General features: G+C 62.2%; 61 protein-coding genes (2 of these 61 running past the window's edge). 20 read left to right on the top strand and 41 right to left on the bottom strand.

Annotated features, from left to right (window positions below; translation table 11 throughout):
• The 13 genes from V9L18_RS09360 to V9L18_RS09300 form a co-directional block, all read left to right on the top strand.
• Positions 1-114, top strand: partial view of a CpaF family protein gene (locus V9L18_RS09360; RefSeq protein WP_443197939.1) — the final stretch only. It extends 1,389 nt beyond the left edge of the window; the window shows 114 of its 1,503 coding nt (coding positions 1,390-1,503); its start codon lies off the left edge, out of view; it ends in the stop codon at positions 112-114.
• 2 nt (positions 115-116) lie between these two features.
• Positions 117-1,067 (top strand): type II secretion system F family protein, encoded by a 951-nt coding sequence (locus V9L18_RS09355; protein ID WP_337346895.1) that lies wholly within the window; start codon positions 117-119, stop codon positions 1,065-1,067.
• Between the two features lie 17 nt (positions 1,068-1,084).
• A complete protein-coding gene (locus tag V9L18_RS09350; RefSeq protein WP_337346894.1) occupies positions 1,085-1,969 on the top strand; it encodes a type II secretion system F family protein in 885 nt (294 codons plus the stop codon).
• A 44-nt stretch (positions 1,970-2,013) separates the two neighbouring features.
• A complete protein-coding gene (locus V9L18_RS09345) occupies positions 2,014-2,181 on the top strand; it encodes a Flp family type IVb pilin (RefSeq protein WP_337346893.1) in 168 nt (55 codons plus the stop codon).
• Positions 2,182-2,479: 298 nt separating this feature from the next.
• Complete coding sequence (locus V9L18_RS09340; protein ID WP_337346892.1) at positions 2,480-2,725, top strand: Flp family type IVb pilin; 246 nt, start codon at positions 2,480-2,482, stop codon at positions 2,723-2,725.
• A gap of 116 nt (positions 2,726-2,841) precedes the next feature.
• The gene (locus V9L18_RS09335; protein WP_337346891.1) at positions 2,842-3,228 is read left to right on the top strand and encodes a TadE/TadG family type IV pilus assembly protein; all 387 of its coding nucleotides are present in this window, start codon (positions 2,842-2,844) and stop codon (positions 3,226-3,228) included.
• Complete coding sequence (locus V9L18_RS09330) at positions 3,216-4,238, top strand: pilus assembly protein TadG-related protein (RefSeq protein ID WP_337346890.1); 1,023 nt, start codon at positions 3,216-3,218, stop codon at positions 4,236-4,238. Before V9L18_RS09335 ends, V9L18_RS09330 begins: the two co-directional genes overlap by 13 nt.
• 41 nt (positions 4,239-4,279) lie before the next feature.
• Positions 4,280-5,050 carry a Flp pilus assembly protein CpaB gene (gene cpaB / locus V9L18_RS09325; RefSeq protein WP_337346889.1) on the top strand — a complete coding sequence of 257 codons (771 nt, stop codon included), beginning with the start codon at positions 4,280-4,282 and terminating at the stop codon, positions 5,048-5,050.
• Positions 5,047-6,249: an AAA family ATPase gene (locus V9L18_RS09320; protein WP_337346888.1), complete on the top strand. Its 1,203-nt coding sequence runs from the start codon at positions 5,047-5,049 to the stop codon at positions 6,247-6,249. Before cpaB ends, V9L18_RS09320 begins: the two co-directional genes overlap by 4 nt.
• Positions 6,250-7,818 carry a CpaF family protein gene (locus V9L18_RS09315; RefSeq protein WP_337346887.1) on the top strand — a complete coding sequence of 523 codons (1,569 nt, stop codon included), beginning with the start codon at positions 6,250-6,252 and terminating at the stop codon, positions 7,816-7,818.
• A complete protein-coding gene (locus V9L18_RS09310; protein WP_337346886.1) occupies positions 7,815-8,747 on the top strand; it encodes a type II secretion system F family protein in 933 nt (310 codons plus the stop codon). The genes V9L18_RS09315 and V9L18_RS09310 overlap by 4 nt, the downstream gene beginning before the upstream one ends.
• A gap of 8 nt (positions 8,748-8,755) precedes the next feature.
• Positions 8,756-9,640 carry a type II secretion system F family protein gene (locus V9L18_RS09305; protein WP_337346885.1) on the top strand — a complete coding sequence of 295 codons (885 nt, stop codon included), beginning with the start codon at positions 8,756-8,758 and terminating at the stop codon, positions 9,638-9,640.
• A 98-nt stretch (positions 9,641-9,738) separates the two neighbouring features.
• On the top strand, positions 9,739-10,203 hold the full coding sequence (locus V9L18_RS09300) for an Hpt domain-containing protein (protein ID WP_337346884.1): 465 nt from the start codon (positions 9,739-9,741) through the stop codon (positions 10,201-10,203).
• A gap of 32 nt (positions 10,204-10,235) precedes the next feature.
• On the opposite strand, the gene V9L18_RS09295 is transcribed toward V9L18_RS09300, so the two are convergent.
• On the bottom strand, positions 10,236-11,015 hold the full coding sequence (locus V9L18_RS09295) for a response regulator transcription factor (RefSeq protein WP_337346883.1): 780 nt from the start codon (positions 11,013-11,015) through the stop codon (positions 10,236-10,238).
• 259 nt (positions 11,016-11,274) lie between these two features.
• On the opposite strand from V9L18_RS09295, the gene V9L18_RS09290 reads away from it, so the two are divergent.
• Entirely contained in the window at positions 11,275-12,942 is a 1,668-nt protein-coding gene (locus V9L18_RS09290; RefSeq protein ID WP_337346882.1) for a sensor histidine kinase, read from the top strand.
• A gap of 6 nt (positions 12,943-12,948) precedes the next feature.
• Here the strand turns inward: V9L18_RS09290 and V9L18_RS09285 are convergent, their stop codons facing one another.
• The 8 genes from V9L18_RS09285 to V9L18_RS09250 form a co-directional block, all read right to left on the bottom strand.
• Positions 12,949-13,848, bottom strand: a complete 900-nt coding sequence (locus V9L18_RS09285; RefSeq protein WP_337346881.1) for a tRNA pseudouridine synthase A — start codon at positions 13,846-13,848, stop codon at positions 12,949-12,951.
• 31 nt (positions 13,849-13,879) lie between these two features.
• Positions 13,880-14,464: a 50S ribosomal protein L17 gene (gene rplQ / locus V9L18_RS09280; protein ID WP_337346880.1), complete on the bottom strand. Its 585-nt coding sequence runs from the start codon at positions 14,462-14,464 to the stop codon at positions 13,880-13,882.
• Positions 14,465-14,530: 66 nt separating this feature from the next.
• Positions 14,531-15,541: a DNA-directed RNA polymerase subunit alpha gene (locus tag V9L18_RS09275; RefSeq protein ID WP_131131310.1), complete on the bottom strand. Its 1,011-nt coding sequence runs from the start codon at positions 15,539-15,541 to the stop codon at positions 14,531-14,533.
• 132 nt (positions 15,542-15,673) lie between these two features.
• Complete coding sequence (gene rpsK / locus V9L18_RS09270) at positions 15,674-16,075, bottom strand: 30S ribosomal protein S11 (protein ID WP_018769149.1); 402 nt, start codon at positions 16,073-16,075, stop codon at positions 15,674-15,676.
• A 51-nt stretch (positions 16,076-16,126) separates the two neighbouring features.
• Positions 16,127-16,501, bottom strand: coding sequence for a 30S ribosomal protein S13 (rpsM, locus tag V9L18_RS09265; protein WP_028275004.1), 375 nt, complete (start codon positions 16,499-16,501; stop codon positions 16,127-16,129).
• A gap of 176 nt (positions 16,502-16,677) precedes the next feature.
• A complete protein-coding gene (gene rpmJ, locus V9L18_RS09260; protein ID WP_009358722.1) occupies positions 16,678-16,791 on the bottom strand; it encodes a 50S ribosomal protein L36 in 114 nt (37 codons plus the stop codon).
• A gap of 69 nt (positions 16,792-16,860) precedes the next feature.
• Positions 16,861-17,082, bottom strand: a complete 222-nt coding sequence (gene infA, locus V9L18_RS09255) for a translation initiation factor IF-1 (RefSeq protein ID WP_009358723.1) — start codon at positions 17,080-17,082, stop codon at positions 16,861-16,863.
• A 153-nt stretch (positions 17,083-17,235) separates the two neighbouring features.
• On the bottom strand, positions 17,236-18,201 hold the full coding sequence (locus V9L18_RS09250; RefSeq protein WP_337346879.1) for a P1 family peptidase: 966 nt from the start codon (positions 18,199-18,201) through the stop codon (positions 17,236-17,238).
• A 283-nt stretch (positions 18,202-18,484) separates the two neighbouring features.
• On the opposite strand from V9L18_RS09250, the gene V9L18_RS09245 reads away from it, so the two are divergent.
• The 3 genes from V9L18_RS09245 (at position 18,485) to V9L18_RS09235 (ending at position 21,796) form a co-directional block, all read left to right on the top strand.
• Complete coding sequence (locus V9L18_RS09245) at positions 18,485-19,450, top strand: carbohydrate ABC transporter permease (protein ID WP_337346878.1); 966 nt, start codon at positions 18,485-18,487, stop codon at positions 19,448-19,450.
• Positions 19,447-20,352, top strand: coding sequence for a carbohydrate ABC transporter permease (locus V9L18_RS09240; protein ID WP_443197938.1), 906 nt, complete (start codon positions 19,447-19,449; stop codon positions 20,350-20,352). Before V9L18_RS09245 ends, V9L18_RS09240 begins: the two co-directional genes overlap by 4 nt.
• A 97-nt stretch (positions 20,353-20,449) precedes the next feature.
• Positions 20,450-21,796 carry an ABC transporter substrate-binding protein gene (locus V9L18_RS09235; RefSeq protein ID WP_337346877.1) on the top strand — a complete coding sequence of 449 codons (1,347 nt, stop codon included), beginning with the start codon at positions 20,450-20,452 and terminating at the stop codon, positions 21,794-21,796.
• 1 nt (position 21,797) lies between these two features.
• Here the strand turns inward: V9L18_RS09235 and map are convergent, their stop codons facing one another.
• The 23 genes from map to rpsJ all read right to left on the bottom strand — a co-directional run bounded on the left by map (position 21,798) and on the right by rpsJ (position 34,823).
• Positions 21,798-22,625, bottom strand: coding sequence for a type I methionyl aminopeptidase (gene map, locus V9L18_RS09230; RefSeq protein WP_337346876.1), 828 nt, complete (start codon positions 22,623-22,625; stop codon positions 21,798-21,800).
• A 69-nt stretch (positions 22,626-22,694) separates the two neighbouring features.
• Positions 22,695-23,264 (bottom strand): adenylate kinase, encoded by a 570-nt coding sequence (locus V9L18_RS09225; RefSeq protein WP_337346932.1) that lies wholly within the window; start codon positions 23,262-23,264, stop codon positions 22,695-22,697.
• A 5-nt stretch (positions 23,265-23,269) separates the two neighbouring features.
• Positions 23,270-24,580, bottom strand: coding sequence for a preprotein translocase subunit SecY (gene secY / locus V9L18_RS09220; RefSeq protein ID WP_337346875.1), 1,311 nt, complete (start codon positions 24,578-24,580; stop codon positions 23,270-23,272).
• Between the two features lie 220 nt (positions 24,581-24,800).
• The gene (gene rplO / locus V9L18_RS09215) at positions 24,801-25,295 is read right to left on the bottom strand and encodes a 50S ribosomal protein L15 (protein WP_190987315.1); all 495 of its coding nucleotides are present in this window, start codon (positions 25,293-25,295) and stop codon (positions 24,801-24,803) included.
• On the bottom strand, positions 25,296-25,502 hold the full coding sequence (gene rpmD / locus V9L18_RS09210) for a 50S ribosomal protein L30 (protein ID WP_066293259.1): 207 nt from the start codon (positions 25,500-25,502) through the stop codon (positions 25,296-25,298).
• 3 nt (positions 25,503-25,505) lie between these two features.
• Positions 25,506-26,234 carry a 30S ribosomal protein S5 gene (gene rpsE / locus V9L18_RS09205; protein ID WP_066293261.1) on the bottom strand — a complete coding sequence of 243 codons (729 nt, stop codon included), beginning with the start codon at positions 26,232-26,234 and terminating at the stop codon, positions 25,506-25,508.
• Positions 26,231-26,614: a 50S ribosomal protein L18 gene (gene rplR / locus V9L18_RS09200; protein ID WP_079596676.1), complete on the bottom strand. Its 384-nt coding sequence runs from the start codon at positions 26,612-26,614 to the stop codon at positions 26,231-26,233. Before rplR ends, rpsE begins: the two co-directional genes overlap by 4 nt.
• A 2-nt stretch (positions 26,615-26,616) precedes the next feature.
• Positions 26,617-27,153, bottom strand: a complete 537-nt coding sequence (rplF, locus tag V9L18_RS09195) for a 50S ribosomal protein L6 (protein WP_337346874.1) — start codon at positions 27,151-27,153, stop codon at positions 26,617-26,619.
• A gap of 18 nt (positions 27,154-27,171) precedes the next feature.
• Positions 27,172-27,570 (bottom strand): 30S ribosomal protein S8, encoded by a 399-nt coding sequence (gene rpsH / locus V9L18_RS09190; protein ID WP_018773673.1) that lies wholly within the window; start codon positions 27,568-27,570, stop codon positions 27,172-27,174.
• A gap of 79 nt (positions 27,571-27,649) precedes the next feature.
• Positions 27,650-28,231: a 50S ribosomal protein L5 gene (gene rplE / locus V9L18_RS09185; RefSeq protein WP_066293276.1), complete on the bottom strand. Its 582-nt coding sequence runs from the start codon at positions 28,229-28,231 to the stop codon at positions 27,650-27,652.
• Positions 28,231-28,590, bottom strand: a complete 360-nt coding sequence (gene rplX, locus V9L18_RS09180) for a 50S ribosomal protein L24 (RefSeq protein WP_337346873.1) — start codon at positions 28,588-28,590, stop codon at positions 28,231-28,233. Before rplX ends, rplE begins: the two co-directional genes overlap by 1 nt.
• A 3-nt stretch (positions 28,591-28,593) precedes the next feature.
• Positions 28,594-28,962 (bottom strand): 50S ribosomal protein L14, encoded by a 369-nt coding sequence (gene rplN, locus V9L18_RS09175; protein ID WP_024366126.1) that lies wholly within the window; start codon positions 28,960-28,962, stop codon positions 28,594-28,596.
• 505 nt (positions 28,963-29,467) lie between these two features.
• On the bottom strand, positions 29,468-29,773 hold the full coding sequence (rpsQ, locus tag V9L18_RS09170; RefSeq protein WP_066293283.1) for a 30S ribosomal protein S17: 306 nt from the start codon (positions 29,771-29,773) through the stop codon (positions 29,468-29,470).
• Complete coding sequence (rpmC, locus tag V9L18_RS09165) at positions 29,770-30,099, bottom strand: 50S ribosomal protein L29 (RefSeq protein ID WP_131131303.1); 330 nt, start codon at positions 30,097-30,099, stop codon at positions 29,770-29,772. Before rpmC ends, rpsQ begins: the two co-directional genes overlap by 4 nt.
• A gap of 2 nt (positions 30,100-30,101) precedes the next feature.
• Positions 30,102-30,518 (bottom strand): 50S ribosomal protein L16, encoded by a 417-nt coding sequence (rplP, locus tag V9L18_RS09160; protein WP_013601829.1) that lies wholly within the window; start codon positions 30,516-30,518, stop codon positions 30,102-30,104.
• Positions 30,519-31,352, bottom strand: a complete 834-nt coding sequence (gene rpsC, locus V9L18_RS09155) for a 30S ribosomal protein S3 (RefSeq protein WP_131131302.1) — start codon at positions 31,350-31,352, stop codon at positions 30,519-30,521. It abuts the gene before it with no gap.
• Positions 31,353-31,718 (bottom strand): 50S ribosomal protein L22, encoded by a 366-nt coding sequence (gene rplV, locus V9L18_RS09150; RefSeq protein ID WP_003803798.1) that lies wholly within the window; start codon positions 31,716-31,718, stop codon positions 31,353-31,355.
• Between the two features lie 38 nt (positions 31,719-31,756).
• Positions 31,757-32,038 carry a 30S ribosomal protein S19 gene (gene rpsS, locus V9L18_RS09145; protein WP_011692805.1) on the bottom strand — a complete coding sequence of 94 codons (282 nt, stop codon included), beginning with the start codon at positions 32,036-32,038 and terminating at the stop codon, positions 31,757-31,759.
• A gap of 12 nt (positions 32,039-32,050) precedes the next feature.
• Positions 32,051-32,890, bottom strand: coding sequence for a 50S ribosomal protein L2 (rplB, locus tag V9L18_RS09140; RefSeq protein ID WP_066293289.1), 840 nt, complete (start codon positions 32,888-32,890; stop codon positions 32,051-32,053).
• A 29-nt stretch (positions 32,891-32,919) separates the two neighbouring features.
• Complete coding sequence (rplW, locus tag V9L18_RS09135) at positions 32,920-33,225, bottom strand: 50S ribosomal protein L23 (RefSeq protein ID WP_066293292.1); 306 nt, start codon at positions 33,223-33,225, stop codon at positions 32,920-32,922.
• Positions 33,222-33,842, bottom strand: coding sequence for a 50S ribosomal protein L4 (gene rplD, locus V9L18_RS09130; protein WP_066293296.1), 621 nt, complete (start codon positions 33,840-33,842; stop codon positions 33,222-33,224). Before rplD ends, rplW begins: the two co-directional genes overlap by 4 nt.
• A gap of 4 nt (positions 33,843-33,846) precedes the next feature.
• A complete protein-coding gene (gene rplC, locus V9L18_RS09125) occupies positions 33,847-34,497 on the bottom strand; it encodes a 50S ribosomal protein L3 (protein WP_337346872.1) in 651 nt (216 codons plus the stop codon).
• A gap of 17 nt (positions 34,498-34,514) precedes the next feature.
• On the bottom strand, positions 34,515-34,823 hold the full coding sequence (gene rpsJ, locus V9L18_RS09120; protein WP_003803825.1) for a 30S ribosomal protein S10: 309 nt from the start codon (positions 34,821-34,823) through the stop codon (positions 34,515-34,517).
• A 396-nt stretch (positions 34,824-35,219) separates the two neighbouring features.
• On the opposite strand from rpsJ, the gene V9L18_RS09115 reads away from it, so the two are divergent.
• Positions 35,220-36,656, top strand: coding sequence for a GH1 family beta-glucosidase (locus V9L18_RS09115; RefSeq protein WP_337346871.1), 1,437 nt, complete (start codon positions 35,220-35,222; stop codon positions 36,654-36,656).
• A gap of 48 nt (positions 36,657-36,704) precedes the next feature.
• Here the strand turns inward: V9L18_RS09115 and V9L18_RS09110 are convergent, their stop codons facing one another.
• The 9 genes from V9L18_RS09110 to V9L18_RS09070 all read right to left on the bottom strand — a co-directional run bounded on the left by V9L18_RS09110 (position 36,705) and on the right by V9L18_RS09070 (position 54,392).
• Positions 36,705-36,830, bottom strand: a complete 126-nt coding sequence (locus V9L18_RS09110) for a hypothetical protein (protein WP_337346870.1) — start codon at positions 36,828-36,830, stop codon at positions 36,705-36,707.
• A 30-nt stretch (positions 36,831-36,860) separates the two neighbouring features.
• Entirely contained in the window at positions 36,861-41,057 is a 4,197-nt protein-coding gene (locus V9L18_RS09105; RefSeq protein WP_337346869.1) for a hypothetical protein, read from the bottom strand.
• Between the two features lie 168 nt (positions 41,058-41,225).
• Positions 41,226-42,416 (bottom strand): elongation factor Tu, encoded by a 1,191-nt coding sequence (gene tuf, locus V9L18_RS09100; protein WP_078027241.1) that lies wholly within the window; start codon positions 42,414-42,416, stop codon positions 41,226-41,228.
• Between the two features lie 265 nt (positions 42,417-42,681).
• Entirely contained in the window at positions 42,682-44,796 is a 2,115-nt protein-coding gene (gene fusA / locus V9L18_RS09095; protein WP_337346868.1) for an elongation factor G, read from the bottom strand.
• 69 nt (positions 44,797-44,865) lie between these two features.
• Entirely contained in the window at positions 44,866-45,336 is a 471-nt protein-coding gene (gene rpsG, locus V9L18_RS09090; RefSeq protein ID WP_026531948.1) for a 30S ribosomal protein S7, read from the bottom strand.
• Position 45,337: 1 nt separating this feature from the next.
• A complete protein-coding gene (gene rpsL, locus V9L18_RS09085) occupies positions 45,338-45,712 on the bottom strand; it encodes a 30S ribosomal protein S12 (protein ID WP_018773658.1) in 375 nt (124 codons plus the stop codon).
• A gap of 404 nt (positions 45,713-46,116) precedes the next feature.
• Entirely contained in the window at positions 46,117-50,016 is a 3,900-nt protein-coding gene (locus tag V9L18_RS09080) for a DNA-directed RNA polymerase subunit beta' (RefSeq protein WP_337346867.1), read from the bottom strand.
• Positions 50,017-50,123: 107 nt separating this feature from the next.
• Positions 50,124-53,633 (bottom strand): DNA-directed RNA polymerase subunit beta, encoded by a 3,510-nt coding sequence (gene rpoB / locus V9L18_RS09075; protein WP_337346866.1) that lies wholly within the window; start codon positions 53,631-53,633, stop codon positions 50,124-50,126.
• A gap of 297 nt (positions 53,634-53,930) precedes the next feature.
• On the bottom strand, positions 53,931-54,392 hold the full coding sequence (locus V9L18_RS09070; RefSeq protein WP_337346865.1) for a hypothetical protein: 462 nt from the start codon (positions 54,390-54,392) through the stop codon (positions 53,931-53,933).
• Positions 54,393-54,604: 212 nt separating this feature from the next.
• Between V9L18_RS09070 and V9L18_RS09065 the strand changes: the two genes are divergently transcribed.
• Both V9L18_RS09065 and V9L18_RS09060 read left to right on the top strand, forming a co-directional pair.
• Complete coding sequence (locus V9L18_RS09065; protein ID WP_337346864.1) at positions 54,605-55,804, top strand: acetyl-CoA C-acetyltransferase; 1,200 nt, start codon at positions 54,605-54,607, stop codon at positions 55,802-55,804.
• Positions 55,804-56,103 carry the 5' portion of an aminoacyl-tRNA deacylase gene (locus tag V9L18_RS09060; RefSeq protein WP_337346863.1) on the top strand. It continues 204 nt past the right edge of the window, so the window shows 300 of its 504 coding nt (coding positions 1-300); its start codon is at positions 55,804-55,806; its stop codon lies beyond the right edge, outside the window. The genes V9L18_RS09065 and V9L18_RS09060 overlap by 1 nt, the downstream gene beginning before the upstream one ends.

Below are 56,103 nucleotides of genomic sequence, written 5' to 3'. Positions count from 1 at the left end.
CCGACAGGGGTGCGACCCCGTTTCACGGATCGATTTGTCGAATTGGGCATACCGATTTCTCCATCGGTGTTCGGCGCTCCGATAGCTGGCACCTCTCAAAAAAGGGGGCGCTAGCCATGGCGCAGGAGCTCTCACCCTCGGTCCTGGTCGTTGGGCTGTTCATGGTTTACGTCGCCATAGTGCTGCTGGGCTGGGTGGCCTTCAAGAACAGCGCCCACATACCGCTGGCCCGGCGTCGGCCGGACGTGGTGGCCCATTCCTCAGGACTGTCCCGGCTGACCGAACACGCAGTCGGTGCCCTCAACAAGAGTGTCAAAGAGAGGGGTAACCGGTTCCTCAGCCGCGACCGTCTGGACGCGTGCGGCCTCAAGAAGGATCCGGGCGACTACCTGCTGATGGGAGGAGCGGCCACCCTCCTGGCAGGAGTCATTGGATTCCTTCTTGGTGGGCTGGCGCCCGCGATCCTCTTTGCGCTCCTGACGCCGGTACTTCTCCACCTTGTTTTGAATATGTTGGCTGCGCGGCGTCGGCGCCAGTTCGATGACCAGGTTCCCGACACGCTCCAGATGTTGGCCGGCGGACTGCGCGCCGGACACAGCTTGCTTCGTGCAGTGGATGCCGCGGCGCAGGAAAGTCAGCCGCCCATGTCTGAAGAGCTCAGCCGGATCCTGAACGAAACGCGAATTGGGCGCGATCTTGGAGAGTCCCTGGCAGAAGTGGCCCGGCGAACCCAGAGCGAAGACTTTGCGGCCATCGCCCAGGCGATCGAAATTCACCGAGAGGTGGGCGGCGACTTGGCAGAGGTTCTTGATCATCTCGGAGACACGGTCCGGGACCGTAATCAAGTTCGCGGCCAGATCCGTGCCCTGAGCGCAGAGGGCCGGGTGTCCGCCCTTGTCCTGATGGCGCTTCCTGTGGTCATGTTTCTGGGTTTGACTTTGACTAACGAACTGTATTCCAGAACTTTTTTTACCACTATTCCCGGCTACGCGATGGTCGTCGCGGCCCTTGTCCTCTTGACCGTCGGCGGCCTATGGCTCAAGACCATCGTCAAGCCCAAGTTCTAGAAAGCGGCTGATTAACGATGCAAGTGATCGCATACGCCGGCATACTCGCCATAGTGGCACCGGTAACAATCATGACCTTCCTCGTATTCACCGGCGACCGTGCGGGAATACGCAATATCCAAGCCAATCTTGGCCGGGCCGCAAAAGCAAAGCGCCAAGGGCTGAGCATCAATGAAACCCTTACCGAGCTGGGCCAGCGGCTGACACCAAAAGGCTATTCCGGATGGCTGGACAAGCAGTTGGCCGGAGCCGGACGCCCCAAGCAGTGGCCCCTTGCGAGGATTATCATGGTCAAACCCATGTTGGCCCTTACAGGCGCTGTGCTGGGCTATCTGTTCTTCCTGTCGTCCCCCACCCCTCCTAACTTCCTGATCATGATGGCCGCCACAACGTTGGCTTACTTCGTACCGGATATCCTGATGAGGAACAGGGCACAGAAGCGCCGGGAGGCGATCCGCCTTGAGCTGCCCAACGCTTTGGACCAGATGCTGATCGCAGTCCAGGCCGGACTGGGCTTTGAAATGTCCATGGGCCGCGCCGGCAACAACGGCACTGGGCCCCTGGCTGATGAGCTGATCCGGACGCTGCAGGACATTCAGGTAGGGCGCTCCCGCAAGGACGCCTATCTGGCGATGGCGGAAAGAGTCGATGTGCCGGACGTCCGAAGTTTCATTCGGGCCGTGGTGCAGGCAGACGCGTATGGTGTAGCCATCGCGGGGGTCCTCAAGGCCCAGGCGTCGGACATGCGCATCAAGCGGAAGCAGCGGGCTGAGGAGCACGCTATGAAAATGCCCGTCAAGATGCTTTTCCCTCTGATCTTCTTCATCCTGCCCACACTGTTCGTCGTCGTCCTTGGACCCACAGTGCTGACCATCATGGAACTCTTCGCTGGGGGGATCTAATGATTCGCCGATCAGTCAGCCATGGCCCAAGGACCTCAGTCTGGATGCGGCTCCTTACCGATGAAGAAGGGGCCACAGCAACCGAATACGGCATCCTCATGTCGTTCATCGTGATGCTCACAGCCATCGGCATTAGCTTCTTCGGCCTCGAGCTGCTCGGCTGGTTCGACGACTTGACTGCCCACCTGAAATTAGTCCTCGGCATTCCGTAATCCCGCCAGAACACTTTTCCCAACACTGACGTAGCACCCCCACCCGCGCCCTCACCCGGCGCCCCAAGAACCGGACCCCCTCGGCACCCAGAACCGAGGGGGTCCGCTTGTGTGCCTGGAGGGCCCCAATTCCAAGCTTCAACGCAGTGCCAGCGAAGGAAACGCGCAGGAAGAGAGCATGTTGGGAAGGCTTAGCACAGGATGCTGCAAATTCCCGTCAACGGGCCATCAAGCGTTGCTATGTTCTTGTCAGAGCTGGTGCTGGACCAGCTTTCCCCCACTCGCTCAGGAGTCTCAAATGCTTTCTCTTTACACCAACCTCGCCGTCCGTCTTCACCGCGACGAAAAGGGCGCCACGGCCGTCGAATACGGCATCATGGTTGGCCTCATCGCCGTCGTCATCATTGTTGCCGTCACTCTGCTGGGCGGGACGCTGAATGAAATGTTCGTTCAGGTCCAGTGCTCCATCAGCGGCGGCACCTTCACCGCCAGTGCTCCAGCGGTCGGCACGACGCCGGCAGTGGCAGCCAGCTGCACCCCGTAACTATCGAATAAGAGTCCCTGATCTGCAGCGCGAGCATCAGGTCCCTTGGTGGCGGCGGTCTCCAGCCGCCGCCACCTTGTGTTGTTGGACACCCATCTTTCGGAAAGGCGACACCCATGCCCAGGGCATCCGAGCGCGGCGCCGTGGCTGTCGAGTTCGCCATCCTGGCACCATTCCTCATCATGATCCTGCTGGGCATCATGGAGTTCGGCCGAGCATACAACGCGCAGATCTCCCTGACCAACGCGGCCCGTGAGGGCGTGCGGGTCATGGCAGTTACCAACAACCAAGCCTCAGCCCGGACAGCCGCAAAGAACGCTGCCGTTTCCCTCAACCCCGGCCTTACTGATGCCAACATCACCTTCAGTGCCACCAACGGGACCCAACTTTGCACCGCGACACACCAAATGACGGTTACCGTGACCTACACGCTCAGCACCCTGACCGGAATTGCTGGACCATTCGCCATGACAGGCAGAGGAGTGATGTTGTGCGGCGGCTGAAATTACGGCAGGACGGCGAATCTGGCGGCATCAGCGTGCTTGTGGCCCTTTCCATGGTGGTGCTCCTGGGGTTCACTGCCATCGCTGTGGATGTTGGGATGCTCTATTCCGAGAAGGCACAGCTCCAGAACGGCGCCGACGCCGCGGCCCTGGCAGTGGCCCAGAAATGCGCTAGGAGCGAAGCCGACCCATACTGCACCGCTACTTCCGCCCTGGCGACCTCCGTTGTGAACGGCAACGCCCTGGATGGCAAAAGCAACGTAAAGTCCCTTGCACTGGACCTGGCGAACCGCCGGGTCAACGTGATTGCCGGAGCCCAACAACAGGGCGAGGAACCCAACAAGGTTACGCTGCTCTTCGCGAACGCCCTGGGTATTTCCAGAGCGGAAGTCAGCGCACGCGCTAGCGTCCAGTGGGGAACCCCGGTGAAGGGTCCAGCGCCGTTCCCCATCACGGTTTCCATATGCCAGGTTCGCAACAGCGCTGGCACCATGCAACTGCTCCAGCTCCACGGTAAAAATGCCAACCCAGATTGCCTCTACGGGCCATCAGGGGCCGCAGTGGAAGGCGGCTTCGGCGGGCTCCAGCAGGATCCCGCCGGGTGCGGCGCTCTCATTGACATCGCCGCCAGCACGGCGGGCGGGGATCCCGGCAACAACGCCCCTCCTCGTTGCGAGGCCACGCTGAACTCCTGGGCGGCAGACATGAACGCAGGCAAGGACGTCATCCTGTTGCTACCCATCTTCAATTCTGTCACCGGAACCGGAACCGGCGCCGTCTACGGGCTGACTACCTTCGCCGCCTTCAAGGTGGCCGGATGGAAGGTAGGCAACACCGGGCTTCCCAACACATTCCGCAACAGATTTCCGGACGTCCCTGCCGCCCTTGAATGCCGGGAGCCATGCCGCGGGATCATCGGTTCCTTCGTCGAATACGTTTCTCTGGCGGACGGTTACACCCTGGGACCCATCAATCCGGACGGCGCCAGAGTCGTCGAGATCAGCGGTTAGTTTATGAAACACGAAGATCCCGAACCACACAGGAGCAGTCAGTGAAGTCACGCTTGTTGGCAGGAGTCGCAGCAGTGGTGCTGGCCATCATTGGCGCCGTGCTGATGTTTACGTACGCCCAGGGCGCCGATCAGCGCGCGGTGGAGAAAATGGAGCCTGTGAGCGTCCTGGTGGTCAAACAGGCAATCACTGCCGGCACTCCGGTGGAAGCCTTCCAGGCCTCTGTCGCCTTAGAGCAGCTTCCCGGTGCCTCAGTTGCAAAAACATCCCTCGCCACACTTGAAACTGAATCGGGAAAAGTAGCTGCCGTAGACCTTGTGCCCGGTGAACAGCTGGTAGCCGAGCGTCTCGTCGCACCGGAAGACCTCAAGACCCCCGGATCGGTCAAAGTACCGGCGGGTCTGCAGGAAGTATCCTTCCAGCTAGAACCACAGCGCGTAGTGGGCGGGCGCCTTGCTCCCGGCGACCACGTGGGTGTGTTTATTTCCATGGATAAAGGCGGGCTGGAAGCGAAAGCTGACAAGGAAACGACCCAGCTTACGGTCCATAGCGCCCTAGTCACAGCAGTCCAGCGGGCACCCGAGGCAGCCGCAGCAAAACCGGCACCGTCGGCGAGCGCGGAGCCTGCAACAGATCCGCGCGATTCGACCCTCCCCACGGGGTCACTGATGCTCACGGTGGCAGTGAACGACGTGGATGCCGCCAAAATCATCTTCGCGGCGGAATTTGCCACTATCTGGCTCAGCCGGGAGCCGCTCGATTCACAGAACAACGGTCCCCGGGTCATGCAGCGGCCGGAGGTCTACAAGTGAGCCGCTTCGTCCTGGTGACGCCCGACGTCCATTTTGACAGCCGGCTGCGGCAGGCTGTCGCAGGGGGTCTGCAGGGAGGGGTTCAGACCTTCTTCACGAGTCTCCTGCCTGCGGATCCGCACGAGCTGTTTGCCCAACTCGACCAGGAACTTCCCGAGGTACTCATCCTGGGCCCGGAGGTTCCCGTTGACGACGCGCTCCGCCTCGCCACCGTTTTGGACGTGAGCTTTCCCGAGTTGAGCGTCGTGCTGGTCAGCGATCCCGACCCTACGTTCCTGCTCCAGGCCATGCGCGCCGGGATCCGGGACATTATCAGCCCTGCGTCGGACCCGGCCCAGATGCGCGTGCTCCTGGAGCGTGCCTGCCAGTCCTTCGCCAGCCGCCACAGGGCCCATGAGCCAAAAGATCCGGGGGCCCCTGCTACTCCCAAGGGCCTCGTGATCGGCGTCTTTTCGCCCAAGGGAGGCGTGGGCAAAACGACCATCGCCACCAACATCGCCATCGGGCTGGGCAAGATCGCGCCCATGAGCGTAGTGATTGTCGATCTGGACCTGCAGTTCGGCGACGTCGCCTCGGGACTCTATCTCAACCCCGAACACACCGTGACGGACGCCGTTTCAGCGGCTGCAGCCCAGGATTCCCTCGTACTGAAAGCATTTTTGACCGTCCACCCCGGCAGCATTTATGCCTTGTGTGCTCCCCCGAACCCCGTGGACGCGGACGAAATCGTACCAGAGCAAATCAGCCGCCTGCTTGAACAGCTGGCGGAGGAATTCCAGTACGTTGTGGTGGACACCGCGCCTGGCCTTCCGGAAGTTGGCCTGGCAGCGATGGAGCGGTGCACCGACGTCGTGTGGGTCAGTGGCATGGATATCCCTGGCGTCCGGGGCCTGCGTTCCGGACTGGACGTGCTCCGCCAGCTGGACATACTTCCGGAAACCCGCCATGTGGTCCTCAATATGGCTGATGCGAAGGCAGGGCTGACGGTCCAGGACGTCGAATCCACCGTTGGCGCGCCAGTCGACATCAGCATCCCCCGTTCACGTGCTGTGGCGTTTTCCACGAACCGGGGCATACCGGTCCTTCAGGAACCGGTGAAGGACCCTGCAACCAAAGGGCTCCTGCAACTGGTCAACAGATTTACGCCGGCGTGGCGGGCCCAGGCCCAAAAGAAACTGCATCGAAGGGTGGTTGTCTAAATGAAGCTCTCAGAGCGTATCCAAGCTGCCCAGCTCAAGGGCCAGCCGCAGCAGTCTGCCGTCGCCGTTGCCCCCGCCCGGCAGCCTAAAGCCATACCGGCAGCGGCCCCGGCGCGTGCCAGGGCCGCCGAGGCCAAGCGCCCGGACCTCAAGAAGCTTGACGCGAAGGCAGCGCCTGCCGGCCTTGCCGCCCTGCGTTCGACGCCCGCTAACCCAGTCAGTTTCTCCGACCACCTTGAGCCACCCAAAGCGAAAACCCAGCAACCCGTTGACGTCTTTGCCGCTCTGAAGGAACGCGCGGCCACGGCCCTCTTCGAACGTATGGGAACCCGTTTCAACGATTCGGCCGTCACCGAATACGAACTCAGGACCACGGCACGCGAAGAGCTGACCCGGATCATCGACACGGAACAGGTCCCGTTGTCAGCCGATGAGCGGGCCCGGCTTGTTCGGGACGTCGCCGATGATGTCCTGGGATACGGGCCGCTTCAGCGCCTGCTTGACGATCCGCAGGTCACCGAAATAATGGTGAACCGCATGGACCAGATCTATGTGGAGCGTAAGGGCCAGCTGACGCTGACCGATTCCCGCTTCAGTTCGGAAGCCCATCTCAGAAAGGTGATCGAACGCATCGTTTCCAAGGTGGGGCGGCGAATCGATGAGTCTTCGCCGTTGGTTGATGCCCGGCTCGAGGACGGCTCGCGTGTCAACGCTGTGATCCCGCCACTGGCAGTGGGTGGATCCTCCCTCACCATCCGTAAGTTCAGTAAAGTGCCTCTGACGGTTCGAAACCTCATCGATTTCGGAACGCTCACCCCGGAAATGGCGGAGTTGCTGAACGCCTGCGTAAAGGCCAAGCTCAACATCATCGTCTCGGGCGGAACAGGCACGGGAAAGACCACCCTGCTCAATGTGCTGTCGTCCTTCCTGCCAGCCAATGAACGGATCGTCACTATCGAGGACGCCGTCGAGCTCCAGATCCAGCAGGACCACGTGGTGCGGCTCGAAAGCCGTCCGCCCAACACCGAAGGCAAGGGTGAGGTGACTATCCGTGAACTCCTCCGGAACTCGCTCCGTATGCGCCCTGACCGCATTGTCGTTGGTGAGGTCCGCGGCGGCGAATCATTGGACATGCTCCAGGCCATGAACACCGGCCACGACGGGTCCCTGTCCACCGTTCACTCCAACTCACCCCGTGACGCCGTGGCCCGATTGGAGACGCTTGTACTGATGGCAGGCATGGACCTCCCCCTGCGCGCCATCCGGGAGCAGATTGCCTCAGCCGTCAACCTGATTGTGCAAATTTCGCGACTGCGCGACGGAACCCGGCGAATTACCCACGTCACGGAGGTCCAGGGCATGGAAGGCGATATCGTCACTCTCCAGGATGCTTTCGTTTTTGACTACTCAGCAGGCGTGGACGCACACGGCCGGTTCCTGGGCAGTCCTGTTGCGACGGGTATCCGGCCGCGTTTCATCGACAGGTTTGAGGACCTTGGAATCCACGTGTCACCGGGAGTCTTCGCCACGCCAGCCGCGCCTGCAGTTCCCGTTGTGGGCCGGCCATGATGCTGACAGCAGGAGCGTTCCTGTTCCTGGCTGCTGCGGTCCTGCTGGGGGTTGCCTTCATCCTCCGGCCAGCTCCGCACGTCCCCCTCGATAGACGGCGTCCGTATGAGTCCGAGCCGGATTCACAGCTGACGCGCATCGCTGGTTCCACAGTACGCATTTTTGACAAGGCCCTTGAGAGGGGAAGCCTGCGGCTGTTCAGCAAGGAGGCATTGGAGAATGCTGGAGTCCGCATGAGCCAAGCCGAGTTCCTGGTTCTGGTGGCTGCCGGGGCCGTGGTAGGAGCCCTGATAGGGCTGATTGTGATCGGACCGGTTCTGGCCGTCCTCCTGTTTGTCGCGGCGCCCTTCATAGGGCATGTAGTCCTTAATTTCCGCGCTGGCAAGCGGCGTAACCGGTTTGATCAGCAGCTCGGCGACACTCTGCAGTTGCTGGCCGGAGGCCTCCGTGCAGGCCACAGCATCCTCCGCGCCATCGATGCAGCAGCCGAAGAATCGCAGGCCCCGACGTCGGAAGAAATGCGCCGCGTCATCACGGAGACCAGCTTGGGCCGCGACCTCCTCGCGTCGCTGACAGATACCGCCGAGCGGATGAAGAATGAAGACTTCGTTTGGGTGGCACAGGCCATCCAGATCAACCGGGAAGTGGGCGGCAACCTGGCGGAGGTCCTCGACCAAGTGAACGAAACCATCCGGGAAAGGTCGGAAATCAAAGGCCACATCAAAGCGCTGGCTGCGGAAGGTAAATTCTCCGCGTATATCCTCATCGCTATGCCGTTTGGAATCGTGTTCATGCTCTTGGGGGTAAACCCGGGGTACATGAATTCAATGTTCACGCATCCCCTGGGCTGGGGAATGATCGGGTTCTCCTTCGTCCTCATGACCATCGGCAGTCTGTGGATGCGCAAAATCATTGACCTGAAGTTCTGAGCTGAAACATGAACGCCTTGGTATTTTCCTCACTCGTCCTGGTGGCTCTGCCGGTTGGTTACTTCACTTGGTCCCTCCTGTCTGTGGACCGCAAGGCACGCACGGCCACCGTGGAAATCCTCACCCGGGGGAGGCAGGAAGCCGAAGTCCAGGAAAAGGACACCAGCGGATTCCTGTCCGCCATCGGCTTCCGGCTGACGCCGGCCGCCTATGTCCGCAGGCTCGATCACCTGCTTTCGCTGGCAGGCAGGCCCGTCGCCTGGCCGCTCGGCCGCATCCTTGCAGCAAAACCCGTACTCGGGCTGATCGGGGCGTTGCTGGGGCTGCTGATCAGCACCAGCAGCCCGGCGCCGCTCATCAAATTGACAGGGATATTTGTCCTTTTCCTCGGGTATTTCATCCCCGACCTGCTCCTCTACAGCAAAGGCCTGGAACGCCAGAAGCTCATGCAGCTGGAACTGGCCAACACGCTGGACCAGATGCTCATTTCCGTGGAAGCCGGGCTGGGCTTCGAAGGAGCCATGGCCCGAGCGGGAGCAAACGGCAAGGGACCCCTGGCCGAGGAATTGGTCCGTACTTTGCAGGACATGCAGGTTGGGCGTAGCCGCAGGGAATCCTATCTGGCCCTCGCTGAGCGGACCAGCCTTCCTGAGCTCCGCAGCTTTGTCCAGGCCATTGTCCAGGCAGACAAATATGGGATTGCCATTAGCCGGGTACTCCGAGTGCAGGCGAAAGTGATGCGGGTAAAACGCCGCCAGCGCGCTGAGGAAAAGGCAATGAAACTCCCGGTGATGATCCTCTTTCCACTCCTGTTTTTCATTTTTCCCGTCCTCTTCATCGCGATTCTTGGACCCGCCGTCATCAACGCCGTCGTGACTTTCAGTAGCCAGTAATCCAGATCTGACACCCCGTTCCTCAATGTCCCGCAAGGTTTCCACAGGATCGGCTTAAGTCGGGGCCCCTACAGACAATCAGGAAGTAGCCTTGAACCATGCACACTCCAGACACAGGCTCCGGCGATAAGGGAACCACCGCGGTTCCCCTGCCCGCCGTGGCTGGAGGAATCCCGGAGCATGGAAGCCTGCAGGACCTGGACGATCTCCTTCCACTGGTCGATTCCGGCGTCCTCGAAGACTTGGAAGAAGAGCTGAACGGCTCAGAACTGGCCCTCCGCTTTGCCCGTGATTACGCCGCCATGTGGGACCAGCGGTACAGCCGGCTGGCCCTGGCAGTCGAGAACCAGGACCGTGCCGCCGCCCTGGACGCCATCATCAGCCTGCGCATCACGTCCGCCATGGTGGGGGGCGTTCGGCTGGCCCGACTGGCCGAGGTGCTGGAATCCGTCATTCGGGAGGGCGACTTCGGACAAGGCCAGGCCATGATGGAAAGCGTCGCGGAAAATGGCGACCAGACCATCTCCGAACTCCAGGCGAACTACATCCTGAAGAACGGTTAGGCCTTGGCCGCCCCGGGTCGACGGCAACTTATCTAACGCTGGTCCGGCCGTTTCGGCGCCAGCCTGTAGCCGACTCCCCGAACCGTCTGAAGCCACCGCGGAGCTGCCGGATCTTCCTTCAGCTTGCGCCGCAGGTTGCCGATGTGGACTTCCACTGCCCGTTCATCGGCTTCGCTGATGTAGGCGTCCTCCTCGTAGAGATCGCCCCGTACGGCCTTGACCAGGTCCGAGCGTGTGCAGACGGCCCCTCCACCGCGCAGCAGCACGTGGAGGAGGTCGAACTCGCTGCGCGTCAGCCCAAGCTGTTCACCGTGGATTGCCACCGAACGCGTCCGATGGTCAAGGACCAGCCCGTTGTGGTGCAGCACTCCGGTGTTTGCCAGCGGCGCAGGCGGCAAAGTACCCGAAGCCCATTCCTGGGGAACCTCCTGCTGGATCTCATGCCGCGGCCGGCGCATCATCGCAGCAACCCGGGCTCGCAGTTCGCGGGGACGGAAGGGCTTAGCGATGTAGTCATCCGCCCCTGCGTTCAGCGCGGACAGCAGATCCGGTTCTTCCGTCCTGCCAGTCAGCATCACCACGTAGGCATCGCTAAAATTCCTGATCCGCCTCAGCACCTCAAAGCCGTCAATATCCGGCAGGCCGATGTCCAGGGTCACCACATTCGCGTGCTTGGCCCGGACCACTTCAACGCCGTCCCGCCCGTCCGAGGCGGTATGGACCTCAAACCCGGCCTGGCTAAGCACACCCTCCAAGAGGTTACGCACGTCGGCATCATCTTCGATGACTACCGCTACTCCAAGATCGTCCATTGATATATCCCCATGCCAGGTGAAAGCGGCCCCCCATCAGCCCAGCGCCAATGCCGTATTCACTCCAACTGCCTCTACGCTACAAGGATGTAGGCCTGATGACACGTCTTTTCGGTATTGACCTGCGCAAAGTCAATTATCATGACATCAAACGTACATTTGGGGGCCGAGAGAGGGCTGAGCACTGTGGGCGTCACCAATTCGTTGCCAAATACGCTGAACGCGGCATTTGATCCGTCATCAAACACGGAAAAAGCCAATGCCTGACGGGCTGCTGCAGCGTGGTACGGCGCGGTATTTCCGGAATTTAGGGCAACGCGGCCAAGTAGCCTTATGCCAACTGCCGCTGACGCTGATTGTGGCCGCGATGGCGGTGGCCACACCGCTGGCCTGGCCGTCCCTGATGCACAGCCCGTTGTATCTCTCGGGCCTGGTTCTTCACGGCATCCTTTTCGTGGCATGCTTCGTGACGCCGTGGGAGCGGCTGGGCCCGCAAGCCTATCTTGCGGTGCCTATCCTGGACCTGCTGGCGATCGGCCTCCTACGAAATGGCGCCTCACCGCTTCTGCCGGGATTGGCTATCCTCGCCATTTTCCCGGTCATCTGGCTTTCGGCCTCCGGGTTAATGGCGCGCACCAGCATCGTGTTGAGTGTGATCGGGCCGATGCTCATCATGCTCCCCACGCTCTCCGGCAGGTTCCCCAACCTCACGGCATCTGACATCACATCCACCCTGCTTTTCCCGCTGATGATGCTCGCAGTGTCCCTGGCCATTCGCTTCGCGAGCGTGCATATGAGAATTCAACAGCGGCAGTTGAAGGAAAAAGACGCGGAACTCCGTGAATTGCTTGCAGCCAGCACGGACAGGGAACGGCTGCTGCAAACAATCCTGGACGCAACCGACGTCGGAATTGTGGCAGTGGACTCGGACGGTGGGATCCTCCTGACCAACAACAGGCAAAGGGATTTCGAGCAGATCTCCGGCCCACGGGAAAGCCCAACCACGGCCGAAGAGCAACAGCTGATTTTTGCCCGGGACAGGGTTACCCCCTTGCCCGCCGCCAAGCGCCCCGTCCGGCGCGCCATCGACGGCGAATCCTTCGCGGATTATCTCGTCTGGATCGGCACGGGGCCACGCCAGCGCGCCGTATCGACGGCGGCACGTCCGTTAATGGACGACGGCGGACGCTTCAGTGGCGCTGTCATCGTCTACACGGACGTCACAGGGCTGGTGGAGGCACTGGCGGCCAACGAGGAACTCGTCTCGAACGTCTCGCATGAATTCAGGAATCCGCTCAATTCCATCCTGGGCAATATCGATCTCGTGCTTGAGGACGTCCAGGGCACGTCCCCGGCCTCCGTCCGGCGATTGGAGGTTGTGCAACGCAACTCCGAGAGGCTCCTGGCTTTGGTATCCGACCTCATGGCGTCGGCTTCCTCCGCCCTCAAAGTGCACCCTAAACGCACGGACCTCGCAAGCCTCGTCGAGACCACCATCGGCTCCGCGCAGCCCCAGGCCGAACAGTCCAGCATCTCCCTGGTGGCCGATATCCCCTCGCCTTTGTGGGCCTACGCGGACCCGCTGCGCATCGGGCAGGCCCTGGACAACCTGGTGTCCAATGCCATCAAGTACTCCCCCGGCGGCGGCGTGGTAAACATTAGTGCCCAAGGCACGGACGAGTGGGTCCGGCTGAAAGTGCAAGACTCCGGGATGGGCATGACCCCGGAAGACTCGGCCAAGGTCTTCCGCCGGTTCTTCCGGACGGAGTCAGCACGCGAAGCCGCCATCTCGGGGGCAGGCCTCGGACTGTCCATTACCAAGGCCATCGTCGACGGCCACGGCGGCGATATTTCCTGCACCAGCAGCCCCGGCAAGGGCAGCACGTTTACGCTCACCCTGCCGGCCGAGGGGCCGAGGACGTACTAGGGCACGTCAGTTGGGGTGCTCCCGGACAGCCCTCGTGAGTTCGGCCCGCGCCAGCATCTCGCCGTCGGTCGGGTAGGCAACTTCCTCCAGGACCAGCGGGTGGGGCGCCGCCAGGACCGATTTGGCGTCCCGCTTCCTGGCGAGGAGGCGGTCATAGAGCCACCCGGGCTCCTCAATGCCCTCCCCGACGAACAGGGCCGAGCCCACCAGGGAGCGCACCATGTTGTGGCAGAAAGCGTCCGCCTGCACCGTGGCCACGATCACCCCGTCCTCCCCGCGCGCAAACTCAAAGCGCTGCAGTTCGCGGATGGTGGTGGCCCCTTCCCGAGGCTTGCAGTAGGAGAGGAAGTTCTGCAGCCCCAGTAGTTTGGAGGCCCCCTCATTCAGCAAGGAAACGTCCAGCGGATTCTTGTGCCACAGGGTGAAGTAGCGTTCCAACGGGTCCCAAAGGGCGGGGCCGTCCGCGATCCGGTAGCTGTAACGGCGCCACAGGGCCGAGAACCGCGCGTCAAAGCCTTCAGGGGCCAGGGACACCCTGTGGACCTCGATAGCCCCGCTGAGGTCGCCCAGGCCACGGCTCAGTGCGCCGCGGATCCTGCGCAGCATGGCGACGGCGGGATCGAGTTCGTGCCCGCGGGGCAGAGCCAGCCACTCAGCTTCGGTCAGGTCGAGATGGACCACCTGTCCCCGGGCGTGCACGCCGGCATCCGTGCGGCCAGCCACGGTCACGCGGACGGGCCGGCGCACGAGCAGCGCAACGGCTTCCTCCAGGACGCCCTGGACGGTCCGGAGGCCCGGCTGAAGGGCCCACCCATTAAAGGGACCGCCGTCATATGAAATATCAAACCGGATACGCAAAAACCCGCCGCCCCCTGAAACGGGGGCCGCGGGTTTTTGGTCGTTCATAGACTCAAGTCTATGCGAAGGAATCAGCGAATTACTTCGCGTCCTTTTCCTCAGCCTTGTCCTCGGCGGGAGCTTCCTCAGCGGCCGGGGCCTCTTCGGTTGCAGCCTCAGCCTCGGGAGCCTCAGCAGCTTCAGTCTCAACGACCTCGGCCTCGGGAGCCTCTTCAGCGGCCGGGGCAGCAGCAGCTGCTTCCTTCTTGTCGGCGTCGCGCTTTGCGGCAGAGGTAGCCTCGGCTACAACGGCCTGCTTAGCGGAAACCGGCTCAAGGACCAGTTCGATGACGGCCATGGGAGCGTTGTCGCCCTTGCGGTTGCCAATCTTGGTGATGCGGGTGTAGCCGCCGTCGCGGTTTTCCACTGCCTGTGCAATGTCGGTGAACAGCTCGTGGACGACGCCCTTGTTGCTGATCAGGCCGAGTACACGGCGGCGGGAAGCCAGGTCGCCGCGCTTGGCGAAAGTCACCAGGCGCTCGGCGTACGGCTTCAGGCGCTTGGCCTTGGTCACCGTGGTGGTGATCCGCTTGTGCTCGAACAGTGCTGCTGCCAGGTTCGCGAGCATAAGACGCTCGTGAGCCGGGCCGCCTCCGAGGCGCGGACCCTTAGTGGGGGTAGGCATAATTGTTTCTCCTCATATGGAAGCCGGTGGTGGGCACACCATGGTGCCCGCCGGCCAAGATCTGTTTTAGAGTTCGTCGTCGCCGAAGGCGGCGTCGTCCTCTTCAATTGCTGCGGCGCGTGCTGCGAGGTCAAAACCGGGAGGCGAGTCCTTGAGGGACAGGCCCAGTTCAACCAGCTTTGCCTTGACCTCGTCAATGGACTTCGCACCGAAGTTACGGATGTCCATCAGGTCGGCCTCGGAGCGGGCAACGAGTTCACCCACGGTGTGGATGCCCTCACGCTTGAGGCAGTTGTAGGACCGGACGGTGAGGTCCAGATCCTCGATCGGCAGGGCCATGTCGGCTGCCAGGGCAGCGTCCGTCGGCGACGGGCCAATCTCGATACCTTCAGCTGCGGTGTTCAGCTCGCGGGCCAGACCGAAGAGTTCCACCAGGGTGGTACCTGCGGAAGCAACCGCATCGCGCGGGGCGATGGCCTGCTTGGTCTCGACGTCGACAATGAGCTTGTCGAAGTCAGTGCGCTGCTCAACACGGGTTGCTTCCACGCGGAAAGTAACCTTCAGTACCGGCGAGTAGATCGAGTCGACCGGGATACGGCCGATCTCTGAATCGCCGGACTTGTTCTGAGCTGCCGAAACGTAGCCGCGGCCGCGCTCGATGGTCAGTTCGAGTTCGAACTTGCCCTTCGAGTTCAGCGTGGCAATGTGCAGATCCGGGTTGTGGAATTCGACGCCGGCCGGCGGAGCGATGTCCGCGGCCGTGACGACTCCGGGGCCCTGCTTGCGCAGGTAAGCAACAACCGGCTCATCGTGCTCGGAGGAAACCGACAGGCTCTTGATGTTCAGGATGATCTCAGTGACATCCTCCTTGACACCGGGAACCGTGGTGAACTCGTGCAGCACGCCATCGATCCGGATGCTGGTTACAGCAGCACCGGGGATGGAGGAGAGCAGGGTACGGCGGAGGGAGTTTCCGAGGGTGTAGCCGAAGCCCGGTTCCAGCGGTTCAATGATGAAACGCGAACGGTTTTCGGAGACTACCTCTTCGGAGAGGGTGGGGCGCTGTGCAATGAGCACTTAGGTTTCCTTTCGGCGAGCATCCGCTATATGACGCAACACAGGTGGTGGAAATTCGGTCTGAAGACTTAACGCGGCTGGGCCTGCCCGGACCATCTACGGTCCGGGCAAGCTCCTGCTGCTGTAAAAGCCTTAGACGCGGCGGCGCTTCGGCGGACGGCAGCCGTTGTGCGCTGCGGGGGTGACGTCCTGGATGGAGCCAACCTCCAGGCCAGCGGCCTGCAGCGAGCGGATTGCGGTTTCGCGTCCGGAGCCCGGTCCCTTGACGAAAACGTCAACCTTGCGCATGCCGTGCTCCTGTGCGCGCTTGGCAGCGGCTTCGGCAGCCATCTGGGCAGCGAACGGGGTGGACTTACGCGAGCCCTTGAAGCCAACCTCACCTGAGGAAGCCCAAGAGATAACAGCGCCATTCGGATCCGTGATGGAAACGATGGTGTTGTTAAAAGTGCTCTTGATGTGCGCCTGGCCAAGCGCGATATTCTTCTTGTCCTTCTTACGCGGCTTGCGAACCGCGCCACGAGTCTTCGGGGGCATTATTTCTCCTACAGAAAGTTATTGGGGGAAGACGAGTCAATCCCGAGGGATTTAACGAGCCTTCTTCTTGCCTGCAACGGTGCGCTTCGGACCCTTGCGGGTACGTGCGTTCGTCTTCGTACGCTGTCCGCGCACTGGCAGGCCCTTGCGATGGCGAATACCTTCGTAGCTGCCGATTTCTACCTTGCGGCGGATATCAGCTGCTACTTCGCGGCGAAGGTCACCCTCAACCTTGTAGTTGCCTTCAATGTAGTCACGCAGCTCAACCAGCTGAGCATCGGTGAGGTCCTTAACACGGACGTCAGCGCTGATGCCAGTGGCAGCCAGGGTTTCGTGTGCACGGGTCTTGCCCACGCCGTAGATGTAAGTAAGCGCAATTTCCAACCGCTTTTCGCGGGGAATGTCTACGCCAGCGAGACGAGCCATAGTGGCAGTACTCCTTGAATAAACCGGAGGTCGTAGGCAGTACACCCGCACGTTCTGTGCGGCCCCAGCCTCCGACCGGGGGTTAGCTGTCCGGGCTCATGCGTCCCAATTCAGCTTGTGCTGCCTTTATTTACTTGCGTGGGTTAGCAACCCAGGGTTTCCTTCAAGGAAGGAAATTAGCCCTGGCGCTGCTTGTGGCGCGGGTTCTCGCAGATCACCATGACCCGGCCATTACGGCGGATCACTTTGCACTTTTCGCAGATCTGCTTGACGCTCGGCTTGACCTTCATGGCATTCCTTTGCGTGTGGCAGTTGGTCAACTGGAGCGGCCTTCGGCTCTTGCCGGGGCTGCCCAGAATTTACTTGTAGCGGTAGACGATACGACCCCGAGTGAGGTCATAAGGGCTCAGTTCCACCACTACCCGGTCCTCAGGGAGAATCCTGATGTAGTGCTGGCGCATCTTGCCTGAGATGTGTGCCAGAACGATGTGCTTGTTGGTGAGCTCAACGCGAAACATCGCATTGGGCAGCGCCTCAGTCACAACGCCCTCGATCTCAATGACCCCGTCCTTCTTGGCCATACCCTCCGCTAACTGTTGTTGCCGCAGCCCTGCCGGATTGCACCGGACAAGACCACGAACGTTTTTGTTGGATCGGTTATCACCTCAGGCCCCAAACAGGGCACAGCAGGGCAGACAACCAACAAGCAACACTACGCCACTTTGCGGCGAATGTTAAATCCAGCCATGGTAGCGCACTGCGCGCCGGTACGCACTATATTCAGCTGCCGGAGTTGAGACCGCCTCCGCCCTGTCCACTCCATCCAGGATGGCCAGACGTACGACGTCGGCTGCCGCACTCTGCAGCGTGATGAGGCTAATCTGCCGGGCAGTTTCGGTGCTGCGGTCTAGCGCAATGGTGCCTGTTGCGAGGCAGAAGACGGTGTCGCCATCAGCCAGCGTGTGGGAAGGGTCCAGCGCCCGGGCGATTCCGGCCTGTGCAGCAGAAGCAGTCCGCTTGCACTCGGCCACATCAAGCACGGCGTTGGTGGCAACCACAACCAAGGTGGTGTTGGGTCCTGGGGCTTCCGGCGCTTCGGGCTCGGTATCACGCCCGCCAGCGGCATTCGCCGCATACGGAAGACCCAGCGCGTTGACTACCGCAAGTGCACCGACAACTGCGCCGCTCTCCAGAGTTACCGATGCGGTGCCCACTCCCCCTTTGTAGGTCCTGGCGATGACCGCGCCGGTGCCGGCGCCCACATTGCCGCGTCCGACGTCGTGCCCTTCCTCCTGGGCAGCGGCGGCCTCCGTGGCGGCGTAACCCATCCCGGCGTCGGGGCGGGCACTGAAGTCACCGCCGCGGCCGAGGTCGAAAATGGCTGCAGCGGGGACGATGGGGACCACCCCGCCGGGAACCGCAAAACCTCGGCCGTGTTCCTCGCACCAGCGCTGGGCGCCGTGGGCAGAGGCCAGCCCGTAGGCGCTGCCGCCCGTCAGGACCACCGCATCCACGGCGGACACCAGCGTGGTGGGGTCCAGTGCATCAGTCTCATGGGTCGCGGGCCCTCCCCCGCCGACGTCCACGGAACCGACCGTACCCGGCGGCGGCAGGACCACCGTCACACCACTCAACCAGCCGCCGTCGGACTTCTGCTGGTGGCCCACCCGGATTCCCGGCACATCAGTAATGGCTCCCATGGGCTCCATTGTTCCCCCTCACCCAACTAAGTAGCAGCAGATGTCGTTATGAGGGCTCAAAACGACATCTGCTGCGACCTAGTTGGGCAGGGGACGGGGCAACGCCGGATTCCAAAGCAAACGCTGGGCGATCCGATAGGCAACAGTCAGTAAACGGCCAGGGAAGGGTTGAACAACATATCCGCGTATGCCGGAAACCGGCTGTTGACACCCCGGGCGGTGTGGTGGAGTGAAGGCGGATCCTGCCCTGCCTCTTCCCAGGCCTGTTCACCGTTAGAGACCAATGACTTCACAACTCGCCGACAGGCACCCGCCACTGGCCCCGTCCGGCCAAGCTGCCGGCACGCCCGCCAGGCCCCGCCACAACCGCTGGTCGCAGCGGAAACGCCGGGACTTCTTCGTTTTCCTCGCGCTGGCCTTGCCTAACCTGCTGCTCATCGCGGTATTCACCTACGTTCCACTGTTCAACAACCTCTACTACTCCACGCTGAACTGGACGCTCGGCTCCGCGTCCGCCACCGTCGTCGGGCTGGAAAACTACATCACGTTCTTCACCAGCGCGGACGCCGGCCGGGTGCTGGGCACCACTGCCGTATTTATGGCCGCAACAGTAGGCGGCTCCATGGTGCTGGGCTTGCTGGTGGCGCTGGCACTGAACTCGAAAGTCCGCGGCACTACCTTTGCCCGGTCGGCAGTCTTCGCGCCGTATGTGCTGTCCGGGGTGGGTGTTGGCCTGGTCTGGCTGTTCATCTTTGATCCCGGCTACGGTGTGCTGGCCTGGATCCTTCGGGGCTTCGGACAGCAGAGCCCGCAGTGGATCAACGATCCGGAACTCTCACTGGTGATGGTCATCATCGTGTACGTCTGGAAGAACCTGGGCTACTGCGCTGTGGTGTTCCTCGCCGGGCTCCAGTCCCTGCCGCAGGATGTGATGGAGGCCGCCGCGCTGGACGGCGCCGGCCATTTCCGGCGCTTTCTCAGCATTTCCCTGCCGCTGCTCTCCCCTACTACGTTCTTCCTGCTGATCACCACCATGCTCAGCTCCCTGCAGGCCTTTGACCTCATCCGAATCATGACGCCCCTGGGCAGCGGCACCAGCACCCTCATCTACGAGGCATACCTCCAAGCCTTCGGTGCCTATAACCGCGCCGGCTATTCCGCCGCCATCTCCGTGGTCCTGTTTGCAATACTGCTGGTGATCACCGTGCTGCAGCTGCGGTTCATCGAAAAGAAGGTGCACTACTCGTGAACGCCCCCGCCGTCCTCCTCCCGGAACCTTCAACGTCCGACGCCGTCCCGCCCCGCGAGCGCGCATTCTCCCGTGCCAACCTGGCCAGGACAGTCGCTGCCGGGTATGCGCCGCTGGCCGTCGCTGTCCTGGTGGTCTTCCTGCCGCTGCTGTGGATGGTGCTGAGCTCGTTCAAACAACCTGGCGAAATAGTGACTTTGGACCTGCAGGCGCTCCCAGCAACCCTGGACCCGGAGAACTACCGGGTGGCCATGACCACGGTCCCGTTCGGTCAGTTCTTCCTCAACAGCACCATTGTCACCGTGGTCGGCGGCGGCATCAAAGTGATCCTGGCCCTGCTCACCGCCTACGCCCTGGTGTTCGTGCGGTTTCCGTTCAAGAACGTGATCTTCGTCCTCATCCTCGTGGCCCTGATGGTTCCCGCGCAGGTGTCAATCCTGCCGAACTACATCCTGATCGCCGGAATGGGCGGGAAGAACACCCTGTGGGGCATCATCCTGCCCGGCCTGGGAACCGCGTTCGGCACCTTTTTGTTGCGCCAGCATTTCCTGACCCTGCCCGGTTCCATCCTGGAATCAGCAGAGATCGACGGCGCCGGCCACTGGCGGCGGCTCTGGCAGATCGTGGTGCCGGTGTCCGTTCCTACCATCGCCACAGTTGCCCTGGTCACCGTGGTGAGCGAATGGAACGAGTACATCTGGCCGCTGATCATCACGGACAAGCCCGAAAGCATGACCCTCCCTGTGGGCCTGACCCTGCTACAGAACTCAGAGGGCAACGGTGCCGGCTGGGGAATCATGATGGCCGGCGCCGTCCTTGTGATCGTCCCCATCCTGGTCATCTTCGCCATGCTCCAGCGCTACATCGTCGCGGGCCTGACCCAGGGCAGCGTGACGGGCTAATCCCGGGCGGGTAGCGCCGGCGGGTACCGCCGTCGGGCATCCAAACATCCATCCACCGCATCCAGCACCACCGAGGCACACAACGAAAGGCAGCACCATGTCCCTAACCCTTGATCGACGGTTCTTCCTCACCCTGGCCGGGGCCGGGGCAGGAGCCGCAGCACTGTCCGCCTGCGGCGGCCCCTCAACAACCCCCGGAGCCGCGGTGACACCCGTTGCCGACATCGACTTCAGCGGCGTGAAGCCGGCCGCATCCATCGACTTCTGGTCCAACCACCCGGGCAAGTCACAGGATGTGGAAAAAAGCATCATCGAGAAGTTCCACGCCAAGTACCCGGACATCAAGGTGAACCTGGTGACAGCAGGCGCCAACTACGAGGAAATCGCCCAGAAGTTCCAGACCGCCCAGGCCGCCAAGTCAGGCCTGCCGTCCCTGGTGGTGCTCTCCGACGTTTGGTGGTTCCGTTACTACCTGAACGAAAGCATCATCCCGCTCGACTCGCTGGTCAAGCAACTGGACGTCAAGCTGGACGACTTCCGCACCTCGCTGGTGGACGATTACAAGTACGACGGCAAACAGTGGGCTCTTCCCTACGGCCGGTCCACGCCCTTGTTCTACTACAACAAGGACCACTTCGCTGCGGCAGGCCTGCCGGATCGCGCCCCCGCCACCTGGCAGGAATTCGCCGGCTGGGCACCCAAGCTCAAGGCAGCTTCCGGCGCCCAGTATGCCTTTATGCACCCCGCCCTCGCCGGGTACGCCGGCTGGACCCTGCAGAACAACCTCTGGGGCGAAGGCGGCGGCTGGTCCAAGGACTGGGACATCACCTGCGACTCAGCCGAGTCCGTCAGGGCACTGCAGGCTGCCCAGGATTCCGTCTACAAGGACGCCTGGGCGGGGGTCTCCTCCAAGGAATCCGCCGACGACTTTGCAGCTGGCCTCGCCTCGGCCACTCTGTCCTCGACGGGTTCGCTGATCGGCATCCTGAAGTCCGCCAAGTTCAACGTGGGCGTTGGGTTCCTGCCGGGCGGTTCGAAGGCCACCTCAGGGGTGTGCCCCACTGGCGGAGCCGGCCTGGGCATCCCCAGCGGTGTCACCAAGGAAGAGCAGCTTGCGGCCGCCATGTTCCTTCAGTTCATGACCGAGCCGGAGAACACTGCGGCGTTTTCAGCCGCAACCGGTTACATGCCCACGCGGACCTCCGCTGACATGACCGCCGTGCTGGCCAAGACCCCGCAGATCAAGATCGCCATGGACCAACTGGCCGTTACCCGCGTCCAGGACAACGCCCGCGTGTTCCTGCCCGGCGCAGACCAGGAGATGGCCAAGGCTGCCGCCAAGATCCTCACCCAACAGAGCGACGTCAAGGCCACCATGACGGAGCTGAAGTCGACGCTCGAGGGAATCTACACCAAGGACGTCAAGCCCAGGCTCAAGGCCTAACTTACGGGATGGGGACGGGAACGACGCCGAGCGGCACCAGGTGCTCTGCCCCGCCGTCGGGCGCGGAAAGGACCCAGATCCCCTTGTCGTGGACGGCCACGGAATGCTCCCACTGGCAGGAGCGCTTCCCGTCCGTGGTCACCACGGTCCAGTCGTCGTCGAGCACGGCGGTGTCGATGCTGCCGCGGACCAGCATGGGTTCGATGGCAAGGCACAGGCCGGGCCGGATCTTCGGGCCGCGGTGGCTGGTGCGGTAGTTCAAGACGTCCGGCGCCATGTGCATCTCCGACCCGATCCCGTGGCCCACGTAGTCTTCCAAGATGCCCAGGGGCTTGCCGGGGACGGAGGAGACGTAGTCGTCGATGGCAGCACCGATATCCCCCACGTGGCTGCCGGACGCCAGGGCGGCGATGCCCCGCCACATGGCCGCCTGTGTGACGTCGGAAAGACGCTGGTCCTCGGGGTCTGCCGTGCCCACGATGACCGTTCGGGCCGAGTCGGAGTGCCAGCCGTCAACGATGGCTCCGCCGTCGATCGAGATGATGTCGCCGTCGTTGAGGACCCGTCCGCCGGGGATGCCGTGCACCACTTCCTCGTTGACGGACGTGCAGATGGTGGCCGGGAAACCGTGGTAGCCGAAAAAATTGGACTTGGCGCCGGCCTGGTTCAGGACGGCCGCGAATACGTCGTCCAGGTGTTTGGTGGTGACCCCGGGCACCGCGGCCTCAACTGCTGCGTCCAGCGCACGGCTGAGGACCAGGCCCGCCTCGTGCATGGTGCGCATCTGGGCGTTGGTCTTATATTCAATACGGGGCTGGCCGAAAGCCATGGTGTGTCCTTTCAATGGCTGAGGCTCCTCCCGGAATCCGGGAGGAGCCTCGAATAACTGTTGCCGGGATCAGGCGGCCTGTGCTGCCTTGATGGCCTGCATGACGCGGTCGGTGACCTCGTCGATGCCGCCGATGCCGTCCACCTGGGTCAGGATGCCGCGTTCGGCATACTTGGCCACAACGGCCTCGGTCTGCTCGTGGTACAGGTCCAGGCGGTGGCGGATGACGGCTTCGTTGTCGTCGCTCCGGCCCGTTTCTTTCGCCCGGCCAAGCAGCCGGTGCACCAGTTCCTCGTCGTCGGCAGTGAGCTGCAGGACGACGTCGAGCTTCTCCTCGCCCTTGGCGAGGATCTCGTCGAGGTAGTCCACCTGGGCGGTGGTACGGGGGTAACCGTCGAGCAGGAAGCCGGTTTCGACGTCGGCCTCGCTGAGACGGTCACGCACCATCTTGTTGGTGACGCTGTCCGGCACAAAGTCGCCGGCATCCATGTACTTCTTGGCCTCGACGCCCAGCGGCGTCTCACCCTTGACGTTGGCGCGGAAGATATCGCCGGTGGAGATCGCAACGACGCCGAGGCGTTCGGAGATCCGCTCTGCCTGCGTTCCTTTGCCGGAACCGGGAGGTCCGATAATTAGCATTCTCGTCATCGCAAAAGCCCTTCGTAGTGACGTTGTTGTAGCTGCGCGTCAATCTGCTTGACCGTCTCCAGGCCCACACCCACCATGATCAGGATCGACGTACCGCCGAACGGGAAGTTCTGGTTCGCGTTGATCAGGACCAGGGCGACGAGCGGGATCAGTGCCACAAAGCCCAGGTACAGGGCGCCGGGCAGGGTGATCCTGGACAGGACGTACTGCAGGTAGTCCGCCGTCGGCTTGCCAGCCCGGATGCCCGGGATGAAGCCGCCGTACTTCTTCATGTTGTCCGAGACCTCTTCAGGGTTGAAGGTGATCGCGACATAGAAGTAGGTGAAAAACACAATCATGGCGAAGTAGAGCGCCATGTAAATCGGGTGGTCACCGCGGGTGAGGTTGTTGTTGATCCACTCCACCCACGGGGCCATTGTCTCGCCCTGCTTGGGCTGGTTGAACTGCGCAATCAGGCCCGGCAGGTAGAGCATGGACGACGCGAAGATCACGGGGACCACGCCGGCCATGTTGACCTTGATGGGGATGTACGTGCTGGTGCCGCCCACAGTGCGGCGTCCAATCATCCGCTTGGCGTACTGCACCGGGACGCGACGCTGGGACTGCTCCACAAAGACCACCAGGGCAACGGTGACCAGGCCAATGGCCAGGACCATAAAGAACGTGCCCGGACCCTGCGAGGTCCAGATAGCGCCCAGGGAGGTGGGGAAGCTTGCGGCGATGGAGGTGAAGATAAGCAGCGACATGCCGTTGCCCACACCCTTTTCGGTGACGAGCTCGCCCATCCACATGATCAGGCCGGTGCCGGCCGTCAGCGTGATGATGATCAGGATGGTGGTGATCACGCTGGTGTCCGGGATGATGTCCAGCGCACAGCCTGGCAGGAGCTGGCCTGAACGTGCCAGCGACACTAGTGTCGTGGCGTTGAGCAGGCCCAGGGCGATGGTGAGGTACCGCGTGTATTGGGTCAGCTTGGACTGCCCGGAGGCGCCCTCCTCGTACAGCTGCTGGAACCGGGGAATGACCACCCGGAGCAGTTGAACGATGATGCTGGCCGTGATGTACGGCATGATGCCCAGCGCGAAGATGGACACCTGAAGCAATGCACCGCCGCTGAACAGGTTAACGAGCTGGTAGAGCCCGCCTGCGGTCTGACCGTTCTGCAAGCATTGCTGGACATTCTGGTAGTTCACACCAGGCGAGGGAATGAAGGCACCCAAGCGGAAGATGGTGATGATTCCCAGCGTGAACAACAACTTGCGTCGCAGATCAGGCGTGCGAAAGGCCCGGCCAAATGCGCTAAGCAAGCGTCCTCCTGTGGTGTAAATAAGAGTGGGGTGATGGGAGTCAATAAATCCCAACAACCGAGTCTAACGGTTGTATGCGCCATGCGAACAATCCGTCAGGGCGCCCATGCGGCGAACGGACGGAAATAGTCGGCCGGCGGGATGTGAAAAAACTCCCGGTACGCAGAGCCTGGGGCCCTGCCTACCGGGAGTTCACAACGGGCGTTCGCCCACCGCCTCGTTAGAGGGCGGTGGTGCTTCCGCCTGCTGCAGCAATCTTTTCTGCGGCGCTGGCCGAGAATGCGTGGGCGGTGACGTCAACCTTGACGGTGATGTCGCCGGTGCCAAGCACCTTGACGGGCTGGTTCTTGCGAACGGCACCCTTTTCGACCAGGTTCTCCACGGTGACTGCGCCACCTTCCGGGAACAGCTCGTTGAGCTTGTCCAGGTTTACAACCTGGAACTCAACCCGGAACGGGTTCTTGAAGCCGCGCAGCTTCGGCAGGCGCATGTGCAGCGGCAGCTGGCCGCCGGCAAAGCCAGCCTTGATCTGGTAGCGGGCCTTCGTACCCTTGGTACCGCGGCCAGCGGTCTTACCCTTGGAACCTTCACCACGACCAACGCGGGTCTTGGCGGTCTTGGCACCCGGGGCGGGACGCAGGTGGTGGACCTTCAGAGCGTTCTGCTTCTCAGCAGTCGCGCTCTGTGCCTTCTCAGCAGTGTTTTTCTCTGCCATTTACTTCGCCTCCTCTACCTTTACCAGGTGCGGAACCGTGTTGAGCATTCCAACGGTCACGGCGTCGGCGGTGCGGACAACGGTGTGTCCGATCCGCTTCAGGCCGAGGGACCGAAGGGTGTCGCGCTGGTTCTGCTTGCCGCCAATGACGGACTTGATCTGAGTGATCTCCAACTGGACGTCGGAGGGAATCAGGTTCTTAGCCATAACTTAGACACCCGCCTTCTGGTTCAGGAGAGCCTTCACCATTGCCGGCGGAGCAACCTCGTCCAGGGGCAGGCCGCGGCGTGCTGCCACTGCTGCCGGCTCTTCGAGGCGCTTCAGGGCATCAACGGTCGCGTGAACGATGTTGATGGCGTTCGAGGAACCGAGCGACTTGGAGAGGATGTCGTGGATGCCCACGCACTCCAGTACTGCACGGACCGGGCCACCGGCGATAACACCGGTACCGGCGGAAGCCGGACGCAGCATTACGACGCCGGCAGCAGCCTCACCCTGAACGCGGTGCGGGATGGTGTTGCCAATGCGGGGAACGCGGAAGAAGGACTTCTTGGCCTCTTCAACGCCCTTCGCGATTGCGGCAGGAACTTCCTTAGCCTTGCCGTAGCCAACGCCGACCATACCGTTGCCGTCACCAACGACGACCAGAGCGGTGAAGCTGAAGCGACGACCACCCTTGACGACCTTGGAAACGCGGTTGATGGTAACAACGCGCTCTACGAACTGGCTCTTCTCAGCTTCACGGCCGCCGTCGCGGCCGCCACGGCCACCACGGTCGCCGCGGCCCTGGCCACGGTCTCCACGCTCGCCACGACGAGCGCCACCACGGCGGTCATCGGCAGCAGCGGGAGCAGTGGTCTCAGTGGCCGGAGCAGCTACGGCTTCAGTCGCCTTCTGATCTGCAGACACAGTGTCCTTTTCCTTGTTTGCTTCCGTCACAGTGACAGCCCACCTTCACGTGCACCGTCAGCGACGGCGGCGATCCGGCCGTGGTACTTGTTACCACCGCGGTCGAAGACAACAGCTTCGATACCGGCAGCCTTGGCACGCTCGGCGACGAGCTCGCCAACGCGCTTGGCCTTGGCAGTCTTGTCACCGTCGAATGCACGAAGGTCGGCTTCCAGTGTGGACGCGCTCGCTACGGTCAGGCCCTTGGTGTCATCGACAACCTGGACGAATACGTGGCGTGCGGAACGGTTGACGACCAGACGAGGACGTACAGCCGTACCGGAGATGCGCTTGCGGATACGAAGCTGGCGACGGCTGCGCGAAGCAGACTTGCTCTTGTTCGTACGCTTCTTATTAATTGAGATGGCCATGGTTACTTACCAGCCTTTCCGACCTTGCGGCGGATGACTTCGCCGGCGTAACGGATGCCCTTGCCCTTATAGGGGTCCGGCTTCCGCAGCTTGCGAATGTTGGCAGCAACCTCGCCGACCTGCTGCTTGTTGATACCTGAAACAGAGAGCTTGGTCGGGGTCTCAACTGCAAAGGTGATGCCCTCCGGTGCGGAGACATTTACCGGGTGGCTGAAGCCGAGAGCGAACTCAAGGTCAGATCCCTTGGCCTGAACGCGGTAACCAGTACCAACGATTTCAAGCTTCTTCTCGTAGCCCTTGGTTACGCCCTCGATCATGTTGGAGATCAGGGTGCGGGTCAGGCCGTGGAGTGAACGGGAGGCGCGCTCGTCGTTCGGGCGGGCGACAGTCAGGGTGTCTGCTTCCAGGGAAACCTCGATCGGGCTGGCCACAGTGTGGTTCAGCTCGCCTTTGGAACCCTTGACGCTGACGACAGAGCCGTCAACCTTGACCTCAACGCCGGCAGGAACGGTGATGGGGAGACGTCCAATACGTGACATTATTCTCTTCCTTTCCCGTTACCAGACGTAAGCGAGGACTTCGCCGCCCACGCCCTTCTTGCCGGCCTGCTTGTCAGTCAGGAGGCCGGAAGAGGTGGACAGGATTGCGACACCCAGGCCACCGAGCACGTGCGGCAGGTTGGTGGACTTTGCGTAAACACGCAGTCCCGGCTTGGAAATACGACGAACGCCAGCGATTGAACGCTCGCGGTTCGGACCGAACTTGAGCTCGAGGGTCAGCTTCTTGCCAACCTCAGCGTCTTCTTCTTTCCAGGAGGCGATGTAACCTTCGGCCTTCAGGATGTCGGCAACGCGTGCCTTGAGCTTGCTGTACGGCATGGTCACGGAATCGTGGTATGCCGAGTTTGCGTTGCGCAGACGCGTAAGCATGTCTGCGACAGGATCTGTCATTGTCATTTTGGGCTCTTGCCCTTCCTCATAACGGTTTCCTCGCTGCTGCCTAAAGCCTCAGCGAAGGACCTGTTACGTAGTTAGATTAGTCTTCGGCCTTGAACGGGAAACCAAGCGCCTTCAGCAGCGCGCGGCCTTCGTCATCGGTCTTGGCAGTGGTAACAACCGTGATGTCCATACCGCGGACGCGGTCGATGGAATCCTGGTCGATTTCGTGGAACATAACCTGCTCGGTCAGACCGAAGGTGTAGTTGCCGTTGCCATCGAACTGCTTGCCGCTGAGGCCGCGGAAGTCGCGGATACGGGGCAGAGCCAGCGTGACCAGACGATCCAGGAATTCCCACATGCGGTCTCCACGCAGGGTAGCGTGGGCGCCGATGGGCATGCCTTCGCGCAGCTTGAACTGTGCGATCGACTTGCGGGCCTTGGTTACCTGCGGCTTCTGGCCGGTGATCAGGGTCAGATCGCGGACAGCGCCGTCGATCAGCTTGGAGTCCTTAGCGGCATCTCCAACACCCATGTTCACAACGACCTTCACCAGGCGGGGAACCTGGTTGACGTTCTCGTACTTGAATTCCTCAATGAGCGTGCTCTTGATGGAATCGGCGTACTTGGTCTTCAGACGAGGAACGATCTTCGTTGCCGGAGTCTCGAGAGTCTCAGTCATTAGATGTCCTTCCCGGAGCTCTTGGCCACGCGTACACGCACTTCGCGCTTCACGCCATTGCGCTCAACGGTCTCGGTGCGGAAACCAACGCGGGTGGGCTTCTTGGTGGACGGGTCAACCAGAGCCACGTTGGAGATGTGGATCGAAGCTTCGACAACCTCGATGCCACCGGTCTTGGTGCCGCGCTGCGACTGACCGACCTTGGTGTGCTTGGTTACGCGGTTAATGCCTTCGACCAACACGCGGTTGCTCTCCGGGAATACGCGCAGAACCTTGCCCTGCTTGCCTTTGTCGCCGCCGCGCTCAGCCTTGGCGCCAGTGATGACCTGAACGAGGTCACCCTTCTTGATCTTAGCCATGGACTAGAGCACCTCCGGAGCCAGAGAAACGATCTTCATGAACTTCTTGTCACGGAGTTCACGACCAACCGGTCCGAAGATACGGGTACCGCGGGGGTCACCGTCAGCCTTCAGGATCACAGCTGCGTTCTCGTCAAACTTGATGTAGGAACCATCCGCACGGCGGCGTTCCTTCTTGGTACGGACGATGACTGCCTTGACAACATCGCCCTTCTTTACGTTGCCGCCCGGAATTGCGTCCTTGACGGTAGCGACGATGACGTCGCCAATGCCTGCGTAGCGACGGCCAGATCCACCGAGAACGCGAATGGTAAGGATTTCCTTAGCACCCGTGTTGTCGGCGACCTTGAGTCGCGACTCCTGCTGAATCACTATTTACTCCTTGCGTCGCGCTGGTTCTCAGACCGAAAATCTTCCTACGGAATGAGCCTTGCGGAACGGTTGATCGGGGTGTCTCTTGACCTGCCTGGATTTTGCCAGACCAGGCCTAAACGCCCGTGCCAAAAACATTTGCTTCCCAAGCGAATTGGACGCAGTCCAAGTGCAAGGGGGCACTATGCCGTGGCACGATTGTTTACGAGGTTTGATGACGGCGCACAAAAGGCGCCATACAAACTCAATATCCTAGCACAGATCGGGTCAGTCCCCATATCACAGGCCAGGCCGCTGCATCAAAGAACGACGGCGTCAGGCACGGCATTCTTTCGGCGCACCGCCGGTGCCGCTCCCCCGCGAACCCGGGCCGCCGCCGTCGTACGTTCCGTGAAAATGTGCTGGGCGTGACGCCCTCAGCCGCCCGTCCCGGAAATGAGGAAACCCCCGTTCCCAAAGGGAACGGGGGTTTCCGGGGCATAGCCCAGCAGCACAGCTGCAGGTGTTACTTAGCCTTCTCGAGAATCTCCACGAGCCGCCAGTTCTTCGTGGCGGACAGCGGGCGGGTCTCAGCGATGACTACGAGGTCGCCGATGCCGGCGATGTTCTCTTCGTCGTGAGCCTTGACCTTCGAGGTGCGGCGGATGACCTTGCCGTAGAGGGCGTGCTTCACGCGGTCTTCAACCTGGACAACGATGGTCTTTTCCATCTTGTCCGAAACCACGTAGCCGCGACGCGTCTTACGGTAACCGCGCTGCTCAGCCGTAGCTGCCGTAGCAGTTTCCGTCACGTTCTCGTCCTTTTCACTCACTTGGCATCCTCCTCGGTCTCAACCGTTTCAGCCTTTTCGGCCTTCTTGGTTGTTGCCTTCTTGGACTTCTTTTCTTCCTTGGCTTCCACAACCGGTGCGGCAACCTCGGCACGAATGCCCAGCTCGCGTTCACGGAGAACGGTGTAGATGCGTGCGATGTCCTTCTTTACCGCGCGCAGACGACCGTGGTTCTCCAGCTGGCCGGTGGCGGACTGGAAACGCAGGTTGAACAGCTCTTCCTTAGCCTTGCGGAGTTCTTCAACGAGACGCTCGTTGTCGAAACCGTCCAGCTGTGCGGGAGCGAGTTCCTTGGATCCTACTGCCATTTCTATTCACCACCTTCGCGACGCAGAATGCGTGCCTTCAACGGGAGCTTGTGGATTGCCAGGCGCAGGGCCTCGCGTGCCACCGATTCTTCGACACCGGAGATCTCAAAGAGAACCCGGCCCGGCTTGACGTTGGCGACCCACCATTCCGGTGAACCCTTACCGGAACCCATGCGGGTTTCAGCAGGCTTCTTCGTCAGGGGACGGTCCGGGTAGATGTTGATCCAGACCTTACCGCCACGCTTGATGTGGCGGGTCATCGCGATACGTGCAGACTCGATCTGACGGTTGGTTACGTATGCCGGGCTCAGGGCCTGGATGCCGTACTCACCGAAGGAGACCTTGGTGCCGCCCGTAGCAGCGCCGGAACGACCCGGGTGGTGCTGCTTGCGGTGCTTGACTCGACGTGGGATAAGCATTTAAGCCTGTCCTCCTTCTACTGCAGCAGGTGCAGCCTCAACTGCCGGAGCCTCTGCAGCGGGAGCTGCTTCGGCGGCCGGACGGTCGGTACGACGGCGGCGGTCACCACGGTCAGCACCGCCCGGGCGGCCCGGACGGTCGCTGGCGCCGCGGCCACGGGACGGAGCAGCAGCTGCCTGCTGAGCCAGTTCCTTGGCGGTGACGTCACCCTTGTAGATCCAGACCTTCACGCCGATGCGGCCGAAGGTGGTCTTGGCCTCGTAGAAGCCGTAGTCGATGTTCGCACGGAGGGTGTGCAGGGGCACACGGCCTTCGCGGTAGAACTCCGAGCGGGACATTTCAGCGCCGCCCAGTCGACCCGAGCAGGCGATACGGATGCCCTTGGCACCTGCACGCTGCGCGGACTGCATGGCCTTCTTCATCGCACGGCGGAACGCCACGCGGGAAGTCAGCTGCTCAGCAACGCCCTGGGCAACAAGCTGTGCTTCCATCTCGGGGTTCTTGACCTCGAGGATGTTCAGCTGGACCTGCTTGCCGGTGAGCTTTTCGAGCTCGCCGCGGATGCGGTCTGCTTCGGCGCCGCGGCGGCCGATGACGATGCCCGGGCGTGCCGTGTGGATGTCCACGCGGACACGGTCACGGGTGCGCTCGATTTCGACCTTGGCGATACCGGCGCGCTCCATGCCAACAGACATGAGCTGGCGGATACGGATGTCTTCGCGAACGAAGTCCTTGTACCGCTGTCCGGCCTTGGTGCTGTCAGCGAACCAGTGCGATACGTGATCGGTGGTGATGCCGAGTCGGAACCCGTGCGGGTTTACTTTCTGTCCCACTTAGCGAGCCTCCTCTTTCTCCGGGGTAGCGACTACCACGGTGATGTGGCTGGTGCGCTTCTTGATCTGAAATGCACGACCCTGGGCACGCGGCTGGAACCGCTTCATGGTCGGGCCTTCATCAACAAACGCTTCGCTGATGATGAGGTCACCTTCGTCAAACGCCACGCCGTCGCGGTCCGCGAGGACCCGGGCGTTGGAGATTGCCGACTGAACTACCTTGAATACCGGCTCAGAAGCTGCCTGGGGGGCAAACTTCAGAATTGCCAGAGCCTCGTTCGCTTGCTTACCACGAACAAGGTTGACGACGCGCCGGGCCTTCATAGGCGTTACGCGGATGTGACGCGCAATTGCCTTGGCTTCCATTGCTTTCCTTCTCTCGTCTATGACGTAAGTGCAGGCGCCTAGCGGCGCTTGCCCTTACGGTCGTCCTTGACATGGCCGCGGAATGTCCGCGTGGGAGCGAATTCGCCGAGCTTGTGCCCGACCATCGACTCGGTGACAAACACCGGAATGTGCTTGCGTCCGTCATGTACGGCGATCGTGTGCCCGAGCATGTCGGGGATGATCATCGAACGGCGGGACCAGGTCTTAATGACGTTCTTGGTGCCCTTTTCGTTTTCCCTATCCACCTTCACAAAGAGGTGCTGGTCAACGAAGGGACCTTTTTTCAGGCTGCGTGGCATGTGTCCAGGCTCCTATCGCTTGTTCTTGCCAGTACGACGGCGACGAACAATAAGCTTGTCGCTCTCTTTGTTGGGGCGGCGGGTGCGGCCTTCACGCTTACCGTTCGGGTTGACGGGGTTACGTCCACCGGACGTCTTGCCCTCGCCACCACCGTGCGGGTGGTCAACCGGGTTCATGGCTACACCACGGACTGTCGGGCGGACGCCCTTCCAGCGCATGCGGCCAGCCTTGCCCCAGTTGATGTTCGACTGCTCTGCGTTGCCGACCTCGCCGACGGTTGCGCGGCAGCGCACGTCAACGTTGCGGATTTCGCCAGAAGGCAGTCGCAGCTGGGCGAAGCGGCCTTCCTTGGCTACAAGCTGGATCGATGCGCCGGCGGAGCGGCCCATCTTGGCGCCGCCACCCGGACGCAGTTCAACTGCGTGGATAACGGTACCCACCGGGATGTTGCGCAGGGGCAGGTTGTTGCCAGGCTTGATGTCAGCGTTGGCACCTGCTTCTACGAAGTCACCCTGGGAGAGCTTGTTCGGGGCGATGATGTAACGCTTGGTGCCATCAACGTAGTGCAGGAGGGCGATGCGAGCCGTACGGTTCGGATCGTACTCGATTTCGGCAACGCGGGCGTCAACGCCGTCCTTGTCGTGGCGACGGAAGTCGATCAGACGGTACTGGCGCTTGTGGCCGCCACCCTTGTGACGGGTTGTGATCTTACCGGTGTTGTTACGGCCGCCCTTTTTGGGCAGCGGACGTACCAACGACTTTTCCGGCGTCGACCGCGTGATTTCTGTGAAGTCCGCTACGCTCGAGCCACGACGGCCCGGGGTAGTCGGCTTGTATTTACGGATTCCCATAATTTATTTCCTCGTTAAAGTGGTCTCCGCTACGCGAGCGGACCGCCGAAGATGTCGATAGTGCCTTCTTTGAGGGTGACAATCGCACGCTTGGTGTTCTTGCGGGTACCCCATCCGAATTTGGTGCGCTTGCGCTTACCGGCACGGTTGATGGTGTTGATCGAGTCGACCTTGACGGAGAAAATCTTCTCCACGGCCAGCTTGATCTCGGTCTTGTTCGAGCGGGGGTCCACCAGGAAGGTGTACTTTCCCTCATCGATCAGGCCGTAGCTCTTTTCCGAAACGACGGGTGCAAGCACGACGTCGCGCGGGTCCTTGATGGTGGCTGCACTCACTTGGCATCCTCCTCGTTCTTTGCAGCCTTGTCAGCAACGAATGCTTCGTAGGCAGCCTTGGTGAAGACTACGTCGTCAGAAACGAGAACGTCGTAGGTGTTCAGCTGGTCTGCGTACAGAACGTGAACATCCTCGAGGTTGCGCACGGACAGTGCAGCAACATCGTTGGCGCGCTCAATGACAACGAGCAGGTTCTTGCGCTCGGAGACGCCGCGCAGCGTTGCCAGTGCTTCCTTGGAGGACGGCTTGGAGCCGGCAACCAGGTCAGCAACGACGTGGATGCGTCCGTTGCGGGCGCGGTCAGAGAGTGCGCCGCGCAGTGCAGCAGCAATCATCTTCTTGGGGGTGCGCTGGCTGTAGTCACGCGGTGTGGGACCGTGGACAACGCCACCGCCGGTCATGTGAGGAGCACGGATTGAACCCTGACGGGCGCGGCCGGTGCCCTTCTGCTTGAACGGCTTGCGGCCTGCACCGGAAACTTCGGCGCGGGTCTTGGTCTTGTGGGTACCCTGGCGAGCAGCAGCGAGCTGTGCAACGACGACCTGGTGCAGCAGCGGCACGTTGGTCTGAACGTCGAAGATCTCTGCAGGCAGGTCAACCTTGACAGTGTTAGCCATTGAACTAGGCTCCCTTCACGGCGGTGCGTACGAGTACGACCTGGCCGCGGGCGCCGGGAACGGCACCCTTGATCAGGAGCAGCGACTTCTCGACGTCAACAGCGTGAACGGTGAGGTTCAGCGTGGTGTGACGAACGGCGCCCATGCGGCCGGCCATTTTCATGCCCTTGAAGACGCGGCTCGGGGTGGATGCGCCACCGATTGAACCGGGCTTACGGTGGTTCTTGTGGGCACCGTGGGAAGCTCCAACGCCGTGGAAGCCGTGACGCTTCATAACACCGGCGAAGCCCTTACCCTTGGTGGTGCCGATAACGTCGATCTTCTGGCCGGCTTCGAAGAGCTCAACAGAAAGCTCCTGGCCCAGCTCGTAAGTGTCAGCATCTGCAGTGCGCAGTTCGACGACGTGGCGGCGAGGCGTGACGCCTGCCTTTTCAAAGTGACCAGCCAGCGGCTTGGTGACCTTGCGGGGATCGATCTGGCCGTAGCCGATCTGAACGGCGACGTAGCCATCGGTCTCTGCGTTGCGCAGCTGCGTGATGACGTTCGAATCTGCCTGGACCACAGTGACGGGGATGAGCTTGTTGTTCTCGTCCCAGACCTGGGTCATGCCGAGCTTCGTGCCCAGCAGGCCCTTTACGTTACGGGTTGCGGTCATAGTCTCTCAGCACCTCCCTACAGCTTGATTTCGATGTTCACGTCGGCAGGCAGGTCGAGACGCATAAGCGAGTCAACGGCCTTCGGCGTGGGATCGATGATGTCGATAAGACGCTTGTGCGTGCGCATTTCAAAGTGCTCGCGGCTGTCCTTGTACTTGTGCGGAGAGCGGATTACGCAGTAAACGTTCTTCTCCGTCGGAAGCGGCACGGGGCCAACTACCGTGGCGCCTGCGCGCGTGACCGTCTCAACGATCTTCCGGGCTGAAACGTCAATGACCTCGTGGTCATATGACTTCAGCCGGATGCGGATTTTTTGTCCCGCCATGTCGCCTGACTCTCTTTCAGTCTGTGCTTCCCCTGGTTGGGGCTGCCCTGTTCACTTACTCGTTGTGTGGCTGCCGAAGCATTTGAAGTCGTAACTACCACCCGCCGCACAAACTGAATCCGGATAAATCCGGGTTCCTCACCTTGCCGGCGCAACCGACCCCCGCGGTCGGGCGTGTCGCGATTTTCACGCATACAAATCCGCAGTTCCATGGGGAGTGGGTTATGTTTGGGCTTCAACTTGGACCCTGACACCCGGCATTATCCGGATCGGGACACGAAGAAGCGCTTGAACAACTCATCTAGTATGCCGGATATTATCGGCAGAAGCGAATCTGCTTGGCTTTCGTGCCCCTGGATCATTGCCTTCGGCAACCTGCGAATAGATGATGGGGGCATGACGGTCGAAAATGCTGCTTCCGTACGCGACCTCGCCGACCGGTTGCCGCCTTCCTTTAAGCTGGGCGTAGCCGCAGCCGCCTTCCAGATTGAGGGGGCCCTGGCCGAGGACGGACGTGGTCCCTCCGGCTGGGACGCCTTTGTGCAGAAGCCCGGCAGCATCATGGACGGCCACTCCCCTGCCGTGGCCTGCGACCACTACAACCGGTTCCCCGAGGACATCGCCCTCATGCGCGAGCTGGGCATCGATTCGTACCGCTTCTCCCTATCGTGGCCCCGGATCCAGCCGGACGGCCGCGGTGCCATCAACAGGCAGGGCCTGGACTTTTACGACCGGCTGATCGACCAGCTCCTTGAGGCGGGTATCTCGCCCATGGCCACCCTGTATCACTGGGATACTCCGCTGCCGCTGGAGCACGGCGGCGGCTGGATGAACCGCGCCACGGCCGAACGGTTTGCAGAGTACTGCGGGGTAGCCGGGAAGCACTTCGGTGACCGTGTCGACCAGTGGGTGACCCTGAATGAGCCCGTCTCAGTGACCCTCAACGGATATGCGCTGGGTGTCCATGCCCCCGGGCTGGCACTCATGTTCGACGCCTTGCCGTCGATCCACCACCAGCTCCTGGCCCACGGCCTGGGTGTCCAGGCCCTGCGCGCCGCGGGCGTCAAGGGCGGCGTGGGAGTAACCAATCTGCACTCACCGGTGCGACCCGCCAGTCGGAAGGTCGGCGACAGGCTCGTGGCGAGGCTGTACGACCTGCTGATGAACAGAATCTATGCAGACCCGGTGCTGCTGGGCAGGTACCCCAAGCTCCCCGTGGTGTCACGGCCCTGGCTCCATTCCATCGGAAAGCTTTCGGACGCTGACCTGAAGACCATCCACCAACCGCTGGACTTCTATGGCCTCAATTACTACTTCCCGGTGAAGGTGGCCCTCGGACGCGGCATTACCCCCATTCCCGCCGACACTCACAAGGCCGTTGCGCAATTGCCTTTCCACGAAGTGGGGTACCCGGAGTACCAGACCACGGGCTTCGGGTGGCCGGTGGCCCCCGCGCATCTGGGCATTCTCCTCGCGGAACTTCGGGACCGCTATGGGGATGCCTTGCCGCCGGTCTACATCACCGAAAGCGGCGCCAGCTTCCCGGAACCGGATCGCGTGGACGGCCCCCTCCAGGATGCGCGCCGGGTGAACTACATCGCCGATCACTTGCGGCAGGCGGTTGACGCGACGGCTCCAGGCGGAATCGCCGAGGGGCTCGACCTCCGTGGGTACTATGTCTGGACACTCATGGATAACTTTGAATGGGCCGCGGGCTACTCCCAGCGCTTCGGGCTGATCCACGTGGATTTTGAAACGCAGGAGCGGACGCCGAAGTCGTCCTTCTACTGGTACCAGGCCTTGAGCCGGGAGCGGAAGAGGCTGCCCGGCTGAGCACGCGGCAACCTCAAGGCTTGCAAGCGCCGTCTGCGCGCTATTGCCCTACTGGTTCTTTTTTGCCCGGTTGATGCGCTTGGCGCGGTCGATCTCATTCCGGAAATACTTCTTCGCCCAAAAAACACCGGCAATAACTGCAACCACAACAGCCAGGAAAATTAGCCATTCCATGATGTGCTCCTCTCGATGCAAGCAACAGTATCAGTGCTTGCTGAACGGCTCCCCGCCATCCGGCTGGTCAGGTGAAGGCTGTCCTGGGGACGGCTGCAGCGCCGGTTTCTCCCCGGCCGTTCCGCGGTTCAGCCGCCAGACTGCGAACACAATAAGCCCGACGGCGATCAGCGCCAGGAGCGCGAACGTGTACTGACGCATTGCCCAGAGAATGCATGCGGCCACTCCGGCGGCGCCCCACCAGACAAACAACCGTTCACCCAACCCCAGGCCGGCGAGCAGAAGCCCTGCGAAGAGGATTAGCACCCACAATTGTTGGCTGCCGCTACCGCCAAAAACAACACCCAGGGCGCTCAGCGTGAGCAGTCCGGCCGCGGCTCCCAGAAGGAGCCTGCCGGCATTCCGCTGTCCTGTAGTGAAGCGCAGGATCCCCAGGCCGGCCCCGGCGAGCACGTACCACTGGGCTACCCAGAACGGGTCAGGCAGGCCAAGCGAAAGGCTGTAGTTCTGCCCGTACTGCCCATCCAGGTCGAAGATGGCGGCCCGCTGCACCGCCGCCACGACCGCCACAAACCCAGTCTCGGCAACGATCCGGCGTGCCGTTCCCGGAGCTTCGAGGCAGGCTACTCCCACCGCCGCAGCCAAGGCAAAGGCTGCTGCCCATGCCGTCGCGTCGGGACGCACCCCGGTCAAGGCGACAATGCAAAGCCCCAGGAAGGCCCCTCCGGCCAAGGACCAGCGGCGCACGGGGTCGGCGGCCAGCTCTCCACTGCGGTACAGCCGTGCGCCATACAGTCCAGCAGCTGACAGTCCCGCGCCGCAAAGCCACGTAAGATACTGGCCCCACTCCCCCGGAACATCCCGGAAGGCAGCATCTGCCAGCTGCATGCCGCCGGCCAGGGCAGCAAGCGCGGCCGGTACGTACAGCCAGGGCAGCTCCTCAACATGCGAGGCCGTGAAGCACACCCCGGCGAGCACCAGGAGGGCAGCGCCCATGACCCAGCCCGTCGCCGTCGTGGACACAAACAGGGCGGTCAGGGCAAATGACCCGGCGGTCGTGAGCCAGAGCCAGTGGTCGACCTCCGTCACAGCAACGTTGCGCCCGCGCAGCATTACGCCTGCAAGTGAAGCGAGGATCGCCCCGAGCAACAGCACTGCCGCAGTGCCGGTGTAGTCGAGTACCGGAGCCGCCAGGAAGCTCGCGCTGCTCGCTCGGCTGCCAGAGGCGAAACTGACCACGGGCCCCAATGATAGGACCCCGAACAGCAGCGCATAGACGGCGAAGTAGAGGGAGCCTCGCGCCGCGAAGAACCGGCGCGCCACGACTGCCGAACATAGCAACAGTGCCAACTCCAGGAGCACCACCCAGCGTCCGCCGTCGTCGTCGGAAGTCCTCGCCCAGCCCAGCCGGGCCTGCCAGGCATAAGCGAGGGGAAGAAGGGCCTGGCCAGCGAGCGTGATCCAGACGGCCGCCTGCTGGAAAGGAACGTCAGCCAGCCGTGAACGCATCAGCCAGCGGATTCCGTGCTGGGCAGCCAGCACAAGCGCGAAGGTGACGGAGACGGCGGTCGGAGACGCCGTGGCGTCGTAACTGAGGACTGCAGCGAGGGCGGCCGTCAACAGCCTGGCTCCTGCAAAATACCAGCCCTTCCATAAGGGCTGGCCGGATGCCACCACCATCACCGCGGCAAACACGGCAAAGATTCCCAGCACGAGTTCAACCACCAACAGGTCACCGCCGCTGAATGCCAGCAGGACCACCAGCGACGACGGCGCGAACCAGACGGCGGCGCCCTTGCTCCTGAAAACGTACCCCGAGGCCACGGCGCAGGTTGCTGTCAGTGCAGCGACGAAGGGCGCTTGCCAACCGTCCGGGTCCAGCACCAACAGCAGCACAGACGCCATCAGCTGGAACAGCAGGACCACGCCCGGATCCGTGAGCACTCCCCGCGGAGCCTTCCCGCGCACAAAGGCGGAGACGGGGAATACCAGTTGGATGGCGAGGAAGAGGACCAACACTGTGGCAGGGCGGAGTACATCGCCGGCGATGACGGTTGGCCCTGCCTCACTCTGGAGAAGATCAAAAGCCGTCAGTACCAGCACCGTGGCTGCAACGCGGCCCAGCCACCAGTAGGTCCAGCGGTGTTGCTGCACCCGCATCCGCAGGCCGGAAGCGAGCAGGTATCCCAGGACCAGAAGCAGTGCGACGTTTCCGAAAGGCTGGCTCACAGCCAGGAAAGACACGGGGACACAAAGCGTGGAGGCCGCCAGAGGAAGGGCTTCCCAGATTGTGGCGTTCCACTCAAGCTCACTTGCAGGCCGGGGCACCATCAAGAGGCCAACCGCCATCGCGGTCAGGAGTTGAATGAGTACCGCTGCCCGGATCCAGTCGTGGGCCGGAGTCGTGTCAAGGAGCACCAGCAGGACAACGGCGGCCAGGGAGCCGCCACCTGCCCGCTCCAGGAACGCCGAGATCACCTGCTGACACACCAGCGCTACCAGCAGCCCGAAGACCGAAGTGATGATGCGGTCCGGGCCGGTGCCGATAACCGCGGCAACAGTGACAGGAACTGACAGGGTCAATGCCAACCTGGCGGCGAGTACGAGGTTCCTCCGGAGCTTGCTGGCCGCGAAGAACGCGCGGACTGCCCAGAAGACGAACGCCAGTGCCAGCATGACCGCCAACGGCCACGCGCCCAGGGCGTAGCCGAGCACTCCCGCGAGGAGCAGGGCGGCCACAGGAGCCCACTCGGCCGGGCCTCCCAGGCGTGTGGCCACAACAAAGCTGGTGGCCAGGGCACCGGCAACGGGTATCCACAGGGGAACCTCACCCACCTGGCCGAACGCGCCGTAGGGGTAATACTCGGCCGAAAGCACGAGGCCGCCGTACATCGCAGTGGCGAGCAGCTGGATAGTGAAGGTGGCCAGCGAGTCCACGAACCAGCGTCCATGCAGTGTGCCTGAGGACGGTTCGGCCCGGTTTTGCGGACGCTTAGCGCCTGGCATCCAGTGGCCTAACCAAGCGGAGGCAAGAGCCACGGCCACTGCCTGGACCGCGAGGATTGCTGCCGCAGCCAGTAAGGCATCACTTCCCCTGCCGGTCAGGTTCCAGATCTCGACTGCGGCGGCGATCGTCAGGGATACCCGCGCTGCGTAGAAGTTGGCGAGCCTGAGCCGACTGCCCGGCACGGCGGCCATCAGCCCAAAGTAGCAACCGCACATAGCCATAATGAGCGCGTACTCGGTCTTGTCCAACAGCAGCGGAACGCAAGTGGCTGCGGCTGCGACGGCAGGCACCACCAACGGATGCAACACCATGAGTGGCCTCGCATAGACCGGCGGAAGCCAGGCGGGCTTGGCGAGGGCCACTAGGGTCAGCAGTACGGCCACGCAGATCTGTGCGGCGAAGTACCAGACCAGCGCTCCTCCCAGGACTGACACCCCGGACCAAGCCGTAGACGCCACAAACGTCAGCGACAGGTAGACCAGCACCCGGCTTTCGAGGCGGACGGCGGCAGCGACGTAGGCGGCGGTCCCAATCAGTGAAGTGATCAGCCAGGCGGTGGGGCCGTGGTGGAGGGCGAAGTTGTACAGGGCGAGTCCCGTCACCGGGACCAGCGCCAGGCCCGTTCCCGCAAAGGCCACCGCCGCCGGCCTGAGGCGTGGCACCCGGCTATGGAGAACAAATCCCGCGGCATAGAAGGCGGCGGTAACTATGCAGACCCCGGCGAAGCGAAGCGTGGGGGGAAGACTGGTTCCGATGAACAGCGCCGCTGCTGCGACCAGGAGCAGGCTGGCGACGTAGAGCGTGATGTTGATGTTCTGCCGGTCCCGCTTCTCGCGCCGGGCCTGGCGTTCCGCGGCCGTCTGCGCCGGCTGCCTAGCCGGGTAGTTGGAGTACGGCGCTGCCGGACGGTCAACGTGGGGCCCTGGTGCCCGCCCGGATACTGGCGCGGCTTCCTGGGGACGGATCGTGGAGGCAGGGCGCCCGGGCACACGGGATGGCAGGGCGAAAGTCGGTTCCGCCGCCGGGACGGTCCCCGTCTGCGAACCCACATTGTAGGCCGCCGGGGGCGCGGGATGAACCCTGGGCTGGAAAGACGGCGCTGTGCCCGGTGCGGCCGGACTCGGGGCCGCAGGCTGCGTCGCCTCGATCTTGGCCATGGCGTCCAACCAGCCCTGGAGGTGCCCTGCACGGTAGCCCGCTTCATAAGATTCGTCCTGCATGATGAACCCTCTCCAACGGGCAGGATGAATCCGGCCCAATTAATCCAGTGATTGGATTAATCGTAGCAAAGAACAGCCCCGCTGCACTAGCAGCGGGGCTGTTTCCACACTTTCCGTCAGGACCGCTAGGCGGCCCTTCCGGTCAGGTCAATCAGGGATCAACAAGAATTACTTGATGATCTTGGTAACGCGTCCTGAACCAACGGTGCGGCCGCCTTCGCGGATAGCGAAGCCGAGGCCCTCTTCCATGGCGATCGGCTGGATGAGCGCAACGGTCATCTCAGTGTTGTCGCCAGGCATAACCATTTCCGTGCCTTCCGGCAGGGTGATAACGCCGGTTACGTCCGTGGTACGGAAGTAGAACTGCGGGCGGTAGTTGGAGTAGAACGGGTTGTGACGTCCGCCTTCGTCCTTGGAGAGGATGTAGACGTTAGCCTCGAAGTCGGTGTGCGGGGTGATGGAACCCGGCTTGACGACAACCTGGCCACGCTCTACGTCATCACGCTTCAGACCGCGGAGCAGGAGGCCACAGTTCTCGCCGGCCCATGCTTCGTCGAGCTGCTTGTGGAACATCTCGATACCGGTAACCGTGGTCTTCTGGACCGGGCGGATGCCGACGATCTCGACCTCGGAGTTGATGGCGAGGGTTCCACGCTCGGCGCGGCCCGTTACAACGGTGCCACGGCCGGTGATCGTGAAGACGTCTTCGATCGGCATCAGGAACGGCTTGTCACGGTCACGTACGGGGTCCGGAACGGACTCGTCAACAGCTTCCATGAGGTCCTCAACGGACTTGACCCAGACGGGGTCGCCTTCGAGGGCCTTCAGGCCGGAAACGCGAACAACAGGAGCGTCGTCGCCATCGAAGCCCTGAGCCGAAAGCAGCTCACGAACTTCCATTTCAACGAGGTCCAGCAGCTCTTCGTCGTCGACCATGTCCGACTTGTTCAGTGCAACCAGCAGGTAGGGAACGCCAACCTGGCGGGCGAGCAGGACGTGCTCGCGGGTCTGAGCCATCGGGCCGTCAGTGGCGGCAACCACGAGGATTGCACCGTCCATCTGTGCAGCACCGGTGATCATGTTCTTGATGTAGTCAGCGTGACCCGGTGCGTCTACGTGTGCGTAGTGGCGCTTCTCGGTCTGGTACTCAACGTGGGAGATGTTGATGGTAATGCCGCGCTGACGCTCTTCGGGAGCAGAGTCAATAGACGCGAAGTCGCGCTGCTCGTTGAGAGTCGGGTACTTGTCGTACAGCACCTTGGAAATGGCGGCCGTCAACGTCGTCTTACCGTGGTCAACGTGACCAATGGTGCCGATGTTAACGTGCGGCTTAGTCCGCTCGAACTTTGCCTTTGCCACAGGTTCCTCCTAGAACGTTTTCAAATGACTTACCCTTCAACCGCGCTTGTCGCGGCAGAAACTCAGGCAAGTCTACTTGGGGGGCTTTGGATTGGTGAAATTGCAGATTCAGGAACTAATACTAGTGCCTAGAGCCTGTTCGTGCAGATGGCCGGGACCCGGCTTGACCGGACTGCATCCGACCGGGTTCCGGCCACCTGCACCAGGCGGGCTTCCGTTATCCGGAAACCACACCCGAGTTTGTCGCTTCGAAAGTCGAAAAAGACTACTCGCCGCGGGTCTTCTGGATGATCTCGTCGGCGACTGCCTTCGGGACCTCGGCGTAGCTGTTGAACGTCATGGAGTACACAGCGCGGCCCTGGGTCTTCGAACGCAGGTCACCGATGTAGCCGAACATGCCGGACAGCGGGACGTGCGCACGGATAACCTTGACACCCTGTGCATCTTCCATGGACTGCATCTGGCCACGGCGGGAGTTGAGGTCACCGATAACTTCACCCATGTATTCCTCAGGGGTGCGGACCTCGACATCCATCAGCGGTTCGAGCAGAACAGGGTTCGCCTTGCGTGCGGCTTCCTTGAAAGCCATACGCCCGGCGATCTTGAACGCCATTTCCGAGGAGTCAACATCGTGGTACGCGCCGTCAATCAGCGTGGCCTTGATGCCGACAACCGGGTAACCGGCCAGGACGCCGTCGTTCAGCGCATCCTGGATACCGGCGTCAACAGAGGGAATGTACTCGCGCGGAACGCGGCCACCAGTGACCTTGTTCTCGAACTCGTACAGTTCGCCTTCGGCGGTGTCCAGCGGCTCGATCGCGATCTGGATCTTTGCGAACTGACCCGAACCACCGGTCTGCTTCTTGTGTGTGTAGTCGTGACGCTCCACAGCACGCTTGATGGTTTCGCGGTACGCAACCTGCGGCTTGCCAACGTTGGCCTCGACCTTGAATTCGCGGCGCATGCGGTCCACCAGGATGTCCAGGTGGAGCTCGCCCATGCCGGCGATGATGGTCTGGCCGGTGTCTTCGTTGAGGGACACCTGGAAGGTGGGGTCCTCAGCGGAGAGCTTCTGGATGGCCGTGGAGAGCTTCTCCTGGTCACCCTTGGTGTTCGGCTCGATGGCAACCGAGATCACGGGCTCCGGGAAGCTCATGGACTCGAGGACGATCTGGTTGGCGGAGTCGCACAGGGTGTCGCCCGTGGTGGTGTCCTTCAGACCGATCGCTGCGTAGATGTGGCCGGCGGTAGCGCCCTCAACAGGCATTTCCTTGTTGGCGTGCATCTGGAACAGCTTGCCGATGCGCTCCTTCTTGCCCTTGGTGGAGTTGACCACCTGTGCGCCTGCTTCCACGTGACCGGAGTACACGCGGATGAAGGTGAGCTGGCCGAAGAACGGGTGCGCGGCAATCTTGAACGCAAGAGCAGAGAACGGCTCTTCCGAAGACGGCTTGCGGGTCAGTTCCTTCTCTTCGTCGCGGGGATCGTGACCGATCATCGGCGGGACGTCGAGCGGGTTCGGCAGGTAGTCGACTACGGCATCCAGCATCGGCTGGACGCCGCGGTTCTTGAACGCGGAGCCACAGAAGATCGGGTACAGCTCGGAGTTGATCGTCATCTTGCGGATGCCGGCCTTGAGCTCGTCGACTGAGATCTCTTCGCCCTCAAGGTACTTCTCCATGAGTTCTTCGGAGGCCTCGGCAACGGTCTCAACGAGCGTTGCGCGGTACTCCTCAGCCTTTTCCTGGAGGTCAGCCGGGATCTCGCGGATCTCGTACTTGGCACCCATGGTGACGTCACCCTTGGCATCGCCGGGCCAGACCAGTGCACGCATGTACAGCAGGTCCACAACGCCGATGAAGTCGTTCTCGGCACCGATCGGCAGCTGCATGACCAGCGGCTTGGCACCGAGGCGGCTGATGATGGTGTCTACGGTGAAGTAGAAGTCAGCGCCCAGCTTGTCCATCTTGTTGACGAAGCAGATACGCGGAACGTTGTACTTGTCGGCCTGGCGCCAAACGGTCTCAGACTGCGGCTCAACGCCTTCCTTGCCATCGAAGACGGCGACAGCGCCGTCGAGGACGCGCAGGGAGCGCTCAACCTCAACGGTGAAGTCAACGTGGCCAGGGGTGTCGATGATGTTGATCTGGTTGTTTTCCCAGAAGCAGGTCACGGCGGCAGACGTGATGGTGATGCCGCGTTCCTTTTCCTGTTCCATCCAGTCGGTGGTCGAAGCGCCGTCGTGCGTTTCGCCGATCTTGTGGTTCACACCTGTGTAGAACAGAATGCGCTCGGTGGTGGTGGTCTTGCCGGCATCAATGTGGGCCATGATGCCGATGTTGCGGACCTTACTAAGGTCGGTAAGCACGTCCTGTGCCACGGTGTCTCCCTTTCGGATGGACTACACGTTCGCCGCCGGCTCGTAACGAGCCGGCGGCGTCCGGAAGTATTACCAGCGGTAGTGTGCGAAGGCCTTGTTGGACTCGGCCATCTTGTGGGTGTCTTCGCGACGCTTCACAGCGGCACCGAGACCGTTGGACGCATCCAGGATTTCGTTCTGGAGGCGCTCGGTCATCGTCTTTTCGCGGCGGGCCTTGGAGTAGCCGACCAGCCAGCGCAGTGCGAGGGCGGTGGAACGGCCCGGCTTGACCTCAACGGGAACCTGGTAGGTTGCGCCACCAACGCGGCGTGAGCGGACCTCAAGGGAAGGCTTGACGTTGTCCATGGCCTTCTTGAGGGCTGCAACGGGATCGCCGCCGGACTTGGCGCGTGCGCCTTCGAGGGCACCGTAGACGATGCGCTCTGCGGTGGACTTCTTACCGTCGACCAGCACCTTGTTGATCAGCTGGGTGACCAGCGGGGAGCCGTAAACGGGATCTAGTACGAGCGGCCGCTTGGGGGCCGGACCCTTGCGAGGCATATTACTTCTTCTCCATCTTTGCGCCGTAGCGGCTGCGGGCCTGCTTACGGTTCTTGACACCCTGGGTATCGAGGGCGCCACGGACGATCTTGTAGCGGACACCCGGGAGGTCCTTCACGCGACCGCCGCGAACGAGCACAATGGAGTGCTCCTGCAGGTTGTGGCCTACACCGGGGATGTAAGCGGTGACTTCAATGCCACCGTTGAGGCGTACACGTGCCACCTTACGCAGAGCCGAGTTCGGCTTCTTCGGGGTGGTGGTGTAAACGCGGGTGCAGACACCGCGGCGCATGGGGCTGCCGTTAAGCGCGGGAGCCTTGGTCTTTTTGACCTTAGGCGTGCGGCCCTTGCGGACCAGCTGGTTAATCGTAGGCACTCTCGTGTTCTCCGTTTTATCCGGAGTGGCCGCTTCCAGCCACTCTCTTGTTGCGTTGCCTCGCCGCCCGGGCTTTGAAGGGAATCTCCAGAGCAGCTGAGGCGAAGCCTTAATAGTCGGATCGCACCCCGGGGACTGTTATGACTGACGTCTTCAAAGGTCCCTAGGCATGCAAAAATGTGGCATACGTTGCACAAGAACCCTGCAAACCGGAAACGTCGCTCTGGTTCAGCCTTTCAGCTGGAACCGGCGCACTCATCCACTGCCACAATAACAATTGGTAACAAGTCTAACATGGACTCCCGCCAGGCCTTAATCGGCGCCCCTCCCCCAAAGCGGAAGGCCCCGCCCCGGCCTGCTCGTTGAAGCAGGCTGGAGACGGGGCCGACGCCGTTGAGTAACGGTTACCGGAAATCGTTCCCGAGGTCGTAGTCATCCAACGGGATGGCGTGGAACTCAGGTGCTCCGTCGCCTCCCAGGGTGTCGTACGAGAAGTCACTGAACGCGCTGGGGCCGGTGAACAGGTTGGCCTTTGCTTCTTCAGTGGGCTCCACGGTGACCTCGGTGTAGCGCGGGAGACCCGTGCCAGCCGGGATCAGCTTACCGATGATGACGTTCTCCTTGAGGCCGAGCAGCGGATCGCTCTTGCCTTCCATGGCCGCCTGCGTCAGGACGCGGGTGGTCTCCTGGAAGGAAGCTGCGGACAGCCAGGACTCGGTGGCCAAGGACGCCTTGGTGATGCCCATGAGCTCAGGACGTCCGGAAGCCGGAGTCTTGCCCTCGGACACAACACGGCGGTTGGCATCCTCGAAGCGGCTGCGCTCGGCGAGCTCGCCGGGCAGCAGGTCCGATTCGCCGGACTCGATGACCGTGACGCGGCGCAGCATCTGGCGGACGATAACCTCGACGTGCTTGTCGTGGATACCGATGCCCTGGCTGCGGTACACGCCCTGGACTTCATCCACCAGGAACTTCTGCGCGGCACGGGGACCCATGATGCGCAGCACCTGCTTGGGGTCGACCGGACCGTTGATGAGCTTCTGGCCCACTGTGACGTGCTCGCCATCCTCGATGAGGAGGCGTGAACGGCGCAGTACCGGGTAGGCGATCTCTTCGGATCCGTCATCGGGGGTGATGACGAGGCGCATCTGGCGCTCGGACTCTTCAATGGTGATGCGGCCGGCTGCTTCAGCAATCGGTGCGACACCCTTCGGAGTACGGGCTTCGAAGAGCTCCTGGATACGGGGCAGACCCTGGGTGATGTCGTCGCCACCGCTGGCGGAAACAGCACCACCGGTGTGGAACGTACGCATGGTCAGCTGCGTGCCGGGCTCACCGATGGACTGTGCGGCGATGATGCCCACGGCCTCTCCGATGTCCACGGTCTTGCCGGTTGCCAGGGAACGTCCATAGCAAAGGGCGCAGGTGCCGACGCTGGACTCACAGGTGAGTACAGAGCGGACCTTGACCTCGGTGATGCCTGCCGCGAAGAGCTCAGCAATCACGACGTCGCCGCAGTCAGTGCCGGCCGGAGCCAGGACATTGCCCTTGGAGTCAAGGACATCCACGGCCAAGGTACGGGCGTAGGCGCTGTTCTCGACGTTCTCGTCCAGGACCAGCTCGCCGTTGGAGTCTGCGACAGCGATGGCCGTCACCAGACCGCGTTCGGTACCGCAGTCCTCTTCGCGGACGATGACGTCCTGGGACACGTCCACCAGACGACGGGTCAGGTAACCCGAGTTGGCGGTACGCAGTGCGGTGTCAGCCAGACCCTTACGGGCACCGTGGGTGGCGATGAAGTATTCCAGCACCGACAGGCCCTCGCGGTAGGAGGACTTGATGGGACGCGGGATGATTTCACCCTTCGGGTTGGCCACCAGGCCACGGATACCCGCGATCTGGCGGACCTGCATCCAGTTACCACGCGCACCGGAGGACACCATGCGGTTGATCGTGTTCATCGGGGACAGGCTGTCACGCATCGCCTGGGCGATCTCGTTGGTTGCCTTGTTCCAGATCTCGATCAGTTCCTGGCGACGCTCGTCGTCGTCGATCAGGCCCTTGTCGTACTGGCCCTGGATCTTGGCGGCCCGCTCCTCGTAGCCGGCAAGGATGGCAGGCTTTGCGGCCGGAACCTCGATGTCGGAGATGGCAACGGTAACGCCTGAACGGGTGGCCCAGTAGAAGCCTGAATCCTTCAGGTTATCCAGCGTCGCCGCGGTAACAACCTTCGGGTAGCGCTCAGCGAGGTCGTTGACGATGCGGGACAGTTCACCCTTGTCGGCAACAGCCTCAACCCAGGGGTAATCCTCGGGCAGGGTCTCGTTGAAGAGGACCTGGCCCAGGGAGGTCTGGACGAGGGCGGGCTGACCCGGCTCCCAACCTTCGGGAGCTTCCCAGCCGGCGTACGGAACAAAGCCTTCGAGGCGGATTCGGACCTGCGAGTTCAGGTGCAGCTCGCGGGCGTCGAAAGCCATGATGGCTTCGGCAACCGAGCCGAAGACGCGGCCTTCGCCAGCTGAACCGACACGCTTGGTGGTCAGGTGGTAGAGGCCGATGATCATATCCTGCGACGGCAGGGTAACCGGGCGTCCATCGGACGGCTTCAGGATGTTGTTCGAGGACAGCATCAGGATGCGTGCCTCGGCCTGGGCCTCCGGGCTCAGCGGCAGGTGCACTGCCATCTGGTCGCCGTCGAAGTCAGCGTTGAACGCGCCACAAACCAGCGGGTGGAGCTGGATTGCCTTGCCCTCAACAAGCTGCGGTTCGAACGCCTGGATACCAAGGCGGTGCAGGGTAGGTGCACGGTTGAGCAGCACCGGGTGTTCGGTGATGATCTCTTCGAGCACATCCCAGACCTGCGGGCGGTAGCGCTCGACCATGCGCTTGGCCGACTTGATGTTCTGGGCGTGGTTGAGGTCAACCAGGCGCTTCATCACGAACGGCTTGAAGAGCTCCAGGGCCATCTGCTTGGGCAGGCCGCACTGGTGCAGCTTCAGCTGCGGGCCGACGACGATGACCGAACGGCCGGAGTAGTCAACACGCTTGCCGAGGAGGTTCTGGCGGAAACGGCCCTGCTTGCCCTTGAGCATGTCGCTCAGGGACTTCAGCGGACGGTTGCCCGGTCCAGTGACCGGACGGCCGCGACGGCCGTTGTCGAAGAGGCTGTCAACAGCTTCCTGAAGCATGCGCTTCTCGTTGTTGACGATGATCTCCGGAGCACCCAGGTCAAGCAGGCGCTTGAGTCGGTTATTGCGGTTGATCACACGGCGGTAGAGGTCGTTGAGGTCGGAGGTCGCGAAGCGGCCACCGTCCAGCTGGACCATCGGGCGCAGTTCCGGCGGGATCACCGGGACGGCATCCAGAACCATGCCGAGCGGGCTGTTGTTGGTGGTCAGGAACGCGTTGACAACCTTCAGTCGCTTCAGGGCGCGGGTCTTGCGCTGGCCCTTGCCGTTGGCAATGATGTCGCGCAGCAGGTCAGACTCGGCCTGCATGTCGAAGCCCTCAAGACGCTTCTTGATGGCTTCGGCACCCATGGAGCCTTCGAAGTAGATACCGTAGCGGTCGCGCAGTTCGCGGTACAGGCCTTCGTCACCTTCGAGGTCTGCGACCTTCAGGTTCTTGAAGCGGTCCCAGACCTGCTCGAGGCGCTCGATGTCGGCGTCGGCGCGCTTACGCACGTTCGCCATCTGGCGGTCGGCGGAGTCGCGGGCCTTCTTCTTGTCGGCAGCCTTGGCACCTTCACCCTCAAGGCGCGCAATTTCGCCTTCGAGGTCGCGGGCGATGGCCGCGATGTCGGAGTCGCGGTTGTCGATCAGCTGCTTCTTCTCGATGTCGTGCTCAACCTGCAGGTTGGGCAGTTCCTCGTGGCGGGCAGCCTCGTCGACGCTGGTGATCATGTAGGCGGCGAAGTAGATGACCTTTTCGAGGTCCTTCGGAGCCAGGTCAAGGAGGTAGCCCAGACGGGAGGGGACACCCTTGAAGTACCAGATGTGCGTGACCGGTGCGGCCAGCTCGATGTGGCCCATGCGCTCACGGCGGACCTTCGCGCGGGTGACTTCAACGCCACACCGTTCGCAAATGATGCCCTTGAAGCGCACACGCTTGTACTTACCGCAGTAGCACTCCCAGTCGCGGGACGGGCCGAAGATCTTCTCGCAGAAGAGGCCGTCCTTCTCAGGCTTGAGCGTGCGGTAGTTGATGGTTTCCGGCTTCTTAACCTCGCCGTAAGACCAGCCACGGATGTCTTCCGCGGTGGCGAGGCCGATCTGCATGAGGCCGAAGGAGGATTCGCTGGACATATGGTCCCTGTTCTCTCTTGTTCTCTAAATTCTGAAGTCTTGGTTACGGGAAGAGGGAGCCCCGGAGCAAGGCAGCGGACGGGCCGGCTGCCTTGCTCCGGAGGACTCTAGACCTCTTCTACGGAACTGGGCTCTGCACGAGACAGATCGATGCCCAGTTCTTCCGCAGCCGTGAAGACTGCGTCATCAGAGTCACGCATTTCAATTGTGGTTCCGTCCGTGGAAAGCACTTCCACGTTCAGGCACAGCGACTGCATTTCCTTGATCAAGACCTTGAAGGACTCAGGAACGCCCGGCTCGGGGATGTTCTCGCCCTTGACGATTGCTTCGTAGACCTTCACGCGACCGTGGATGTCATCCGACTTGATCGTGAGGAGCTCCTGGAGCGTGTAAGCGGCGCCGTAAGCTTCGAGCGCCCACACTTCCATTTCACCGAAGCGCTGGCCACCGAACTGTGCCTTACCACCCAGCGGCTGCTGCGTGATCATGGAGTACGGACCGGTGGAGCGGGCGTGGATCTTGTCGTCCACCAGGTGGTGGAGCTTCAGGATGTACATGTAGCCAACAGAGATCGGATCCGGGAACGGCTCACCGGAGCGGCCGTCAAACAGGCGGGTCTTGCCCGAGGAGTTGATCAGGCGTTCGCCGTCGCGGGTCACGTTAGTGGAGTCCAGCAGGCCGGTGATTTCCTCTTCGCGGGCACCGTCGAACACGGGCGTTGCAACAGTGGTCTGGCCACTCTCGCGCGGCAGGTTCGGCAGCTGCTTGACCCACTCGGGCTCGCCTTCGATCTTCCAACCGGTCTTGGCAACCCAGCCGAGGTGCGTTTCGAGCACCTGGCCGACGTTCATTCGGCCCGGAACACCCAGCGGGTTCAGGACAATATCAACGGGGGTGCCGTCGGCAAGGAAGGGCATGTCCTCGATCGGAAGGATCTTGGAGATGACGCCCTTGTTGCCGTGGCGGCCGGCGAGCTTGTCGCCGTCGGTGATCTTGCGCTTGGCGGCCACGTAGACGCGGACCAGCTGGTTGACGCCCGGCGGCAGTTCGTCGTCGTTGTCGCGGTCGAACACGCGGACGCCGATGACGGTGCCGGACTCGCCGTGCGGAACCTTCAGGGAGGTGTCGCGCACTTCGCGGGACTTCTCACCGAAGATGGCGCGCAGCAGGCGCTCTTCCGGGGTCAGTTCGGTTTCACCCTTCGGGGTGACCTTTCCGACCAGGATGTCGCCGGCTTCAACCTCGGCACCGATGTGGATGATGCCGCGCTCGTCCAGGCCAGCCAGTACTTCCTCGGACACGTTGGGGATGTCACGGGTGATTTCCTCGGCACCAAGTTTGGTGTCGCGGGCATCGATCTCGTGCTCCTCGATGTGGATGGAGGAAAGGACGTCCTCGGCAACAATGCGCTGCGAGAGGATGATCGCGTCCTCGAAGTTGTGGCCTTCCCATGACATGAATGCCACGAGCAGGTTCTTGCCGAGGGCGAGCTCGCCCTGGTCAGTTGCCGGGCCGTCGGCGATGATGCCGCCAACCTCGAGGCGCTGGCCTTCGTTCACCAGGACACGGTTGTTGTAGCAGTTGCCCTGGTTGGAGCGTGCGAACTTGTTGATGCGGTAGTTGGTTTCCGTGCCGTCGTCGTTGAGCATGATGACGAGCTCAGCGGAGACCTCGGTGACCACACCCGCCTTCTTCGCGATGGTGACATCACCGGCGTCGACGGCGGCTGCGCGCTCCATGCCGGTGCCCACGAACGGAGCCTCGGAACGGACCAGCGGCACAGCCTGGCGCTGCATGTTGGCACCCATGAGTGCACGGTTAGCATCGTCATGCTCGAGGAACGGGATCAGGGCCGTAGCCACGGACACCATCTGGCGCGGGGAAACGTCCATGAACTCGACATCGGCGGCAGGAACCAGCACGGGCTCGCCTCCACCACCACGGGCGCGGACCAGGACGGTCTCTTCGGCGAACTTCTTGTTCTCATCCAGCGGAGCGTTGGCCTGGGCGATCAGGACCTCTGCTTCGTCGTCGGCCGTCAGGTACTGGACGTTGTCGGAAACGACGCCGTCCTTGACCAGGCGGTACGGCGTCTCGATGAAGCCGAACGGGTTGATGCGGCCGTAGGAAGCCAGCGAACCGATCAGGCCAATGTTCGGGCCTTCAGGGGTTTCGATGGGGCACATACGTCCGTAGTGGGACGGGTGAACGTCTCGAACTTCCATGCCTGCACGGTCACGGGACAGACCACCCGGGCCAAGCGCGGACAGACGGCGCTTGTGGGTCAGACCCGACAGCGGGTTGTTCTGGTCCATGAACTGCGACAGCTGGGAGGTTCCGAAGAACTCCTTGATGGCTGCAACAACCGGGCGGATGTTGATCAGGGTCTGCGGCGTGATGGCCTCGACGTCCTGGGTGGTCATACGCTCGCGGACGACGCGCTCCATACGGGACAGGCCGGTGCGGACCTGGTTCTCGATGAGTTCGCCGACGGCGCGGATACGACGGTTGCCGAAGTGGTCGATGTCATCGATCTCAACGCGCAGTTCGTGGTCCTGGCCGTCGCGCTTACCCGTCAGGGTCTTCTCGCCGGCGTGCAGGGCAACCAGGAACTTGATCATGGCCACGATGTCTTCAACGTGCAGGACCGAGGCTTCCTTGTCGCCAAGGGAGCGGTCGATGCCAAGCTTGCGGTTGATCTTGTAACGGCCGACTTTGGCCAGATCGTAGCGCTTGGAGTTGAAGTACAGGTTGTCCAGCAGGGACTGGGCAGCCTCGACTGTGGGCGGCTCGCCCGGTCGCAGCTTCCGGTAGATGTCCAGCAACGCGTCTTCGCGGGTCTCGGTTGCGTCCTTCTCGAGCGTGGCGCGCATGGAGTCGTACTGGCCGAACTCTTCGAGGATCTGGCCTTCGGTCCAGCCAAGGGCCTTCAGCAGCACGGTGACGGACTGCTTGCGCTTACGGTCGAGGCGTACGCCGACCTGGTCGCGCTTGTCGATCTCGAGTTCAAACCATGCACCACGGGACGGGATGATCTTGGCAGTGAAGATGTCCTTGTCACTGGTCTTGTCGGCGGTGCGCTCAAAGTAGGCGCCCGGCGAACGGACCAGCTGGGAGACGACGACACGCTCGGTGCCGTTGACGACGAAGGTACCCTTCTCCGTCATCAGGGGGAAGTCGCCCATGAACACGGTCTGCTGCTTGATTTCGCCCGTGTTGTTGTTCATGAACTCGGCCTTGACGTACAGCGGTGCCGAGTACGTTGCGTCCCGGTCCTTGCACTCGGCCATGGTGTACTTCGGGTCAGCGAACTCCGGATCGGAGAAGCTCAGGGACATGGTGCCCTGGAAGTCCTCAATCGGGGAGATCTCTTCGAAGATGTCCGACAGTCCGGACGTGGTGGCGACGCTGAGGTCGTTTTCTTCTACGGCTTTCGCTACGCGTGCCTGCCAGCGTTCGTTTCCGACCAGCCAGTCAAAGCTGTCCGTCTGCAGGGCAAGAAGATTCGGAACGTCAAGCGGTTCGTGAATCTTTGCGAATGAGAGCCGGCGAGTGGCACCATCAGTGCTGTCGGCGGTGTTAGCGGTTTCGTTATTAGAGGTGCTCGAGGCGACCAAGAGGGATCCTTCCACAGACCTTCAGGCGTTTTCAGATCTCCCCCGCTGTGCACCCTGCAGAATGACTCCGCAGTGCTACCATCCGGTTCCGCTATATGACCCGGGGCCCGGGCTGCCCATACAATGACGTTGTTGACGGCACGTTGATGGTCAGCTGCCAGGCAAAGCCCACCGCTATATGAAGGCTGAAGGTAAACAGGGAAGACGCAAATATCTACGATACGGCAAAACCGATTACGTGTCTACCCCACATCGCGCGTTATTGCAAGACCCATATTTTTCGCATTCGGACGCGGCTCAGAGCCGGAGCGTGACACCCTCAGCTGTGCATTCCTGGGCATTGGCGAAAACCGCGTCACGGACCATGTCCTTTGACGATTGGTCCACTTCACCGCCGCTTTCAACCGCCGACGACCTGTCCAGGGACAGGACGCCCAGGGACGTAAACAATCCCTTCTGGTTGCCGGACGCAACGTCCTTGGCGTCCTGGGCGGCGAAGTAGATCTCTTCGTAGGCGTTGGCGTCATCCTTAATGGCCTTGTAATCGGCGTAGAGCTTGTTGAACTGCTCGCAGGCGGCCCGGACACCTCCTGCCTGCGGAGCCTGGGCGTCGGAAGAGCGCGACGGCGTCGGCCGCGAAGATGCGGGGCTGGACGTCGTGGGGGTGGCCATCGCCGTGGTGGGAGCGGGGGCGGCTACGGTGCAGGCCGTTAGCCCTGCAAGGCTTGCGACCGCTGCCACGGCGAGGATTTTCTTCACGATGATGCTCCCTGTTTTTGTTCTGCGGCGATGCTGTCATACCCGCCGTCCACCCTACTGAGGCCGCCGACGCCTTGCACGTTTCGGTGATGGGTAGTTCTCCCCTGCCGCGTGCCGAAGGAATTCGCCTGCGCCTGCCAATGTTTGGATAATTAGGTGAGGAAGCTCACGGTAGCCTTGGCCTACATCGGTTCAGATCGGAAGAGATAACAATGGGCAACTCCACAGACAACACTGACGTTGTCATCCTCTCAGCGGCGCGGACCCCCCAGGGCCGGCTGAACGGGCAACTGGCGAGCTTCACCGCCGTCGAACTAGGAGCCCACGCCATCAAGGCCGCGATCGCGGCAAGCGGCGTGGACGCCGGGCGCGTGGATGCGGTGATCATGGGCCAGGTGCTTCAGGCCGGAGCGGGCCAGAATCCTGCCAGGCAAAGCGCCATCGGGGCCGGGATCGGCTGGAATGTTCCGACGGTCACTATCAACAAAGTGTGCCTCTCCGGCCTGACCGCGGTCATAGACGCCGCCCGCCTCATCCGCAGCGGCGATGCCACTGTGGTAGTGGCCGGCGGACAGGAGTCCATGACGCGCGCGCCGCACCTGCTGCCCGGCTCCCGCCAAGGCTGGACCTACGGCGCGATTCAAGCCCTGGACGTCGCGGCACACGACGGACTCACTGACGCCTTCGACGGCCAATCCATGGGTCTTTCCACCGAAACGAGGAACCTCGCCCTCGGCATAGACCGAACGTCCCAGGACAACGTGGCTGCCCAGTCCCACCAGCGTGCCGCGCTGGCAGCGAAGAACGGCGTGTTCGACGACGAAATCGCACCGATCAGTGTCAAGCAGCGCAAGGGCGACCCCCTTGTTGTCGCCGCGGACGAAGGAGTTCGGCCCAACACCTCCATCGAAACACTGGCCGGCCTCAAGGCAGCGTTCGTGACGGACGGGACTATCACCGCCGGCAACTCCTCTCCCCTGTCCGACGGCGCCTCCGCGCTGGTACTCGCGTCGCGGCAGTTCGCCGAAGACAACGGGTTGGAGTACCTGGCCGTCGTCGGTAAGCCCGGACAGGTGGCCGGGCCGGACAACTCGCTTCACTCCCAGCCCTCACATGCGCTCCAGAGCGCCCTTGACCGGGCAGGCTGGACCACGGCGGACCTGGACTTCATCGAGATTAACGAAGCATTCGGTTCCGTGGCAGTGCAGTCCCTGAAGGACCTGGACTACCCGTTGGAGCAGTGCAATATCCATGGCGGCGCCATTGCCCTGGGCCACCCCATCGGCGCCTCGGGGGCTCGGCTGGCACTGCACGCGGCCCATGAACTCAAGCGGCGCGGAAGCGGCAAGGCTGGCGTCTCCCTGTGCGGCGGCGGAGGGCAGGGCGAAGCGCTCCTGCTGTACCGGGACTGATGGTGGCGCAAGCCGACAACGGAAGTGCCGCCGTCGGACGCCAGCGCTTCCTGGCTGACGCCGCGGCGCGTGGCCTCGACGTCGAGGTGGTGGAGCGCCTCGCCGCCCGGAGCCTTGAGGAGGCTGCGGGCATCCTGGGCATAACCCCGGCGGACATCGTGAAGTCCCTGGTGGTCAAGCACAAGGACGGCAGCTTCCTGTTCGCGCTGATCCCCGGTGACCGGCAGATCTCCTGGCCCAAGCTCCGCGCCCTGGTGGGAGTCAACAAGCTGTCGCTGCCGCCGCCCGACGTCGCCCTC

It is taken from the genome of Pseudarthrobacter sp. CCNWLW217 (assembly GCF_037203985.1).
Lineage (GTDB): Bacteria > Actinomycetota > Actinomycetes > Actinomycetales > Micrococcaceae > Arthrobacter.
This window is presented reverse-complemented; position numbering and strand designations above follow the sequence as displayed.

What these genes read in the sequence shown, in the direction of transcription:
- V9L18_RS09355 (WP_337346895.1), top strand. Translation starts at nt 117, where the DNA reads ATGGCGCAGGAGCTCTCACCCTCGGTCCTGGTCGTTGGGCTGTTCATG.
- V9L18_RS09350 (WP_337346894.1), top strand. Translation starts at nt 1,085, where the DNA reads ATGCAAGTGATCGCATACGCCGGCATACTCGCCATAGTGGCACCGGTA.
- V9L18_RS09345 (WP_337346893.1), top strand. Translation starts at nt 2,014, where the DNA reads ATGCGGCTCCTTACCGATGAAGAAGGGGCCACAGCAACCGAATACGGC.
- V9L18_RS09340 (WP_337346892.1), top strand. Translation starts at nt 2,480, where the DNA reads ATGCTTTCTCTTTACACCAACCTCGCCGTCCGTCTTCACCGCGACGAA.
- V9L18_RS09335 (WP_337346891.1), top strand. Translation starts at nt 2,842, where the DNA reads ATGCCCAGGGCATCCGAGCGCGGCGCCGTGGCTGTCGAGTTCGCCATC.
- V9L18_RS09315 (WP_337346887.1), top strand. Translation starts at nt 6,250, where the DNA reads ATGAAGCTCTCAGAGCGTATCCAAGCTGCCCAGCTCAAGGGCCAGCCG.
- V9L18_RS09310 (WP_337346886.1), top strand. Translation starts at nt 7,815, where the DNA reads ATGATGCTGACAGCAGGAGCGTTCCTGTTCCTGGCTGCTGCGGTCCTG.
- V9L18_RS09305 (WP_337346885.1), top strand. Translation starts at nt 8,756, where the DNA reads ATGAACGCCTTGGTATTTTCCTCACTCGTCCTGGTGGCTCTGCCGGTT.
- V9L18_RS09300 (WP_337346884.1), top strand. Translation starts at nt 9,739, where the DNA reads ATGCACACTCCAGACACAGGCTCCGGCGATAAGGGAACCACCGCGGTT.
- V9L18_RS09295 (WP_337346883.1), bottom strand. Translation starts at nt 11,015, where the DNA reads ATGGACGATCTTGGAGTAGCGGTAGTCATCGAAGATGATGCCGACGTG.
- V9L18_RS09290 (WP_337346882.1), top strand. Translation starts at nt 11,275, where the DNA reads ATGCCTGACGGGCTGCTGCAGCGTGGTACGGCGCGGTATTTCCGGAAT.
- V9L18_RS09285 (WP_337346881.1), bottom strand. Translation starts at nt 13,848, where the DNA reads ATGAACGACCAAAAACCCGCGGCCCCCGTTTCAGGGGGCGGCGGGTTT.
- rplQ (WP_337346880.1), bottom strand. Translation starts at nt 14,464, where the DNA reads ATGCCTACCCCCACTAAGGGTCCGCGCCTCGGAGGCGGCCCGGCTCAC.
- rpsK (WP_018769149.1), bottom strand. Translation starts at nt 16,075, where the DNA reads ATGCCCCCGAAGACTCGTGGCGCGGTTCGCAAGCCGCGTAAGAAGGAC.
- rpsM (WP_028275004.1), bottom strand. Translation starts at nt 16,501, where the DNA reads ATGGCTCGTCTCGCTGGCGTAGACATTCCCCGCGAAAAGCGGTTGGAA.
- rpmJ (WP_009358722.1), bottom strand. Translation starts at nt 16,791, where the DNA reads ATGAAGGTCAAGCCGAGCGTCAAGCAGATCTGCGAAAAGTGCAAAGTG.
- infA (WP_009358723.1), bottom strand. Translation starts at nt 17,082, where the DNA reads ATGGCCAAGAAGGACGGGGTCATTGAGATCGAGGGCGTTGTGACTGAG.
- V9L18_RS09250 (WP_337346879.1), bottom strand. Translation starts at nt 18,201, where the DNA reads ATGGGAGCCATTACTGATGTGCCGGGAATCCGGGTGGGCCACCAGCAG.
- V9L18_RS09245 (WP_337346878.1), top strand. Translation starts at nt 18,485, where the DNA reads ATGACTTCACAACTCGCCGACAGGCACCCGCCACTGGCCCCGTCCGGC.
- V9L18_RS09235 (WP_337346877.1), top strand. Translation starts at nt 20,450, where the DNA reads ATGTCCCTAACCCTTGATCGACGGTTCTTCCTCACCCTGGCCGGGGCC.
- map (WP_337346876.1), bottom strand. Translation starts at nt 22,625, where the DNA reads ATGGCTTTCGGCCAGCCCCGTATTGAATATAAGACCAACGCCCAGATG.
- V9L18_RS09225 (WP_337346932.1), bottom strand. Translation starts at nt 23,264, where the DNA reads ATGCTAATTATCGGACCTCCCGGTTCCGGCAAAGGAACGCAGGCAGAG.
- rplO (WP_190987315.1), bottom strand. Translation starts at nt 25,295, where the DNA reads ATGGCAGAGAAAAACACTGCTGAGAAGGCACAGAGCGCGACTGCTGAG.
- rpmD (WP_066293259.1), bottom strand. Translation starts at nt 25,502, where the DNA reads ATGGCTAAGAACCTGATTCCCTCCGACGTCCAGTTGGAGATCACTCAG.
- rplR (WP_079596676.1), bottom strand. Translation starts at nt 26,614, where the DNA reads ATGGCCATCTCAATTAATAAGAAGCGTACGAACAAGAGCAAGTCTGCT.
- rplF (WP_337346874.1), bottom strand. Translation starts at nt 27,153, where the DNA reads ATGTCACGTATTGGACGTCTCCCCATCACCGTTCCTGCCGGCGTTGAG.
- rpsH (WP_018773673.1), bottom strand. Translation starts at nt 27,570, where the DNA reads ATGACAATGACAGATCCTGTCGCAGACATGCTTACGCGTCTGCGCAAC.
- rplE (WP_066293276.1), bottom strand. Translation starts at nt 28,231, where the DNA reads ATGACTGAGACTCTCGAGACTCCGGCAACGAAGATCGTTCCTCGTCTG.
- rplX (WP_337346873.1), bottom strand. Translation starts at nt 28,590, where the DNA reads ATGGCTAAGATCAAGAAGGGTGACCTCGTTCAGGTCATCACTGGCGCC.
- rpmC (WP_131131303.1), bottom strand. Translation starts at nt 30,099, where the DNA reads ATGGCAGTAGGATCCAAGGAACTCGCTCCCGCACAGCTGGACGGTTTC.
- rplP (WP_013601829.1), bottom strand. Translation starts at nt 30,518, where the DNA reads ATGCTTATCCCACGTCGAGTCAAGCACCGCAAGCAGCACCACCCGGGT.
- rplV (WP_003803798.1), bottom strand. Translation starts at nt 31,718, where the DNA reads ATGGAAGCCAAGGCAATTGCGCGTCACATCCGCGTAACGCCTATGAAG.
- rpsS (WP_011692805.1), bottom strand. Translation starts at nt 32,038, where the DNA reads ATGCCACGCAGCCTGAAAAAAGGTCCCTTCGTTGACCAGCACCTCTTT.
- rplB (WP_066293289.1), bottom strand. Translation starts at nt 32,890, where the DNA reads ATGGGAATCCGTAAATACAAGCCGACTACCCCGGGCCGTCGTGGCTCG.
- rplD (WP_066293296.1), bottom strand. Translation starts at nt 33,842, where the DNA reads ATGGCTAACACTGTCAAGGTTGACCTGCCTGCAGAGATCTTCGACGTT.
- rplC (WP_337346872.1), bottom strand. Translation starts at nt 34,497, where the DNA reads ATGACCGCAACCCGTAACGTAAAGGGCCTGCTGGGCACGAAGCTCGGC.
- rpsJ (WP_003803825.1), bottom strand. Translation starts at nt 34,823, where the DNA reads ATGGCGGGACAAAAAATCCGCATCCGGCTGAAGTCATATGACCACGAG.
- V9L18_RS09115 (WP_337346871.1), top strand. Translation starts at nt 35,220, where the DNA reads ATGACGGTCGAAAATGCTGCTTCCGTACGCGACCTCGCCGACCGGTTG.
- V9L18_RS09110 (WP_337346870.1), bottom strand. Translation starts at nt 36,830, where the DNA reads ATGGAATGGCTAATTTTCCTGGCTGTTGTGGTTGCAGTTATTGCCGGT.
- V9L18_RS09105 (WP_337346869.1), bottom strand. Translation starts at nt 41,057, where the DNA reads ATGCAGGACGAATCTTATGAAGCGGGCTACCGTGCAGGGCACCTCCAG.
- rpsG (WP_026531948.1), bottom strand. Translation starts at nt 45,336, where the DNA reads ATGCCTCGCAAGGGTCCGGCCCCCAAGCGGCCGCTCGTACTAGATCCC.
- V9L18_RS09080 (WP_337346867.1), bottom strand. Translation starts at nt 50,016, where the DNA reads ATGTCCAGCGAATCCTCCTTCGGCCTCATGCAGATCGGCCTCGCCACC.
- V9L18_RS09065 (WP_337346864.1), top strand. Translation starts at nt 54,605, where the DNA reads ATGGGCAACTCCACAGACAACACTGACGTTGTCATCCTCTCAGCGGCG.